A 56,119-nucleotide genomic window follows, 5' to 3' on the forward strand; every position below is an offset into this window, starting at 1 on the left:
CCCCAGGGCCGGCTGGTGCAGATCCTCGCGCCCACCGGCGAATTCGTCTCCCTGCAGCGCGCGCTCAACGGCGACCTGCTCAAGGTCACCGATCCCCAGGGCCGCAGCCTGCAGCTGCGCTATCTCGACCGCCAGGCCGCCGCCAGGAACGACCGCTACCAGGGCGTGGTCGCCATCGACACCCCGGTCGGGGAATTCCGCTACGAGTACGGAAACCAGGCGCCCAGGGGCAGCGACATCCACCCCGACCGCCTGCTGGCCACCCTGGTGCGCGTGCACCTGCCGGCCAGCTACGACCACGACAGGAAGCGCCATGCCTGGACCGAGCGCGGCACCACCACCAGCACCGTCACCCGCCACTACCACCACGAAGACCCGAGACACCCGACGCTGCTGACCGGCATCAGCGTCAGCGGAACCGGCAGCGACGGCCGCGCGATGCAGGAGCGCGTCTCCACCTATGCCTACGACGCGGCAGGCAAGGGCATTCTCAGCGTCCGGGGCGAGCCCCTGCGGCACGATGCGCAGGGCAAGCCCGTGCCCGGCACCGGCGTCGGGCAGGTCGGCTTCGACCGCAGCCAACCCGGCGTCACCCGGCTCACCAACAGCCTCGGCCAGGTCACCGTCTTCCGGCACGCGATCATCGGCGGCGAATACCGGATGCTGGAAGTGCGCGGGCCGGGATGCGACGGCTGCGGCGAGACCAATGTGCGCTACGGCTACGACCGGCTTGGGCGCGTGACCGAAACCACCCGGCTCAACGACGAGGGCCTGCCGCTGGAGACCACCCGGATCGAGAGAGACGCGCTCGGCCGGCACATCCGTGTCGCAAGACTTCGTCACAGCGACGGCAAACCCGGCAAACCCGACATCCTCGCAAGCTATGACTATCCCCGCGTCAGCGAGCGCCAGAACGAGCCGTCGTCGATATCGCGGCCGAGCGTCGTGCCCGGCAAGCAGCACACGACCCGGATCAGCTACAACGCCTCAGGACAGCCAGTCCGCATCGAAGAAACCGGCTGGTCCCCGGGCGCAGGCGGGACGCAGGCGCGTCCGATCGCGCGCGGCACGAGCATCGAGTACATCCGCATCAATGGCCGCAGCCTGCCCGTCGCCCTGCGACAGGACGGCGAAACCGGCGAACGCATCCGCATTGAATACGATGCGCGCGGCAGCTACCCTGTGAAGATCATGACTGCGGACGGCGACAGCACCGAAATCCTCGACCGTGCAGTGGATGGCCGGGCGCGCAGGCTGCGCGTGCGCGACGGCGAGCGAAGCACGCTCGTCGCCATCGACTATCTTGCCAGCGGGCAGATCAAAAGCATTACCCGGACCGCCGACTCTCCCGGCCAGAACGCCGCCGAGCGGCGACTCGGCGCGCAGTACGATGCCCTCGCAAGGCTTACCGAACTGCGCCTGCCTGCCCAGGTGCTGCGCATGCTTCCCGGCGGCGACTCCGCCACCGCGCAGCCGCCCGCTCAGCTTGCCGCGAGCCGGGAGCCGATGGCGGAGCGCCTCGTTTTTGGGACCGGCGAAGCGGGCAGCGCGGCCGAGCGCGAAGTGACAGAGATCGCCCTGCACGGCCCGGCCGGTGCCGAGCCTGTCGGCAAGCGCTGGCTCGACGACTTCGGGCGCCTCGTCGCGCTGGAGTATCGCGGCCAGGGCATTTCACGCGCAAGCTACGACGGCGGCAGCGAAAGACTGAAGGCCGTCACCGACGGCGCCGGCATCGAGACCCGCCTGTACTACGACCAGCACGGCAAGCCGCGCCTGCTTGAACGCCGTGACCGCACTGGGCAAGTTCTGGAGCGTATCGAATACAAGCACTCCGGACGCCTGCTCGCCGAGCAGGCAAGATACGGCGCCGACAACAAGGGCAGACCGGACAGCCTCATCCGCAGAACCTACAACGCCTTCGGTCAGGTCACCGACGAATACCAGCAGTCGGGCGAGTTCGCCTACACCGTGCACCATCGATACGACAGCGAAGGCAGGGTCGCGAAAACGTGGCTGAGCGAACACACTGCAGGCGCAGTCCAGGCACTTCCGCCGATCCGTTTCCGCTACAGCAGCGACGACGGAGGCAACCACCCCGAAGCCATCACAGCCGAATCCGGATGGATGGGCAGCAGGCAGGTCGCGTCGGAGATCAAATGGCTCGCGCCAGTGCACTCCAATGGGCAAGACCTTTCGCCCGACAGGATCGCATCGGTCGCCGCCGGCTGGCGATTCGGCAACGGTCTCGTCGCCAGGAGCGAGTACCAGCAGAACAAGGCGCCGGCACTTCCATGGACACTGCTCGCCCATCACGACGGCATACACGCCCACGCGATTACCAGCGATGCCACAGGCCGCATCCTCGCCGCAAGCCGCCAGGCCCGCGAGCTGCGCGGTACCCGGGCCGGCACGCCGTCCTCACCGTCCACCGCGTCAGGCACGCCTGCCATTCCAACCGCCACAAGCAAGACCGCACTCCCGCCGTCTCCCGCCGCGGTCGAAGCCGAATTCGACCCCGCCGGCCGCCGGCGCACATACCGCCACAACGCCCAGGACTACGAACTGACCTGGTCGGCAGCCGGTGAACTGGCAGCGCTGCGCGATCGCGACCAGCCAATCGCGACCTACCTGTACGACGCCGAGGGCAGACGCATTGCGAAGACAGTGACCGGCCAACCGGCCGCCAGCCGCCGCTTCATCTACAGCGGCAAACGGCTCATTGCCGAAGCCGACGGCGCAGGCAAGATCATCAGGCAATACATCCATCTCGGCTGGCGTCCGATCGCCTGGATGGAACCCGCCCGCGGCGTCGTCGAGCGTGCCCGCGAGTACATCACCGGCCCCAGGCTCGTCTATCTCCACACCGACCACCGCGGCGCCGTCACGGCCGCCACAGACGATGAAAAATCCATCCTGTGGTCGGCCCAACTCGACGACCGAGGCAATACCAGCCCAGCCGCAGGACAAGGTCAGACCTTCGAACAACCGCTACGCCTGGTCAATCAGTACGCCGACGCGGAGAGCGGCCTGCACTACAACCTCGCCCGCTACTACGACCCTGCAACCGGAGCATTCCTCAGCCCCGATCCGGCCGGCTTCGATGCCGGCTATCTCGACCTCTATTCGTATGCGAACGGGGACATGCTGAACCTCGTGGATCCGGATGGGTGGGCGACGATCACCTACTACCTGATAGACACGGCGCGGGACCGCAACCCAAAAACTCCGGGACAGTACCGCTGGGCGTTTTGGATCAGGGACATAGGCATCGAACCAAACTTGAACATCCTCTACGACAGAGATGGAAGTTTCGTGAGAACTCCCAATCCTCTGAATGAACGTACTTCCTTCGAGCGCACCTACATGACTTGGAATGAGGAAGCCGTGCCGCGCGGGCCAACCGTCGAGCAAAGGTTCGTGGACCACTATGTTAACGACATGATTTCTCCAGACAGTTTCAGCATGCATCTGGATGACAGGGCCGCGCTGCAAATACTTGAAGACCTGCAACGCCATGGCGACGTAGTCAGGAAGTACTATGGCTGCGCAGGACAGCCAGGAGCGGCGGACACTCAATTCAAACTCGTTCTCCCGCCCGCGAAACTGCGCAGCGTCACCCTCTATCCGGGAGGTGTCGCCGGCCAGAACGATTCACCGGAGGGTCGTATAGTCGACCAAGGTATCGACACGCTGACTTGCAAACAGGCGATGACTCCGGAAGAAGCGTTTGCAAGATTGAAGACGGCAATTCAGATCAAGGAATCGGGCGGCGCGGATTGTTCAAAAACCGGTTGTCCGGCCGCTACATGGAATCCGTCTGGAACTCCTGCCAGTTACGGGCCAACTCAATTCGTCGTGGGAACGTTTGTTGATCGACTGCTCGCATTCTCTAAGCCGAAGCGGCGATTGAAAGGTAGCAATCTAGTGCAGATCACTTTATATGAACTGCAGTCGAAGATGACTAAAACGGAGGAGAGGACACTTGGATTTGCCGATGACTCTGGTGGAGACACCGGTCTGAAGGACAGGTTAGAGAAAGCTCTATCGCGTGCTGTGCATGTCACGGGTGGCACCTTGAGAGGCAAGAAGATCGTGGGATGGCGAGATCGGTTAAGGCCTGAGACTCCCATTGAGCCTGCGGATCCGATTGCCGTTGATCAGTTCGCGGAAGAGACGGGTTTCTTGCATAGGCACGGAAGCACGACGAGCGAGGCTTACCAGATGTACACAAAAATTGTGAAGTGGCATCAGTTGATTGAAATCTTGCGGCCGATTAGAAGAACTGCACAAGGAAATCCAGACGAAGCACATGCACTAATTAAGAACGGCCAGCCAGGGATGTACGAACGGTATAAGCGATTACAGCGTGATTTGGGTTTTCAGGATAGGCAACTGAATGCGTACATAAAAAATCCAATTTGGAACGAAGGATGGCAGGGTTTCGCGTCTGCAGCAGTACTGACCGACAAAGTTTTGAAGGAGTATCTGATCGGCTCGCCGGACGCACTTTTTAAGGATAAGAATCGATTTGACATCGTTTCAGACCGAGAGATTAGATGGAAATACGCGCAATTTCGCGCAACCCATCAGGCGGATGAGGAACTTGAGATAGCGATGAGATTAGGGTATTTCCATAACACAGGGAACGAAGCAAAGAACATCTCTGAAGCTCGAAGTCTTAACTATGCAAAGCATCTGGGTGAGATTTGGAGTCGTGAATCAAAAAACAACCCGTGCGGCGTAAAGAACATAAATCGTTTTGATCTTGATCCAAAGAGAATGAGATGAATCCCTTAGAAAATCGTAAGAGCAGACAGAACCTCGGATTAATTGCGCTCATCGCGTTATTGATCGCTCTACCGGGTAGACCGGCAGGGGTAGATGCGCGTCGCGCGACGGCAGAACCTGAATGGGCGCTTCACCCCCCAGATTGCAAGCGCGACAAGGTGGCGTGGGCGCGCTTTGACCCATATGGAAGATGGATGGACAGTTTTGATAAGAATTGGCGAAATGACCTGAAACAGGTTGAACTCTATAAGAAGAATAAAGATGCTTGGCATGCGGCTTGGCTGAAGGAAGACGTGGTTGACACGACTTGGATAGATATCGACGGCGACGGTTGGTGCGATGTGATCACATCCGCCCACCGTGAATCCTATACCACGTTTAGCGGAAAACCGATTCTGCTGAAGGAGCCGCGAGGCATTTACCTGCGAACTAAGGACGGATTCAAATCGATGCTGCCAGGATCGAACACGGGTGAGTTCGAAGGATCGTCCATCACTGTGTACTGGGACTTAAAGGAGCGGTCGGCTGTTTTGATTAAACGCGTATTCCAGGGAAACCTTATAAGCGCCGGAGACGATCAAGAGAATCAATTTCACTTGCGTCACATGCTTCGGGGCGCTTTCACAAGTCTCGCAGCTGGCAAGCAGAACGTCTATCAGGACTATTACGTCGAAGTTGAGCCGCTCTTGTACAACGGCGTATTACCCGATGAAGTTGCGCGGCGGATCTGGGAAGAAGAGGCGCGGCGCGCAGGCGTTCAGGACCTATTCACGTGGTCTAAGTGACGGATGAGGATGTCATTTTCTTGATGCAAGACGAAGAGATAGAAATTTCAAGGAACGGAGGCCGTCGAGACGGCACGTTTTGTCCGGCTCGTCGCGAAGGAAGGCGGAAGTGGGCACCGACGGCGGCGCTTGTGTTTGTGTCGGCGAGCGCTGCTGCGCCGCTGGAACATGTCGAAGGTGTTGGTTCAGAGATGCACTCGCTCAGGTACGAGAGTTCTGGATGTGGGAAATCGTGGCGCAGGAATGATTTGGACAAGTGGTTGAAAACGGACTTTAGTTGGATCCCTGCAAAGAACGAAATGCCGTACTCGGTCGATGGGTCAAGAAATTACTTAGTCACCGAAAGGGAGTACGCGGTGGAAGTCGCTGCTTTGAAGGAAGAAATTGGAAAAAACGGGGTTGGTCACTTCAGCTCATTCGATCTGGAGCGGAGGGTACGTAGTGATCAAATGACTTGGCTCGACATAGATGGCGACCAGTTGTGTGATTTCATTGGCTGGAATTTCACTTATGACGGAGTTGGTGCTCGCGGTGAACAAGGGGGGACGAAGTACTACGTGTTCTTGCGAAGGGGTGAGGGCTTTAAGCTTGTCGACTATTCCGACAACAGCACTTCGCGCTGGGCGGGGTCACAGCAGCCTGATGCAATCATCGCTCTTTGGGTGCACGGCGACAACCGCCCGTTCCTAGTCGCCCGGTCTGAACTGAGCTTCATATCCGGGGAAAATATCGGCGTCATAGACAAGGTCGACAGCGACCAGGTTCAGTATCGATCCGCGCTTCGTTGGGACGCAAGGCAAGGCAGTTGGGAAAAATTTGATAGTCAGCGCGCCCGCGATTACGGGTCAGCAATCGCCAGGTTCATGTTGGAGAGTCATCCGCCTGGGGAAACCAGGTGCATCAGCACGCCCCTGCGCTGCGAATTGCCGCGTTGAGATGTTACGAATGTCAGCAGCATCTCCGCATTTGCGCGAGAAAAACATGCTCTAAATTGGAAGGGTCAAACTTGTCGTGGACCTTACTGAGTACTGTGAGAAGCTCGAAGTTCCTCGAGAAGAATTAGCTGAGGATCTTGCTCACTATGCCCCGTCACTAGACCTCAAGGTACCGATACACAATAACGTGCCCTGGTCGGCGATGGAAATTTCTCAGACGCGGCAGGCGCTGGCGGCTGTCGGCTTCGTGCATCGGAGCGGAGAAGAGAGCGCGATTACATGGATGGACTTCGACGGAGATGGAAACTGCGACTTGACTGCGACTGTTGGCGCAGGCGGGATGCGCTCGATTGAGAGAATGATGTTTTTTCGTGGTCTCGGCGAAGGAAGGTTCAGGCTTGTAGGCGCGTTTGCCACGGATATGGAAGCGGAGCTACTACGTATCCCTTACATTCCTGTGCGTATAGCGGGAGAGAGGCTGCCTACACTCATCGTTATAGGTGAAAGCCAGGGATTCTTCGCTGGCGTAACGCCGGTGGTGGGTTTGATTCATGCGATTCGGGATTCTCGAAAGGAGACCATCACCCGTCGAAGAGCCCTGTTAGCCGAGTTCTTGAAACGCTTTGCGGAGCGTACCCCAGAATCGCAAGTTAGGCGAAGCGTGGATTGCCTCGCGAAAATAAAATTCCCAAAGGCGCGTAGCAAGCCTTTCTGTAGAGGAGGACGGCCCGACGATTTTCCAGCTCTCGCTCCATTTCTGGCGCCCTTTCCATCATCTCAACCCAAATCCTGAAAGACCTACACCATGCGCCTCCTCATCGCCCTAATACTCCCCTGGCTGACCTTCTTCACCATCGGCCGCCCGTTCGCAGGCATTATCTGCTTCATCCTTCAAGTCACTCTGATAGGCTGGGTCCCCGCGACGATCTGGGCGGTCTATTCACTCAGCCAGTACAAGACGGACAAGAAAATCAAGAAAGCGCTTAAAGCGCATGCGAATCAGGGACAGGTTTCGTAGGAGGGGCGAATTCCTGGTTGAACCGGCGAGAAGGGCAGCGGGACGGCCAGTGCGCCGTCTGCAAAACCCGGCGGGGGACACGGGCGCATGCTTCGGCACGAGGGTGTGCTGCCCGGCCAGCCGCCATGACTATTGCGCGAGCGCGGCTGGTTGCCGGACTTTCCCCGCGACCGCCTTCAAGCGCTTCTCGCATCAGCGCAACAGATCAGAAGCAGTAACGGGGCGACACACCCCGTACTGCCGCCTATACCGCCCGCAGCTCCGCCGCCTTCAGCTTCGACTCGAGCACCTTGCCCTTGCGTGCCCGCTTGCCGATGTGCGGCGACAGCGCGTCCGCGCTCAGCTTCACATCCTGGGCCTTCCCGCCGCGTCCCGTGCCGGACACGATGACGCCTTTCTGGCTGATGGGTTGCGCCGCGAGGAGCTTCTCGTTCTTCTCGAGTTCCATCAGGATGACGCCGCGGCCGCCGCCGGACAGGGTCTTGATTTCGTCGAGGCCGAAGACGAGCAGGCGGCCTTTTTCGGACAGGCAGGCGAGCGCGCTCGCATCGCCGTTGACGATCCTCGGCGCGAGCGGCTCGTCGCCGTCGTCGAGTGTGATGAATGACTTGCCCGCCTTGTTACGGGACACCATGTCACCCGCCTTGGCGGTGAAGCCGTTGCCGGCGGTGGAGCTGAGCAGCAGCTGGGTGCCGGGGGCGCCAGCGAAGTAATGCAGCAGACGGGTGCCGCTGGCGAGTTCGATCAGGGTCGTGATCGGCGTGCCGTCGCCGCGCGCGCCGGGAAGCGCGCTCACGGGTACCGAATAGATGCGGCCGTTGGAGCCGAAGGCGAGCAGCGTATCCACGGTGCGGCATTCGAAAGTGCCGTACAGGCTGTCGCCCGCCTTGAATCCAAACTGCGACGGGTCATGGCCGTGGCCGCCGCGGGCACGCACCCAACCCTTCTGGGAAATGACGACGGTAACCGGTTCATCGACGACCTTTTGCTCGAACGAGGCGCGCTCTGCCTCTTCGATCAGCGTGCGGCGGGCGTCGCCGTATTGCTTGGCATCGCTTTCGATTTCCCTGATCACCAGCTTCTTCATCGAAGCCGGGTTGTCGAGCAGGTCCTGCAGCGTGGTCTTTTCATTGCGCAGCTCGGCCAGCTCCTGCTGGATCTTGATGGCTTCCAGGCGGGCGAGCTGGCGCAGGCGGATTTCGAGGATGTCCTCGGCCTGGCGGTCGCTCAGTCGGAAGGCGGCGATCAGCGCGGGCTTCGGCTCGTCGGACTCGCGGATGATGCGGATGACTTCATCAATGTTGAGCAGCACCGCTTCCCGGCCTTCAAGGATGTGGATGCGGTCGTCGACCTTCTGCAGCCGGAACTGGGTGCGGCGGGTGACGGTGGTGAAGCGGAATTCGATCCACTCGCGCAGGATGTCGACCAGGCCCTTCTGGCGCGGCCGGCCGTCGCGGCCGATCATCACCAGGTTGATCGAGCTGCCGGTCTCGAGCGAGGTGTGGTGCAGCAGCATGTTCATGAATTCGGCCTGGTCGAGGTTCTTCGACTTCGGCTCGAACACCAGGCGCACCGGCGCATCCTTGCCCGACTCATCGCGCACCGTGTCGAGCACGCCGAGTATGGATTGCTTGAGCGCGAGCTGTTCCGGCAGCAGGGACTTCTTGCCGAGCTTGACCTTGGGATTGGTCAGCTCTTCGATCTCTTCCAGCACCTTCTGGGCGGAGGTGCCGGGCGGGAGTTCGGTGACCACCGCCTGCCACTGGCCGCGCGCCAGGTCTTCGATCTTCCAGCGCGCGCGCACCTTGAGCGTGCCGCGGCCGTTTTCGTACATCTCGGCGATCTGCGCCTTGGGCGTGATGATCTGCCCGCCGCCGGGAAAGTCGGGGCCGGGGATCAGGTCCATCACTTCCGGATGCGTGAGCTTGGGGTTGCGGATCATCGCGACCGCGGCGGCGGCGACTTCGCGCAGGTTGTGCGAGGGGATTTCAGTAGCCAGGCCGACCGCGATGCCGGAGGCGCCGTTGAGCAACACGAAGGGCAGGCGCGCGGGCAGCAGCTTCGGCTCCTTGCTCGAGCCGTCGTAGTTCGGCATGAAGTCGACCGTGCCCATGTCGATCTCGTCGAGCAGCAGCCGGGAAATCGGGGTCAGGCGCGCTTCGGTATATCGCATCGCCGCCGCGCCGTCGCCGTCGCGCGAGCCGAAGTTGCCCTGTCCGTCGATCAGTGGATAGCGCAGGGAGAAGTCCTGCGCCATGCGCACCAGCGCGTCGTACACCGACTGGTCGCCGTGCGGATGCAGCTTGCCGAGCACATCGCCCACTACCGCCGCGGACTTGCGCGGTTTGGCAGCGGGATCGAGACCCAGCTCGTGCATCGCGTAGAGGATGCGGCGCTGCACCGGTTTCTGGCCGTCGCTGACGTCGGGCAGGGCGCGGCCCTTGACGACGGAAATCGCGTAATCGAGATAGGCGCGCTCGGCAAAGGTGGCGAGCGTCAGGGCTTCGCCGTCACCGGACGGCATCTGTTCAAACAGGCTGGCTTGTTCAGTCATGGGTTGCTTCCATCGTTTCCGGCATGTTGCGGCGGCCGGGGAGAGTCATTCGTATGCGGCGCGGGGCCGGGCCGTCGTGCTGGAGCGCGACGGCGAGCGCGTTCGCGGCCGGCTTGTACAGCTGGTAGAACTGCTTGACCACCTGCACGTAATTGCGCGTCTCGGGATAGGGCGGAATGCGGTTGTTGTGTTTCTGGACCGCGCCCTCGCCCGCGTTGTAGGAGGCGATCACCAGTTCTGGCTGGGTCGGGAACAGCCGGTGCAGGTCGCGCAGGTAGCGCGCGGCGAGCCGGATGTTGATCTTCGGGTCGGTCAGCTTCTGCTCCAGGCTGCGCCGGCGGTCGCCCTGCAGTCCGTATCGTTCCGCCGTCGCCGGCATGATCTGCATCAGGCCGATCGCGCCCTTCGGCGACACCGCGCGCGGGTTGAAGGCCGATTCGGCGGCCATCACGGCCTTGAGCAGGGCCGGATCGAGCGCGAACTCATCGGCTGTTTCGTGCAACAGGTTTTCGACTTTCTTCAGTCCGGGGTGGCTGGCGAGATAGCTGGCCAGCGGCGAAGCCGGCGCCGGCGCGGGTCCGGCGCCGAGGCGCGAAGAGTCGAAGGGGACGTCGCCGCGCACGAACAGCTGATATCGCTCGTCCACCCGCTCGGTCGAAAAATGCGCGATGCCCTCGGCGTCGATATAGCCGTAGATGTCCGCCACCGCGGGCGCGGCGGCGGTGGACAGCATGAACGCGGCGAGTACCGTCCCGATGCGCATCGATCAGATGTCGGCCTCGGCTTCATTGCCGTGCTCTTCGAGCCAGGCACGACGCGCGGCGGCCTCGCCCTTGCCCATCAGCATGTTGAAGCGGGATTCCGAAGCGGTCAGGTCGAAGTCGCCGAGCGATACCGGCAGCAGGCGCCGGGTATCGGGGTTCATGGTGGTTTCCCACAACTGCTCGGCATTCATTTCGCCGAGGCCCTTGAAGCGGGAAATGCTCCACGCGCCTTCCTTGAGGCCGTCCTTGCGCAGCTTGTCTTCGATCGCTTCGAGTTCGCCGTCGTCGAGCGCGTACAGCTTCTGCGCCTGCTTCTTGCCGCGTGCCGGGGCGTCGACGCGGTACAGCGGCGGGCGGGCCACGCAGATGTGGCCGCGCGCGATCAGCTGCGGGAAATGCTTGAAGAACAGCGTCAGCAGCAGGACCTGGATGTGGGAGCCGTCGACGTCCGCATCGGACAGGATGCAGATCTTGCCGTAGCGCAGACCGGACAGGTCCGGCGTGTCGTTCGGCCCGTGCGGATCGACGCCGATCGCGACGGCGATGTCGTGGATTTCATTGTTGGCGAACAGGCGGTCGCGCTCGGTTTCCCAGGAATTGAGCACCTTGCCGCGCAGCGGCAGGATGGCCTGGAATTCCTTGTCGCGCCCCATCTTGGCGGAGCCGCCGGCGGAATCGCCCTCGACCAGGAACAGCTCGTTGCGGGAGACGTCGTCGGACTCGCAGTCGGTGAGCTTGCCCGGCAGGACGGCGACGCCGGAGGATTTCTTCTTTTCGACTTTCTGCGCGGAGCGCAGGCGGGATTGCGCCTGCTTGATCACCAGGTCGGCCAGCTTCTTGCCGTAGTCGACATGCTGATGCAGCCACAGCTCCAGCGCCGGTTTGGTGAAGGTGGCGACGAGGCGCACCGCGTCGCGCGAGTTGAGCCGTTCCTTGATCTGTCCCTGGAACTGCGGATCCAGCACCTTCGCCGACAGCACGAAGGACACCCGCGCGAACACATCCTCGGGCAGCAGCTTGACGCCCTTGGGCAGCATGGAGTGCAGTTCGACGAAGCTCTTGACCGCGCCGAACAGGCCTTCGCGCAGGCCGGCTTCATGGGTGCCGCCGGCGGGAGTCGGGATCAGGTTCACATAGGATTCCCGCACCACGTTGCCTTCCTCGGTCCAGGCCACCACCCAGGATGCGCCTTCGCCCTCGGCGAAGCCCTCGGCGTCGCGGCCGGCGAACTGCTCGCCTTCGAACAGGGGAATCAGCGGCTCGGCGTGCGAGGACTGGGCCAGCGCCTCGACCAGGTAGCCGCGCAGACCCTGCTCATACTGCCAGGTCTGGCTGTCGCCGCTCTTTGCATTGGTCAGCGTGACCTTCACGCCCGGCAGCAGCACCGCCTTGGAACGCAGCAGCCGCTGCAGTTCGGCATTGGGGATCGCGGCGGAGTCGAAGTACTTCGCATTGGGCCAGACGGTGACGCGGGTGCCGTTGCGCTTGTCGTCCCTGGTCTGCGGGCGCGACTTGAGCTTTTGCACCAGCTCGCCGTCCTCGAACGCGAGCTGGTGCACGCCGCCTTCGCGCCACACGGTGATTTCCAGGCGCGAGGCGAGCGCATTGGTGACCGACACGCCGACCCCGTGCAGGCCGCCGGAGAACGAGTAGGCGCCGCCGGAGCCCTTGTCAAACTTGCCACCCGCATGCAGGCGGGTGAAGACGATTTCCACCGTCGGCACTTTTTCTTCCGGGTGCAGGCCGACCGGGATGCCGCGGCCGTCATCCTCGACGCTGACGCTGCCGTCGGCATTGAGGGTGACCAGGATGTTCTTGCAGAATCCGCCAAGCGCTTCGTCCGAAGCGTTGTCGATGACTTCCTGAATGATATGGAGCGGATTTTCGGTCCGGGTGTACATGCCTGGCCGCTGCTTGACCGGTTCCAGTCCCTTGAGGACGCGGATCGAGGCTTCGCTGTAATCGGAGGCGGAGGATTTTCTGGTGGCCATGCGGGGGATGCGAAAAAGCGGTGATTGCGGAAGGGAATGTATTTAAGCACAAAGTCCCGGCATTTTAATCAAAACGGCGCCGGCGACGTGCGCAATGCGCGCATGCCGGATGCCCGACCGGCTTAGACGGTGGTCGGGGCGAATGTTTCGCCGTCACGAGGAATGACGGCAGTCATGCGCGAAAACGATCCGCACGCAAGGAATGTTTATACAATGCAAGGATGTCGAAACAGGCCTTTCCCTTCGCCGTCCGCGCCATCGGCTTCAGTGCCGGGGAGTTGTCGCGCCTGGCGGCGCAGCTTGCGGCGGCGCGGCAGCGCGGCTTCCGCTATATCCTGCTGGAGGAAGACAACCTGCAGGATCCGGATCTGTATCTGGTCGATGGCGAAGACCTGCGGGCGCTGGCGGCGGTGTCGGATCTGCGCCCGGGCGACCTGCGGCCGGTGCTGCTGGTCGGTGCGCCGGCGGTGGAGATGCCTTGCCAGTGCATCCCGAGGCCGGTCGAGGCCGGCGCGCTCTTCGCGGGCCTGGACGCTCTCGTCGAGCGCCGCGCCGACGCGCTGTCACGCCTGCAGGCATCCGACGTGGTGCGGGTGCCGGAGCGCCGCCGTCGCCCCCGGCCCGACCTCGACCTCGGCGATCCGGCGCGCTATGAAAGAATGCGGCGCAAGATCCCCGAGAACGGCGTGGTGCTGGTGGTCGACCGTCATCCGGCCCTGCACGAGGCCGTCGCCGCGATGTTGCGGCGTCAGGGCGCCGAGGTGGTGCGCGTCGACAGCGAGACGGCGGCGGTCGGCCTGCGCGAGCAGCGCCAGGTCTCCCTGCTGCTCATCAACACCTCCACGCCGCACGTCGATCCCTACCGCCTTTGCTGGGCGCTGCAGGAACAGGGCAGCCAGGTGCGCCATGCCTGCGTGCTGCTGGTCGGTCCGCATTTCGTGTACGACCCGGAACAGGCGCGCTTTGCGGGCGTCGACGGCTTCCTGCGAAAGCCGCTCGGCGCGCCGGCGCTGATGTCGGTTCTCAAGCGTTACCTGCCGGCCCGGGGCGCGTCAGTCCAGGATTCCGTGCCTGACCCGAACTAGAGTACCGCCAGCAGCACTCATGGAGATGAGAAACCTCGCACGGGCATGCACACGCCAGCGGGCCGGGCGACCGAGCGGCGCGCGCGGCCGCTGAGGCAGGGCGTAGCAAGGTCCCCGGGGCAAGCGGATCGCCGCAGAAGAGCGAGAGACGCCCTGCGCCCGCCAAAGAAGGAGAAGGAATGCCGGTACCCCCGATCTACAGGCCGTTCGTGCAGAGCCGGCAGGAAATGATCGCCAGGACCAGCGATCCGAACCTGAAGAAGCATTTTCAGGCCGAGATAGACCTCGTCTCGACATGGGACAAGGGCGATATCGCCGATCCTCCGCCTTCACCGGGAAACGGTCCGCGGAGCGACGCCTGCGAATGTTCCACATCGCAGCAACCCGATACCTCGCATCCGGGAGCCGGCGGCAAACACCCGCACGGGCACCATCCGCATCCACCCAGGGGGCCGCATTCTGCTCCCAATGGCCATCCCAATGCGGGTGGCAACCATACCGGTCACGTCCACACGAACACCCCCAACACCAACCCCCTCATCACCGGTTCCGGCGGCCAGCAGCCGAACACCGGCAAAACCTCCTATCGCCCCAAGAACAGGAACATCCCGGTCAACAACAATTTCAACCTCGTACCGCACGGCTTCGCCAGGGACTGGCACGCCGTCAGGTTCAGCAATACGACGAACGAACCGATCACGGTGCAGGTCACCATGGCGCAGGGACAGGCCCTGCCTGCCGGGACCGACGGCAAGGGCATGGTCACCATACCTCCCGGAGGCTACGTCGACCTGAGCTTCCAGCCGGGCTCGAGCTTCAATTTCAAGAGCACCAAGGGCGACGGATCGGTGTGGAATCAGGGCGAGCTGTTTTTCGACGAGGCGAACCGCGTCATCTGGGGCAACATGAGCTATATCTACGGCGCCAACTCGAACATGCGGATTTTCTCCGCCGATGGGCAGCACTCGGGCTTTCTCGGGGATGTCGTGGCCAACGCGCCATCCAACGCGAAGGTCGGGGACTGGGGCATCACGGCACCCTACGACCGCTTCAAGAAATCCGACGATCCGAACGACCCGGATTCCGCCGCCGGCGGCCCGAACGGTCCCAAGAATGCCGGCGCCCAGTACCTGTATTCCATCCTCGGCAAGGGCGAGGGTTACGTCGGCCGCGGCCGGCCGGTGGAGGTCACCGACTACGACGATGCGAGCAGCCTGCGGTTTACCGGGAACATGGCGGTGGTGTTCTGATGCGCTGAGGTCCTGCCCGGGCAGGACTATTTGCTCAGCAGCCGCATCCCGCGTTCCAGGCCGTCGATCGTCACGGGGAACATGCGATTGTTCATGATCTGCCGGATCACGCTGATCGACTGCCGGTACTGCCACAACCCTTCCGGTTCGGGGTTGAGCCAGATGAACTTGGGGAAGGTCGTGGTGAAGCGCTGCAGCCAGACGGCGCCCGCTTCTTCGTTGTTGTACTCGACCGAGCCGCCGGGCTGCAGGATTTCATAGGGGCTCATGGTCGCATCGCCGACGAAGATGAGCTTGGTATCCGGCGGATACTTGCGCAGGATGTCCCAGGCCGGAAAGCGCTCGGCATGGCGGCGCCGGTTGTTCTTCCAAAGGTAGTCGTAGACGCAGTTGTGGAAGTAGAAGAACTCCATGTTCTTGAACTCGGTCTTGGCCGCCGAGAAGAGTTCTTCGGTGCGTGCGATGTGATCGTCCATCGTGCCGCCGACGTCGAGCAGCATCAGCACCTTGATGTTGTTCTTGCGCTCCGGCTGCATCTTGATGTCGAGGTAGCCGGCATTGTTGGCGGTGGCCCGGATGGTGTCGTCGAGGGCCAGTTCCTCCTCGAGCCCCTCGCGCGCGAACTTGCGCAGCCGGCGCAGCGCCACCTTGATGTTGCGGGTGCCGAGTTCGCGTTCATCGTCATAGTCGCGATAGGCGCGTGCCTCCCAGACCTTGACCGCGGAGCGCTGCCCGCCTTCGCCGCCGATGCGTATGCCTTCCGGATTCTGGCCGCCATTGCCGAAGGGCGAGGTGCCGCCGGTGCCTATCCACTTGTTGCCGCCTTCGTGCCGCTCCTTCTGTTCCTTGAGCAGCTCCTTGAGGCGGTCCATCAGCTTGTCGTAGCCGAACTTCTCGAGCGCCGCCTTCTGCTCGGGCGTGAGTTCGCGCTCCATGCGCTTTTGCAGCCACTCCAGCGGGATCTCGGGATTCTTCTCGAAGATCGCGTCGATGCCGCGGAAGTAGAGTCCGAATGCCTTGTCGAACTTGTCGTAGTGCGCTTCGTCCTTGACCAGCGTGGTGCGGGCCAGGTAGTAGAAGTCGTCCAGCGACGGGCTGATGACGTTCTTCTGCATGGCTTCCAGCAGGATCAGAAACTCCTTGATCGAGACCGGAATCTTCGCGTCCTTGAGGGTGAAGAAAAAGTCGATCAGCATGTCAGCCTGCCCTGGCGGGGAACCTGCCCAGCCTGTATTCGAGATGCGCCCGGATTTCCGGCCACTCGCCCGCGGTGATGCTGAACATGACCGTGTCGCGCACCGTGCCGTCGCGCCGCAGCGCGGAGTGGCGTATCACGCCGTCGCACTGCGCCCCCAGCCGGGCGATGGCTTCCCGCGACGCATGGTTGAAGTTGTCCGTCCTGAAGCCGACCACCTTGCAGCCGAGCGTGTCGAACGCATGGCGCAGCAGCATCAGCTTGCAGCTGGTGTTGACGTGGGTGCGCTGCCAGGACCGGGCGTACCAGGTGTAACCGATCTCGACCCGGTCGACCGCGGGCACGATGTCGTGGTAGCTGGTCGAGCCGATGATCGTCCCGCTGCCGAGATCGCGCACGACGAAGGGCAGGCGGCTGCCGGCGTCGCGCATGGACAGGGCGGTATCGATGTAGGCGGCTTCCTCCCCCGGCGCCGGCACCGAGGTCACCCGGATCTTCCACAACTCTCCGTCGGCGGCGGCGCGCGCGAGATCGGGCGCATGGGCGGCGGTCATCGGCTCCAGCCGCACGCCGTTCAATTCCAGGGTAACGGGTTCGGTATGAATCATCTCAGCGATTGTTGCGTGACATGAAGACCAGGCGTTCGAACAGGTGCACGTCCTGCTCGTTCTTCAGCAGCGCGCCGTGCAGCGGCGGAATCGCGGCCTTGGCATCCTTGCCGCGCAGCGCATCGGCCGGAATGTCTTCGGCCAGCAGCAGCTTGAGCCAGTCGATCAGCTCCGAGGTCGACGGCTTCTTCTTCAGGCCGGGCACGTCCCGCACTTCGTAAAAGGTCTGCAGCGCCTGCGCCAGCAGATCCTTCTTCAACTGCGGGAAGTGCACGTCCACGATCTGCTCCATCGTGTCCTTGTCCGGGAATTTGATGTAGTGGAAGAAGCAGCGCCGCAGGAAGGCGTCCGGCAGCTCCTTCTCGTTGTTGGAGGTGATGATGACAAGCGGCCGGTTCCTGGCCTTGATCATCTCGCGGGTCTCGTAGACGTAGAACTCCATCCGGTCCAGCTCGCGCAGCAGGTCGTTCGGGAATTCGATATCGGCCTTGTCGATCTCGTCGATCAGCAGCACCACCTGCTGCTCGGATGTGAAGGCCTGCCACAGCACGCCCTTGACGATGTAGTTGTGGATGTCCTTGACGCGCTCGTCGCCGAGCTGGGAATCGCGCAGCCGCGAGACCGCGTCGTACTCATAAAGGCCCTGCTGTGCCTTGGTGGTCGACTTGATATGCCACTGCAGCAGCGGCATGCCGAGCGCGGCCGCCACTTCTTCGGCCAGCATGGTCTTGCCGGTGCCCGGCTCGCCCTTGATGAGCAGCGGACGCTGCAGGGTCAGCGCAGCATTGACCGCCAGTTTCAGGTCATTGGTGGCTACGTAGTTCTGGGAACCTTCAAAACGCGTGTCCTGTCGCATGGCCTTGTAGGAGAAAGAGAAAAGAAAATCAAGTATAAGCGAATCAGGGATCGGGGATCAGGCGCCGGACTCGCCGGGCCGCATGGACTGACTGGCAAGTCTTCGGGTAGAATTAAGCGCTTTTGCTGCGTCAGAGCAATTCCTACAAGGTAGGCCGATGTATCAAGAACCCGGTCGCAGACGGAGACACCGACAATCACGGGTTTTTGGATTTCCTTACTTATCATCCCAGCTATCATGAAAAAACTAATCGCGTTTCTCGCGCTCGCTGGCCTCGCCAACCTCGCTTCGGCGCAGGTGACCGGCAACGCCAAGGCGGCGGAACACAAGGTGGCGATGTGCATCGGTTGCCATGGCATCCCCGGCTACAAGTCAGGCTATCCCGAGGTGTACCAGGTGCCCATGCTGGGCGGCCAATCGGCCAAGTACATCGAGAGCGCGCTCAACGCCTACAAGAAGGGCGACCGCAAGAACCCCAGCATGCGCGGCATCGCGGCGGGTCTGTCCGACCAGGACATCGCCGACGTCGCGGCCTACTACGCATCGCAGAAGAAATAAGGGGACCAGACCATGAAGAAAATGCTCGCATGCGCATTCGCGCTGCTGTCGCTGAACGCCTTCGCGGCGGGCGGCAATGTCGAGGCCGGCAAGGAGGCCGCCAAGAAGTACAACTGCGCCTCCTGCCATGGCAACGACTACAACACGCCGATCGATCCCAGCTATCCCAAGCTCGCCGGCCAGCACGAGGACTACCTCGCGCAATCGCTGATCGCCTATCAGCGCGGCGCCAACGGCACCAACGGCCGCGGCAACGCGATCATGGGCGCCCAGGCCAAGCCGCTCTCGCGCGACGACATCCGCAACATCGCCGCCTACCTGCACAGCCTGCCGGGTCACCTGGTGGTGCGCAAGTAAGGGCCCCGAGCCTGCGAACCGGAAGCCACGCAACCGCGTGGCTTTTTTATTGGGATCGGCCCGTCCGCATCACGTCTTCAGACGCCGCCAGACGGTCGAGTGTCGCTGGATGCGGTAGAAAATAATCGCTTTGCTAAAGTGCGTATTCCAATGTGGAGGTGTCTGATGCCGGAAGCATCGTCTTCACCTCGCGGAAAATCTCCTTCAATAGAGCGTCGGACGGCGGTTCGAGCGGCTCATCTCCGGTGTTCAGGCGGGCTTTGCCCCAGGCACTGCCGGCACGAAGCGATACGGGAGCGGTGCCGAAGACAGACTTCTCGAATGCCATCACCTCGTTGAGCTTCTCATTACGGCGCGGCGCGTTCGCCACCTGCGGGAAATAGGTAGTCCGGTTTACCATTGCGTCGATCAGATCCGTGCTCCACTTGAAAATCTCGGCAAGTGCTGCTGCCCGTTTTCTGCTTAATGATCTCGTTTCGTCGTCGAACTCGGCATTCCCGGCAATGGCCAGCGCGAGATGGACCTCATCCTGAAGCTTCGGTTCGAGCTGGCGAATGCGCTCAGCGAGCCGGTAATAGTCGACAGTCGTAGCGTGATCCGGTACCCCTCGGAACATGCCTGCAGGCTTGGCGTCTAGCTTTCGCATTTTGTAAGCAATATTGCGGGCGAAGGACTTATAGCCAGCGTAGCTGGTCAGTGCGTGCCCCACTTCGTTCGGCGATATTCCCGGACGATAATGACCGGTCTGCAGCCCGTGGAGCATTTTCGCGCTGACGGAGATGGCCCTGGGATGACCGGGGACGATCGCAAGAACGTCGATCTCCATTCCATACGGATTAATGCCCCTTTTCACCATGTTGCGTGGAATACGCATAGTACCCGAGGTGTTCTCGATTGCTACCGCGGCGGCCTTTGGCTGCGGCAGCCGGGGGGGCGGCACAGCGGTAATCGCATCGCTGTCCACGGCACGGGCGGCTTCGGCAGAATAGACGCTTGCGGCATCAGCCTGTACCGTCCTCTGTTCATGCAGGGACGCAGCCATGTAGCGGCAGGCGAGACGCGCCATGGCGAATTGCGCCCAGCTTTCGTGGAGGAGATCCTTCGGCAGGACGCCCAGTCCCAGCTGCTCGGCCGCCTTATAGTAGGCGGTCGCGGCAAGAGTGTCGAAATCGATGTGGATATTGATCTCTTGGCCAGGATCTTCGTCGACCGACTGGTGCTTTCGCAATCGAGCGTTCAGGGGGGCGGCAAGTTTTTCCATGGCCCTGAGGAAGTTGTCCTTCCAGTCCGCACGTTTGATTTCCAGTGGCGACTGCGAGTAAAGAAGCCCATAAATCAACCGAACGATGTCCGTCAGGGCGCCGATGTTCTGTCCTATGGGATGGTGAAGAAGCGCGCTCAGACGCCTGCGCAATGTCTCGTCCGGGATTTGCGCAATCAGGGCGTCAAGCTCGCCCTGATAGTGCAGCTTGATTCTGTCCCTGGCCAGCATCGAATGCGGCAGTTCCAGTTCAGCGCCACTCGGCAGCGTCAAGGGCATCAACAGCGGATATATCGAATGCCGGTCGGTCCACAGATGCACATCCGCGTTGCCCGGGATATCCCGCGTGCCGTGGCGGAGCCCGAGGTAGGCTTCGATCAGGCGCCGCCGGGACTGGATGTCGTTGAGCCAGGGACGGCGCGGCTCCCTTGACGGCGGCACGTACCACATCGTATGAATATGCACCGCCGCCGGCCTCGTGGGTCCTGCCGCCAGATCCTCGCTCGCCGTTGGCAGGCGCCCCCTGAGCATCGGGCCATGCGCTCTCCCATGCGCACGCTTCTCTTGCGGTCTTCGGCACCGGCGTCCTGAGGCGCAGCGGCGGGCGGCCGGGGAGGCGGCGCCCCTCGTCGCGCCGACGTGCCGCCCGCGGGCGCTGTCGGAACAGGAGTGGCTTGTCTGGAAGCGAAGAGACGCATGGCGAAGTGCAATGGAGAGTGGAAAGGCTGTGAATCGCTGGCTCTTCAGTGACGATGCGCAGCGAGGAGTTCCATTGCAGGCGGGCGCCATCGCGAGACATGCGGAGCCCCTTGGCGTCGGTCTAGCGCCGCTTCACGCACTCCACATAGCGCTCGCCGTCCGGCGGCAGGCCGCTGCGCTGCGATTGCCAGATCATTTCGCCGAGACACTCCATCATCTCGTGATGGGCGTCATGCTCGGAGCCGAGACGCTGCGCCAGCGAAAGGAAGGCGGCGCGGATGCCGGGCGGCTGGTCGATGGAGATCTGCTCGGCGATCGAGAGATGCATCGACAGGTGCAGGAAGGGATTCGCCGTGCCGCGTTCCACCGAGTAGTCGGCCGCCAGCGCCTCGTCGACGTTGGACAGCGACTCTGCGTATTCCGGATGCTGCACCAGCCAGTCGCGCGCGATGGCTTCCAGCGGCGTGAGGACACGGTTTTCCTGTACCTTGCGATAGGTCTCGCAGAAGAAGCGGCGCACGTCGTGCTGGGAAGGGGTAAACATCGGGAAGGGGGCTGAAGGATGAAGCGCCATTGTAGCGCCGTCAGACAGCCTTTTCAGGAAGCGGTGTCTTGTCCTTGTATTCGCACAGGTCGGCGATGATGCAATTCCAGCACTGCGGCTTCCGGGCGATGCAGGTATAGCGGCCGTGCAGGATCAGCCAGTGGTGGGCGTCGTGCCGGAATTCGGCCGGCACGAATTTCAGCAGCTTCTGCTCGACCTCGTCCACGTCCTTGCCTAAAGCGATGCCGGTGCGGTTGGAGACGCGAAAGATATGGGTGTCGACCGCGATGGTCGGCTGGCCGAAGGCGGAGTTGAGCACCACGTTGGCGGTCTTGCGGCCTACGCCGGGCAGCGCCTGCAGGGCCTCGCGCGTGCGCGGCACCTCGCCGCCGTGCTGTTCCAGCAACATGCGGCAGGTCTCGATCACGTTCCTGGCCTTGCTGCGGTACAGGCCGATGGTGCGGATGTATTCCTCCAGGCCTTCCACGCCGAGCGCGAGGATCGCCGCCGGCGAATTCGCCACCGGATACAGACGCCGCGTGGCCTTGTTGACGGACACATCCGTGGCCTGGGCCGAGAGGATCACCGCGATCAGCAGCTCGAACGGCGTGGTGTATTCCAGTTCCGTGGTCGGATGCGGGTTGGCCTCGCGGAAGCGGCGGAAAATGTCGAGTCGCTTGGCGGCGTTCATTGCGCGTCTTTTTCGAGCTTGCTGTTGATCTCCTCGATGCCGCGCTGCACCGAGCGGGATACGTCCTGCAGGCGGGCCGGCCCGTTGCTGGCGGCCTGCTGTAGTTTCTGCAGCCGGGCGCGTTCCATCGCGGCCTGGATCACGGCTTTCTTGCGTTCCTTTTCCGCCTTTTCTTCCGCGCTCATCGCGGCCTCGGCTTCCACCGCCTTGAGCTTGGCCACGGCCTTGGCAGCGAGACGGGCATCGTTTTCCGCCTTGTCACGGCGCAGCCGGGCCAGCCGGAAATCATGGCGCGCCCGCGCGGCATCGGCCTGTTCCTGCGACCAGGCGTCCCAACCGGTGAGGCCGGGCGTCACCTCGACCATCGCGATGCAATCGACCGGGCAGGGCGCCACGCAGAGATCGCAGCCGGTGCAGAGCTGCGGCAGGACGGTGTGCATCTGCTTGGCGGCGCCGACGATGGCATCGACCGGGCAGGCTTGGATGCACAGGGTACAGCCGATGCAGATGTTCTCGTCGATCACGGCGACCGCGCGCGGCTTCTCGACCCCGTTGACCGGATTGAGCGGAATCACCGGCCGGCCGAGCAGGCCGGCCAGGCGCGCGACACCCTCCGCGCCGCCGGGCGGACACTGATTGTGCGCCGCCGTGCCGGCGGCGATCGCTTCCGCGTAGGGACGGCAGGCGGGGTAGCCGCACTTGGTGCACTGGGTCTGGGGCAGCAGGTCTTCTATCTGGTCGGCCAGCGGGCGGGCGCTCATGACACGGGCTTGCGAGGAAAAAACAGGATTATCCGGGCAAATCGAAGTGGCTACAAATGAAAAAAGCCGTTCCCGGAAAGGGGAACGGCTTCGCGAAGCAAAGCTGGTCAGGCGTTGGCCTTGATGAATTCGCCGATCTTCGGGCAGATCACCTCGCGCCAGCGGCGGCCGGAGAAGATGCCGTAGTGGCCGCACTTCGGCGCGGTGAAGTGCTGTTTCTTGGCGGCCGGGATGCCGGAGCACAGATCATGCGCGGCCTGCGTCTGACCGGCGCCGGAAATGTCGTCGAGCTCGCCTTCGATGGTGAACAGCGCGACGCTCTTGATGTCCTGCGGACGCACCAGCTTGCCTTCGACTTCCCAGGTGCCGCGAGGCAGATGGAATTCCTGGAACACCGTCTTGATGGTCTCGAGGTAGTACTCGGCCGGCATGTCGAGCACCGCGTTGTACTCGTCATAGAACTTGCGGTGTTCTTCGGCGGACTCGTTGTCGCCTTCGCGCAGGTGCATGTAGAAATCCCAGTGGCTTTGCGCATGGCGGCCAGGATTCATCGCGATGAAGCCGGCGTGCTGCAGAAAGCCCGGATAGACCTGGCGACCGAAGCCGGGATAGTTCGCCGGGACGCTGTAGATCACCTTGGATTCGAACCAGGAATAGGGTTTCTCGGTCGCGAGATTGTTGACCGCGGTCGGCGACTTGCGCGGATCGATCGGGCCGCCCATCATCACCATCGACTTCGGCAGCTTCGGATCCTTGGCGGTCGCCATCAGGGAGATCGCGGCCAGTACCGGGACGGTCGGCTGGCAGACCGAAATCACGTGGACATCGGGTCCGAGACGGCGGATGAAATCCTGCACATAGTAGATGTAGTCGTGCAGATGGAAGGCGCCTTCGGACAGCGGCACCATGCGCGCATCCGTCCAGTCGGTGACATAGACATCGTGCTGCGACAGCAGGGCGCGCACCGTGTCGCGCAGCAGTGTCGAATGATGGCCCGACAGGGGGGCGACCACCAGCACCGTCGGTTGTTTGAGGTCGGCGAACTGCTTGTCGCTCAGATCCTTCTTGAAATGGATGAGCCGGCAGAAGGGACGCTGTTCCGCGACTTCTTCAAATACGCCGACGGACTTGCCTTCCACCGGTACCGTCCTGATACCGAATTCCGGCTTCTCGTAGTCCTTGCCGAGCCGGTACATCAGTTCGTAGCCGGCGGCGATGCGCTGGGAGAAGGGGGTGTGGGCGAGCGGTGAGACCGGATTGGAGAACAGCTTGGCCGAAGCTTCCGCCCATTTGATGAGCGGGTTCAGGAAAGTCCGGTTGAGCTCGTGGAGTTGATAAAGCATAAAGACCTCTTCAGTATTGCCGGTACTGCCTAATTGGACCGTCTGTGCAATCGGGATGGATATTGCAGTGCGTCATCACAGCCGATTCTACGCCAGCCCGACGCGCTGCAGATATGAAAAATCTCGATCAACATAACACAAACCGGCTGGATTTGTTGTTTCATGGAAATGCAATCCGGCACTAGTAAGAATCCTGTTTCCGATAACTCACGAATAAACGCTGTTCGTGTCTGTTTTTGCTGACGTTGCAGGAAATGTGCCAATGTGACCTCCGGATGACCTCGCAACAGCGCTTGTGCAAATGCCCGATAATTCATGCGCCGCAGCAGCGGATGCCGGCTCGGTTTTGTAATTTCTACCGCGGGCCGGTAGGCATAAAGACTCGTCGTGCAAAGTTTGGACGATCGGGTTGCGGCTACAGTCCGCATGCGCACCCGTTGCTGCATGTGGGGTCAGGACCAACAGATATCTATCCGCCGGCATCGCGCGCGCGATCGCCTTCCGTAGGAAACTGATGATGAAAAGTTCCATCGCGGCAGTCCTGCTGCCGCTCGTCCTGGCGTGGTCGCCTGCCATTGCGGCGGGCCGCGCGGACATTCAGCCGTTCGGGCCGGACAGCCTGCAGAAGATCGAGCAAACCTATCGCGGGCAGGAATTCGTGCTGGTGCTGTGGTCGCTGGACTGCGTCTATTGCAAGGCCAGTCTCAACTACTTGTCGGGAGAGTCCAGACGCCGCAAGCTCGACATCGTCACGCTCTCCACCGACAGCGCCGACGATCCCGGGGCGGTCGCCGCCATGCGGCAGCGTCTCGCGCAGGCAGGAGTGCGCGGGCAGGCGTGGGCATTCGGCGACGTCGCGCCGGAGCAACTGCGTCATGCGATCGATCCCCGCTGGCACGGGGAGCTGCCGAGAAGTTACTGGTATGACGCCAGTGGCAAGCGGACCGCGTACTCGGGCGTGATCAATGCCGACGTCCTGAGGCGACACCTGCCTCGCTGAGTTCGGGCAGCTGCGCCCTCGGGCGCCATGAAAAACCCCGCGACGAGCGCGGGGTTTTGTTGTTTCTGCGTCGGCTTGGGGGGGAGCCGGCGGCGGCACGTATTACTTGACCAGCTGGTCCAGCTTGTCCTTGACGTCCTTCCATTCGTCGGCGTCGGGCAGCGGATCCTTGGTCTTGGTGATCGACGGCCACTTGCGGGCGAGTTCCACGTTGAGCTTGATGAACTGCTGCTGGTCCGCCGGCACGTCTTCTTCCGCGTAGATCGCATTGACCGGGCATTCGGCAACGCAGACGGCGCAGTCGATGCACTCGTCGGGGTCGATGGCGAGGAAGTTCGGGCCTTCGCGGAAGCAATCTACCGGGCATACATCGACGCAGTCCGTATAACGGCAGCGGATGCAGGATTCGGTAACAACGTGGGTCATGACAGTCCTATCTGTGAATTTTTTCGGTAAAGATCTGTTTTGGGGCCGACGCGAACGCGCCGGACAGGCAAGCTGGACAGAAAACCCGCTACAAAGCCTTGTATTTTAAGACAATCAAGTACTTCTAACAAACCCGGGTTATACAAAATTCGAATAAGCAAATGCGCATGACAGGCCGGCGATATCGCGCCTGCTGCCATTCCGACAAGACTCCGAATGCCGGGCGCGGCGACCGTGAAATGTTTTTCAGGCTTGTTTTGAAATCAAATCATCCCAGGCGTTCCGGCCGCCGCCCATTGCTTCGGTTAGACTGCGCACTCTGCCAACAGGAGTCCCATGGATACTTCCGCCGCCCGCAAGGCCATCTTCGAACGAATCCGCACCGCGCAAAAACGACCGGACCAGCCGCAGCAGGCGGAGCTGGATGCGGTGCAGGACTACCTGTCGCGCCATACGCGCGGACCCGCGCCGGACCTCGGTCCGGATCTGCAGCTGCGCTTCCGCCAGCAGGCGCTGCGCATGTCCGATACCGTCGACGAGGCGGCCGACATGGCCTCGGTGCCGGCGGCGGTGGCACGCTACCTCGACAACACCGGGCTGGGGCGCAGCGCGATCGGCTGGAATACGCTCTCCGGCCTGGACTGGCGGGGCGCCGGCATCGAGGTCGATTTCCGCCCGCCGCGCGATCCCGATCTGATCGGCATCACCGGCGTCTTCTGCGCGGTTGCCGAGACCGGCACCCTGATGCTGCTGTCCGGGCCCGACACCTGGTCATCGGCGGCGCTGCTGCCGGAAACGCACATCGCGGTCGTCCCGGCCTCGCGCATCGTCGGCACCATGGAAGATGCCTTTGCCCTCGCGCGCAAGGAACGCGGCGAACTGCCGCGCGCCGTGAACTTCGTCTCCGGTCCGTCGCGCACCGGCGATATCGAACAGACCATCGTGCTTGGCGCCCATGGCCCGTATCGAGTGCATGTGATCGTGGTGCAGGGCGCCTGAGCGATACGCTCTACGTAGCACTACGTAAGTCCGGGCAGGCTGAGCGTAGTGTTTCCCGATATAAAATGGCGCCCCATCAAAACAATGGAGACGCCCCGTGCACGCCAGAAGCCTGCTTGCCTTGCTCACCCTGTTTCCCGCGCTTGCCCAGGCGGCCGAGCTCGACGGGAGCGTACTTTCCGCATGGTGGGGCATCCCCTTCGCCGGACTGCTGCTGTCGATCGCGCTGTGCCCGCTGCTCACGCCGGCATTCTGGCACCATCACTTCGGCAAGGTGACGCTGGCCTGGGCGCTGGCCTTCCTGCTTCCCTGCGCGGCGGTTTTCGGCCCCGGCCTCGCGGCCGCCGGCGCACTGCATGCGGTGCTTGCCGAATACATTCCCTTCATCATCCTGATCACCGCGCTGTTCGTGGTCGCCGGCGGCATCTGCGTGCGCGGCAACCTGCACGGCACGCCTGAACTCAATACCGGCCTGCTCGCGCTGGGAACGGTGCTGGCGAGCTTCATGGGGACTACCGGCGCCTCGATGCTGCTGATCCGGCCGCTGATCCGTGCGAACGACAATCGTAAACATGCCGCGCATATCGTGGTGTTCTTCATTTTCCTGGTTGCCAATGCGGGCGGGTCGCTGACGCCGCTCGGCGATCCACCGCTGTTCCTTGGCTTCCTCAAGGGCGTGGATTTCTTCTGGACGGTCAAGAACATCTTCCCGGAGACGCTGTTCCTGTGCGTGTCGCTGCTGCTGATCTTTTATCTGCTCGACCGCCATTACTTCCATAGCAGGGAGCCGGAACTGCTGCCGGTGGATCCCACCCCGGACTCGGCCATCGCCTTCGAGGGCAAGGTCAACTTCATTCTCCTCGGCGCCGTGGTTGCGCTGGTGCTGATGAGCGGTTTCTGGAAGTCCGGCGTCTCCTTCGACATCGCCGGCACGCCGGTGGAATTGCAGAACATCGTGCGCGACGTGCTGCTGGTGGCGATCATCTTTGTTTCGCTCGCCGTGACGCCGCGGTCCGCGCGCGAAGGCAACGAGTTCTCATGGGGGCCGATACAGGAAGTCGGCAAGCTCTTCGCCGGCATCTTCATCACCATCATTCCGGTCATTGCCATGCTGCGCGCGGGGGAAGCGGGCGCCTTCGGCGGCGTCGTGAGCGCGGTCACCGATCCAACGGGGCAGCCCATCAATGCCGCCTATTTCTGGGCAACCGGCGTGCTTTCTTCCTTCCTCGATAATGCGCCGACCTATCTGGTATTCTTCAATACGGCGGGCGGGGATCCGGCGGTGCTGATGACGACACTGGCCAGTACGCTCGCGGCTATTTCCTGCGGCGCCGTCTTCATGGGCGCCAACAGCTACATCGGTAACGCACCCAACCTGATGGTGAAGGCCATCGCGGAAGAGCGGGGCATCAAGATGCCTTCCTTCTTCGGCTACATGGGCTGGTCGTGCGCGATACTGGTGCCGCTTTTCGTGGTCATGACCTTCATCTTCTTCTGAGGTGCGGCAATGGGCAAACCGAAGATTCTTGTCACGCGCGCGGTATTCCCCGATGTGATCGAGCGCCTGTCGCGCGAATTCGACGTCGAGTCCAACCAGGACGACCGCATCTTCACTCGCGAGGAGCTGATCGCCCGGCTGCAGGACAAGCAGGGCGTGTTCTTGAACTCCAGCGAGCGCATGAGCGCGGAAGTCATCGCCGCCTGCCCGGGCCTCAGGGCAATCTGCAACATGGCGGTCGGCTACAACAACATCGACGTCGATGCCGCCACGCGCGCCGGGATCCCGGTGACCAATACGCCCGACGTGCTCAACGAGACCACGGCCGACTTCGCCTGGGCCCTGCTGATGGCCACCGCGCGGCGGGTGACCGAGTCTGAGCACTGGCTGCGGGCCGGGCAGTGGAAGAAATGGACGTACAACGGCTTCCTCGGCGCCGATCTGCACGGATCGACGCTGGGGATCATCGGCATGGGCCGCATCGGGCAGGCGGTGGCACGGCGCTCGCTCGGCTTCGACATGAAGGTGATCTATCACAACCGTTCCCGCTGCTCGCCCGATATCGAAGCGCGCGCCAACAACGCGCAGTACGTGAGCAAGGAAGAGTTGCTGCGCAACGCCGACCACGTGATGCTGGTGCTGCCGTATTCGCCGCAGACCCATCACACCATCGGCGCCGGCGAACTCGCATTGATGAAGCCGACCGCGACGCTCGTCAACGTCGCACGCGGCGGTATCGTCGATGACAAGGCGCTGATCGAAACGCTGCGCGCGCAGCGCATCGCGGCCGCTGGTCTCGACGTCTTCGAGAATGAACCCGCCTTCGATCCCGGCTTCCTGGAACTGAAGAACGTGGTGCTGACGCCCCATATCGCCAGCGCTTCCGAACCGACCCGCCGCGCGATGGCGGAATGCGCGGCGGCCAACCTGGTAGCCGCGCTGTCGGGCAAGCGTCCGCCCAACCTGCTCAATCCGCAAGCGTGGAAGGGCGCGGACTGATGCCCGACATCCGGATTGCGCATGCCCACGACCTGCCTCAGGAAGAAGCGAGGCGGGCGGCACGGGAAGTGGCGGAGCAGATCGCGCGCGATTATCAGGTCGAGGTGGAATGGAACGGCGACGTGATGCAGTTCCAGCGCCCCGGAGTGAACGGCCTGCTGGTGCTGGCGCCGAACGAGGCGCTGGTGGAAGTCAGTCTCGGCTTCCTGTTCAGGTCATTCGCACCGGTCATCGAACAGAAGCTGGCGGCGAAGATGCGCAAGGTGTTCGGCTGACGGATGAATCATGCGGGCCTGCGCAAGCCCGCACAGGCCGGAGCAGGCTCAGCCCTTCAGTTCCTCGATCAGGCTGATGTACTGCTGCATAGCGTCGTCCTTCGACGTGCCCTTGAGCGCATCCCACGCATCGTACTTGGCGCGGCCGACCATGTCGGTGAAGCCGGGGCGGTCGCCGTTCGCATCGCCGGCGCTGGCCTGCTTGAACAATGCATACATGCGCAGCAGCGTCATGTTGTCCGGACGCTCGGGCAGGTTCTTGGAATCGGCTACCGCCTGTTCGAACTGGGCCTGAAGGCTCATTTTTTTCTCCTCTTTGTCATGACTGCGCCGCCGCTGCGGCACGGACGCACAACATAGCACCGCCGGCGGAGTCAAAAAAGCAAAAGCTCTAGAGGAAAGGCTCGGGATTATTCGTCTTCGTCGTCATCGTCGCCGATGAGCGCGCCGCCGACGGTCGTCACCGCGCCGACGGCCATCGAGCCGGCGGTCACGCCGACACTCACGGCGGTCGACGCCACGGTGACCGCTGCGCCGGCCACGCTGACCACCGCGCAGCCGGAGAGGGAGAGAAGCAGGGCCGCGCAGATGGCGACCCGGAAGATGTTTTGCATGAAGCCGGATCCGGTGATTGAAGAAACGCGCGCCGTCGGCTCAGCGACGGTACGTTGTTCACCACCGGCGTTCGGCTTGCCTCTGGGAAAGAGTGCTCAGACGCCCAAAAGTTCCACTTCGAAAATCAGGGTGGCGTTGGGCGGGATGACGCCGCCGGCGCCGCGCGCGCCATAGCCGAGGGAAGCGGGAATGATCAGGCGACGCACGCCGCCCACCTTCATGCCTTGCACGCCTTCGTCCCAGCCCTTGATCACATGGCCGGCGCCCAGCGGAAAATCGAAGGGATCGTTGCGATCCTTGCTGGAATCGAACTTGCTGCCGGCACTGCCGTCAGGGTTCTGCAGCCAGCCGGTGTAGTGCACCGTCACATGCTGGCCTGCCTTGGCTTCTTCGCCGGAGCCGGGGGTCAGGTCTTCATACTGCAGGCCGGAGGCGGTCATGGTGGTGGGCATGGGAATTCCTTTGCGAATGAATGAATGAACGCGCGATTGTAGCAGTCCTTACAACATCCGGATTTCCTGGGCACGGATCACGATCTGTTGCTGGCGGAAGCGCTGCTCGAGCACTTCCCGGTAATGGCGCCACCAACCGGTGTCGAGTCCGTCGCTCATCACTTCGTAGATGACCAGCTCGTCGCGCACGGTGTGTCGTTCGTCCTCCTGCCACACACCGTCGGCGGGCGCGCGGGAATAGGCGGTGAGGCCGCCGAAGCGGGCCACGAGTTCGTCGCGCGTCCCCGCATGCAGCGAGGCGGACAAGCGGACGCCGTCGTTGTCGTACAGCGGCAGGAAGAGCTGGATCAGGTACATGGCAGGTGTGAGATCGCGGGCGCGCGCGGCGGTTCATGGCGCGAATTGATTGATTTTTGGGCGGATGCTATGTTCGCCCTCGGCAAGGAAAGGATGAACGGGATGGGGCGGACTGCAGGCGGGAGGAAGAAACGATGATGCGCGTGGTGGCGGTTTCCTTTGGCCGGGCGGTGCTGAGCCAGTTGCATCTGCGCATGCTGCTGCTGACCGTGCTGCCTTTCCTGGTGTCCATCGTGCTCTGGGGTGTCGGGCTCTGGCTCGGGCTGCAGCCGATGATCGACTGGCTGCATGGCTGGTTCGCCGAGACCGGCAGCTTTTCGACCACCGGCGAGATTCTCGGCTGGTTCGGGCTGGGCGCCCTCAACACGGTGCTGGTGCCGCTGATGGCGATGTGGGTGCTGCTGCCGCTGATGATACTGACCGCGCTTGTGTTCGTCGGCGTGATGGCGATGCCGGCGATCGTGCGCCACGTGGGCGGACGATGGTATCCGGCGCTGGAGAAGCGGCGTGGCGGGACCATGCTGGGCAGTCTCTGGCTGGCCTTCTATTCCTTCATCCTGTTCGCCTTCCTCTGGATCGTCACGCTGCCGCTGTCGCTATTTCCGCCGCTGACCTTCGTGATCCAGCCCCTGCTGTGGGGCTGGCTGACGTACAGGGTGATGGCGTATGACGCGCTGGCCGAGCATGCGAGCCGAGACGAAATGCGCTCGCTCCTGCGGCGCCATCGCTGGCCCCTGCTGCTGATCGGCACCGTCACCGGCGCCATGGGCGCGGCGCCCACGCTGCTCTGGCTAGGCGGCGCGCTGTCGGTGATCTTCTTCCCGGTGCTGGCCGCCGGCGCGATCTGGCTGTATGTGCTGGTGTTCGTATTCACCGGCCTCTGGTTCGAGCATTACTGCCTGCAGGTGCTGGCGGCGGAGCGCGGCCGGCTGCCGGCGCCCGGCGAACTCAAGGATCTGAACTGATCCATAATGCAGCTTTTGCAAGCGGATAAATCCATGGCCTTCGGACTCATCATCATCGGCGACGAAATCCTGTCGGGGAAACGCAGCGACAAGCATTTTCCCAAGGTGGTCGAGCTGCTCAACGCGCGCGGCCTGCAACTGTCGTGGGCGGAGTATGTGGGCGACGACCGCGCCCGCATCACCGATGTCCTGCGCCGCAGCATCGCGAGCGACGATATCGTGTTTTCCTGCGGCGGCATCGGTGCCACGCCTGACGACCATACCCGCCAGTGCGCGGCGGCCGCGTTCGGCGTGCCGCTGGCGCTGCATCCGGAAGCGAAGCGGCTGATCGAGGAAAGGATCGCCGATGTCGCGCGGGCCGAAGGCCGCGAGCCTGAATACGACACGCCCGACAACATGCACCGGCTGAAGATGGGCGAATTCCCGCAGGGCTGTGACATCATCCCCAACCCCTACAACAAGATCCCCGGTTTTCGCGTCGTGCACGGCGCCGGTGCCCATCATTTCGTACCGGGATTTCCCGTGATGGCGTGGCCGATGATCGAATGGGTGCTGGACACCCATTATGCGCACCTGTTCCGGCAGGTGCCGCGGGCGGAGAAGGCCGTCCTCGTGTACGGGCAGCCCGAGTCGCGGCTGACCCCGATGATGGAAGAGATCGAGGCGGAATTCCCGCTGGTGAAAGTGTTCAGCCTGCCGACGGTGGCCGACGCCGGGACGCGCGCGCATATCGAGCTTGGCGTGAAGGGCGATCCGGAGCAGGTCGACAAGGCATTCGGCAAGCTGCTTGAAGGGCTCGATGGTTTCGGCGCGGAGTATGTGCGTCAGTAGACGGGCTGGCGACGGTGGTTGTGCGAACTCCGCCGGGCCGGCACGGAGGCCGCACCACTCACGCCGCGTCAGTAGGGCCGGCGTCCCTGCCGGCCCAAACGGCGAATGTCCGGAGGTGTCAGTCCGGACAGTGTTTGCGCACGCCGGGCCAGCCGTCGCAGACCATTCCCACGCCACTCCGCCATTGCTTAACGCTGTGTCACCTTCACTTCATCCAGCAGCCCCTGCTTGCGGATGAAATCCACCACCTTTTCCACGCCGTCGCCGCTGCGCAGATTGGTGAAGATGAAGGGCCGTTCGCCGCGCATTCTTTTGGCGTCGCTCGCCATGATGTCGAGGTTGGCGCCGACATGGGGCGCGAGGTCGGTCTTGTTGATGATCAGGAGGTCGGAACGGGTGATGCCGGGGCCGCCCTTGCGCGGGATCTTCTCGCCGCCCGCGACGTCGATCACGTAGATGGTGAGGTCCGACAGTTCGGGACTGAAGGTGGCGGCGAGATTGTCTCCCCCCGATTCGACGAGGATGAGGTCGAGGTCGGGGAAATCGGCGCTCATGCGCGCGATTGCTTCCAGGTTGATCGAGGCGTCTTCCCGGATCGCGGTGTGCGGGCAGCCGCCGGTCTCCACGCCCATCAGGCGCTCTGCCGGCAGCGCATCCGCGCGCAGCAGGATCTCCATGTCTTCCTTGGTGTAGATGTCGTTCGTGATGACCGCCATGTCGTAGTGGTCGCGCATGGCCTTGCACAGCATTTCACACAGGGCGGTCTTGCCGGAGCCGACCGGGCCGCCGATGCCGACGCGCAGGGGATTGGATGTGGTTGTCATGTTTCTCGTTTCTCAGGAGCGGTAGAGCCGGCTGTACTGCACTTCATGCTGCATCGACAGCAGCGACAGGCCGGGGGACCAGTTGGACAGGCCGTCGTCGCCGAGCTGCATGGCCTCGGCGGCGGCGGATTCGATTTCGGGTTGCAGTGACAGGAGCATCCGCTGGCCGGCGACCTGGCCGAGCGGAACGGATTTCACGCAGGCGAGCACCTGGTTCTCCGCCCAGGAAAACAGGGCGCCGAGCAGGGCGGCCTCATGCGGCACATCGAGCGCGACGGCGGCATGGGCGAAGGCGGTCGGCAGCGCGATCTCCGCCTGCGCCTGCAGGATGTCGCGCAACTGATCGTCGCCGAGTTCGAGGTCGAGCGCGAGCTTGCCGAGCGAATAGCCCATCTGTACCGTCTCGGCGCGGAACTCGGCGGTGTCGCGCGCCGCGAGAAAGCGCTCGTTCCAGTCCGCGACCGCCTGCGCGTCGCGCGTCGCGAAGCCTTGCAGCAGGCGCCACAACACCGGTGCCTCGAAGCGGGCGACGACATGATGCAGGGCGTCGACGATCCATGCGCGCGCGCCCGCCTGGTCGCGCACCAGGCCGCGGTCGAGCGCTGCTTCGAGTCCCTGGGAATAGCTGTAGGCGCCGATCGGCAGCGAGGGACTGGCGAGTTGCAGCAGATGCAGCAATGCGCGCGCGTGCATCTCAGGCCTTGTCGGACGGGCGGTGGATTTTCTGCCGCAGCGGAATCGGCGCCAGCGGATGATGATGATCGTCGCCGTGGTGATGATGGCCGCCGCCGTAGGCGCCGGACTCCGGCTCGAATGCCGCGTTCTCCTCGCTGACGGTCGCTCCCAGGCCTTCCAGCATTTCCCTGAGCACGGTGTCCTTGCGTATCCGCAGGAAGCCGTCGCCGACCTGTGCCTGGGTATGTCGGTTGCCGAGATGGAAGGCGCAGCGCAGCAGGGTGCGCGTGTCGGGGCAGGATACCCGGTAGGTCGACTCCTGCGCCGCGCGGATCTTCACCACGCGGCCGTCGTCGCCCTTCAGGAGATCGCCGTCGCGCAGCACGGTGCCGCGCACGGTGAAGACCGCCACGTCTTCGCCGGAGGCGAGGGCCGCCCGCAGGCGGCTTTTCTCGCGCAGTTCGTAGGGCAGGATGAGTTCGCCGTCTATCCGGTCGGCGTGTTCGAGTTTGGTATGCAGTGTCAGCATCGGTCTATGCATCAGAACAGGAAATAGCGTTGCGCCATCGGCAGCACGGTGGCGGGCTCGCAGACCAGCAATTCGCCGTCGGCGCGCACTTCATAGGTCTCGGCGTCGACTTCCATCTTCGGCGTGGCGCCGTTGTGGATCATGTCGCGCTTGCGGATGCCGCGCGTGTCGCGCACCGCGATCAGCGGCTTGTTCAGCCTGAGCATGTCGCCGATGCCGGCATCGTATGCCGCCTGCGAGACGAAGGTGAAGGACGTCTTCAGCCCGCCGCCGTAGGCGCCGAACATCATCCGGTAATGCACCGGCTGCGGCGTCGGAATCGATGCGTTCGGATCGCCCATCTGGGCGGCGGCGATCATGCCGCTCTTGAGGATCATCGACGGCTTGACACCGAAGAAGGCCGGCTTCCACAGCACGATGTCGGCGATCTTGCCGGCTTCGAGCGAACCGACCACGTGCGAGATGCCGTGCGTGATGGCCGGGTTGATGGTGTACTTCGCGATATAGCGCCTGGCCCGGAAATTGTCGTTGCGGGAGGAATCCTCGGGCAGCGGGCCGCGCTGCACCTTCATCTTGTGCGCGGTCTGCCAGGTGCGCATGATGACTTCGCCGACCCGGCCCATCGCCTGCGAGTCGGAGGACATCATGGAAACCGCGCCGATGTCGTGCAGGATGTCTTCCGCGGCGATGGTCTCGCGCCGGATGCGGGACTCGGCGAAGGCGACGTCTTCCGCGATCGCCGGATCGAGATGGTGACATACCATCAGCATGTCGAGATGCTCGTCGAGCGTGTTGACCGTATAGGGGCGCGTCGGGTTGGTGGAGGAGGGCAGCACATTGCCTTCGCCGACCGCGGCGATGATGTCGGGCGCATGGCCGCCGCCCGCGCCCTCCGTATGGAAGGTGTGGATGGTGCGGTCCCTGAACGCGGCCAGCGTGTTTTCGAGGAAACCGCCTTCGTTGAGCGTGTCGGTATGGATCGCCACCTGGATGTCCATGCGATCGGCGACGGACAGGCAGTTGTCGATGGCCGCCGGCGTGCTGCCCCAGTCCTCGTGCAGCTTGAGGCCGATGGCGCCGGCGCGGATCTGCTCTTCCAGCGGCAGCGGCAGGCTGACATTGCCCTTGCCGAGGAAGCCGAGATTCATCGGAAAGGCATCCGCCGCCGACAGCATCGAATGAATGTGCCAGGGTCCCGGCGTGCAGGTGGTGGCGGCGGTGCCGACCGCGGGGCCGGTGCCGCCGCCGAGCATGGTGGTCACGCCGGACATCAGCGCTTCCTCGATCTGCTGCGGGCAGATGAAATGGATGTGGGAGTCGATGGCGCCGGCCGTCACGATCATGCCTTCGCCGGCGATGATTTCGGTTGCGCCGCCGATGGCGAGGGTGACGTTCGGCTGGATGTCCGGATTGCCGGCCTTGCCGATGCCGAAGATGCGCCCGGCCTTGATGCCGATGTCGGCCTTGACGATGCCCCAGTGGTCGAGGATCAAGGCGTTGGTGATGACCGTGTCCATCACGTCCGCATGCGCCCGCTGCGACTGGCCCATGCCGTCGCGGATCACTTTGCCGCCGCCGAACTTGACTTCCTCGCCGTAGACGGTGAAGTCTTTCTCGACCTCGATGAACAATTCCGTGTCGGCCAGCCGCACCCGGTCGCCGACAGTGGGGCCGAACATCTCCGCATAAGCCTGCCGTGAGATTCCCGTCATTTGAGCGCTCCCATCACCTTGCCGTTGAAGCCGTACACCTTGCGGTCGCCGGCCAGTTCCACCAGTTCCACCGTGCGTTCCTGCCCGGGTTCGAAGCGCACCGCCGTGCCGGCCGCGATATTGAGCCGCATGCCGTAGGCGGTGTCGCGGTCGAAGCGCAGCGCGTCGTTGACTTCGTAGAAGTGGAAGTGGGAGCCGACCTGGATAGGCCGGTCGCCGCTGTTGGCGACGGTGACCGTGGCGGTCCGGCGACCGGCGTTGAGAGCGATCTCGCCGTCCTGTATCAGCATTTCTCCTGGAATCATGGCCGCTCCTATGGAATCGGATGGTGAACGGTGACGAGCTTGGTGCCGTCGGGGAAGGTGGCTTCGACCTGGATTTCCGGAATCATCTCCGGCACGCCTTCCATGACGTCGGCGCGTGACAGTATCTGCGTACCCTCGGACATCAGCTCAGCGACGCTTCTGCCGTCGCGCGCGCCTTCCATGATGGCCGCGCTCAGCAACGCGACCGCCTCCGGATAGTTGAGCTTCAGGCCGCGGGCCCTGCGGCGCTCGGCCAGCAGCGCCGCGGTGAAGATGAGCAGCTTGTCTTTTTCTCTTGGAGTCAGCTCCATCGGGTTTCTCCGTCTCGGGTTTCGGGTTTCATGTATTCCAGATGCGGGGGACGACCGCCTCGCGCCCGGTCAGCGCGGGGCGCGTTACTTGCCAGGCGCGCGTCATCCAGCGGCGCGCGCTTTCGCTCGAGTCGCACAGCAGGCGCGCCACCACGACGGCCCTGAGCTGCGAGACTCCGGCGTTCATGCCGGCGCCGCATTCGCGCAGCGCGGCGATGCCGTCCGCCGGCAGCGGCCTGCCGGCCGCGATGAACGTCGCGCACACCGTATTGCCGTGCAGGCCGAGCGCGCTGCGCATCGCGCCGCCGCCGGCATCGATCGCGCCTTGCTCGAACCAGATCAGGCGTCCGTTGCGGCGGATGGCGGTGCGCTGCGCAATCCGGCCGGCATTGAAGCTTTCGCCGGACGCGGTGCGGCCGAAGCAAAGGATTTCTCCGCCGATGTACACCGCGTCTCCGGAGAGGTCGATGCGGGTGTCGAGATCGACCGCGGCGGCGTCGAAGAAAATCGTCTCCTGCGGCATCCACTCCAGGCTCGACCCCGTACCGGCGTGCAGCTGCACGCGCTGGCTCGACACACGGCCGTTCGCCTTGTACCACTTGGCTGCGCCCGGCGTCGTGAGGAATGCGCTCGCGCCGGCGCCGACACGCGCCTCGATCCGCAGTTCGTCGCCGCCGACCACGCCGCCGGGAGGATGAACGAGGATCGCGTGACACAGCACCGTGCCTTCCGGATACAGCGGTTTCTGCACGCGCAAGGGACCGGCATGCCGGCGCTCGACGAGACGCGTGACGCCGCCATCGTTCTCGAAGCCGAGCGACAGGCTCGCCTGCCACGGTTCGTGGACCCGCATGGGGCTTACGGTCTCTGATGGAACGCTTCTCATCCGGCCTCTACACCGCCAGGTGGCGCTTGACGTCCTCGCCGCCCATCTGGGCCTGGGTGCCCGACGCCACCACCTCGCCGCGCGACAGCACGACGAACCTGTCCGCCAGCTCATGCGCGAAATCGAAGTATTGCTCGCACAGCAGGATGGCGATGTCGCCGCGCTCGCGCAGCAGGCGGATGACCTTGCCGATGTCCTTGATGATCGACGGCTGTATGCCCTCGGTCGGTTCGTCCAGGATGATGAGCCTGGGGTCGGCCAGCAGTGCGCGCGCAATCGCGAGCTGCTGCTGCTGTCCGCCGGACAGGTCGCCGCCGCGACGGTGCAGCATCTCGCGCAATACCGGGAACAGCTCGAATACCTCGCAGCGTATTCTCGATGCCTCGCGGCCGGGCTTGACCGCCATGCCCATCAGCAGGTTTTCCTCGACCGTGAGGCGGGCGAAGATTTCCCGCCCCTGGGGCACGTAGGCGATGCCGAGCGCGGCGCGCTGGTGCGGCTTGAGCCTGGTGATGTCCTGGCCCTCCAGCTCCACTTTGCCCTTGGCCACGGGCAGCACGCCCATCAGGCATTTCAGCAGGGTCGTCTTGCCGACCCCGTTGCGGCCGAGCAGGGCGAGACATTCGCCTTTCTGCAGCGACAGCGAGACGCCGCGCAGCGTGTGCGCTGCGCCATAGTATTGATTCAGTTGTTCGACATTCAGCATGTTCAGCGTCCCAGGTAGACTTCGATGACGCGCTCGTCGTTCTGCACCTGCTGCATGGTGCCCTCGGCCAGCACGGATCCCTCGTGCAGCACCGTGACCTTGCCCTGCTGCGCGATCTCGGTGACGAAGGCCATGTCGTGTTCGACCACCATGATGGAGTGCTTGCCGCGCAGTTCGTTGAGCAGCTCGGCGGTGCGCGCGGTTTCGGCGTCGGACATGCCCGCCACCGGCTCGTCCAGCAGCAGCAGCTGGGGCTCCTGCATCAGCAGCATGCCGATCTCCAGCCATTGCTTCTGGCCGTGGGACAACAGGCCGGCGAGGCGGTTCTCTTGTCCGGTGAGACGGATCAGCTTCAGGATTTCCTCGATCTTGCCCTGTTGCTCGGAGCTGAGCCGGAAGAACAGCGTCGGCCGCACCCGCTTGTCCATCTTCATCGCCAGTTCCAGGTTCTCGAACACCGTGTGCTGCTCGAACACCGTGGGGCGCTGGAACTTGCGGCCGATGCCGGCGTGCGCGATCTCCGGCTCGCTCAGCCGGGTCAGGTCGATGGTCTGGCCGAACCAGGCGGTGCCGGAAGTCGGACGGGTCTTGCCGGTGATGACGTCCATCATCGTGGTCTTGCCGGCGCCGTTCGGCCCGATGATGCAGCGCAGCTCGCCGACGGAAATATCCATCGTCAGCCGGTTGATCGCCTTGAAGCCGTCGAAGGATACGGTGATGTCCTCGAGGTAGAGGATCGCGCCATGGGTCGTGTCCACGCCTTCCGGCTTGATGCGGCCGTAGGAAGTGCCGTACTCCGCATGCGCCGGGTTCTCCTGCAGGTGGCCGTGCCTGAGCGTGTCGTTCATGCTGCCTCCTTGTTGCGGAATTTCTGCGCCAGGCCGAGCACGCCCTGCGGCATGAACAGCGTCACCAGGATGAACAGCGCGCCGAGCGCATACAGCCAGAGGTCGGGAAAGGCGGCGGTGAACCAGCTCTTGAGGCCGTTGACCGAGAACGCGCCGATGATGGGACCGAGCAGCGAGCCGCGCCCCCCGACCGCCGCCCAGATCACCATCTCGATCGAATTCCCCGGCGACATTTCGGAGGGATTGATGATGCCCACCTGCGGCACGTAGAGCGCGCCCGCGATGCCGCACAGGACGGCCGACAGCGTCCACACGAACAGCTTGAACCAAAGCGGGTTGTAACCGATGAACATCAGCCGAGACTCGGAATCGCGCACCGCCTGCAGTACGCGGCCGAGCTTGGAGGTCACGATCCAGCGGCACAGCAGCAGCGCGCCGACCAGCGCCGCAAGCGTGATCAGGTAGAGCGCCGCCTTGGTTTCCGGGGCGGTGATCGCAAAGCCGGCGATCCGCTTGAAGTCGGTGAAACCATTGTTGCCGCCGAACCCGGTGTCGTTGCGGAAGAACAGCAGCATGAAGGCGAAGGTCATGGCCTGGGTGATGATGGAGAAGTACACCCCCTTGATGCGCGAACGGAACGCGAAGTAGCCGAACACGAAGGCCAGCACGCCCGGCACGAGCACCACCAGCGCCAGCGCATACCAGTAGTGGTCGGTGAAAGACCAGTACCACGGATAGGCCTTCCAGTCGAGGAAGACCATGAAGTCCGGCAGATGGCTCTGATACACGCCGTCCTTGCCGATGGCGCGCATCAGGTACATGCCATGGGCGTAGCCCCCGAGCGCGAAGAATACGCCGTGGCCGAGCGACAGGATGCCGGTGTAACCCCACACGAGATCCAGCGCCAGCGCCGCGATCGCATAGCACATGAACTTGCCGATCAGCGCCACCGTATAGCTCGACACATGCAGCGCATGACCCGGCTCGAAGGCCAGATTGAGGACCGGCAGCAAGGCCAGCACCGCGCCGCAGACGACGATCGCTGTCCAGGCCGGACGCGAGAAGAGTGAGCCTTTCATTCCGCGCTCCTCCCTTTCATGGCAAACAGGCCCTGCGGCCGCTTCTGTATGAAGATGATGATGAACACCAGGATGGCGATCTTGGCCAGCACGGCGCCGGCCATCGGCTCGAGAAACTTGTTGACCTCGCCGAGGCCGATGGCCGCGATGACGGTGCCGGCGAGCTGTCCGACGCCGCCCAGTACCACCACCATGAAGGAATCCACGATGTAGCCCTGGCCGAGATCCGGCCCGACGTTGCCGAGCTGGGACAGCGCCACGCCGCCGAGCCCCGCGATGCCGGAGCCGAGGCCGAAGGTCAGCATGTCGATCCTGCCGGTGGAGACGCCGACGCAGTCGGCCATGCGGCGGTTCTGGGTCACGGCGCGCAGAAACAGGCCAAGCCGGGTCTTGTTCAGGATCAGCCAGACCGCGCCGACCACGGCCAGCGCGAAGAAAATGATCACGATGCGATTCCAGGACAGCACCAGCGAACCCATCACCGTCACCCCGCCCGACATCCAGGAGGGATTCGCGACTTCCACGTTCTGCGCGCCGAACAGGCTGCGCACCGCCTGCATCAGGATCAGGCTGATGCCCCAGGTGCAGAGCAGGGTTTCCAGCGGGCGGCCATAGAGCCAGCGGATCACCGTGCGTTCCAGCGCGATGCCGACGGCACCGGCGACCAGGAAGGCGGCAGGCAGGGCGGCCAGCAGATAGTAGTCCACGGCGCCCGGCAGGTACTGGCGGAACAGCAGCTGGCAGACATAGGTGGCATAGGCGCCGATCATCAGCAGCTCGCCATGCGCCATGTTGATGATGCCCATCAGGCCGAAGGTGATCGCCAGACCGAGCGCCGCCAGCAGCAGCACGCTGCCGAGCGAGATGCCGTAGAACAGGTTGCCGATGAATTCCGTGCGTGCCTGGCGTGCGTTGATCGCGCTGAGAGTGCTGACCGCGGCGATGCGAACGGATTCATCCGCTTCGCTGTAGCTGCCGTCCGGATTCTTCTCGAGCATCTGCATCAGCGTCGTCTTTACCGCGGCATTCGGGCTGTCGGCCAGCGCCTCGACGGCCGCCTTGCGCACGGCGGGATCGGGCGACTGCAGGCTGGCGGTGGCGGCGGCAAGTCCGAGGGCGCGGCGGATCTCCGGATCCTGTTCCTTCTCCAGCGCCCTGGTGATCATCGGCAGCTGGCCCGGGTCGGCATTCCTTTGCATGGCCAGCGCGGCGCCGAGCCGCTGGCCGCGGTCTTCGGACAGCAGCGCGAAGCCTGACAGCGCGCCATCGAGCGCGCCGCGAAGCCGGTTGTTGACCATGATGCCGTCGACGCCCTCGGGCACCGGACCGGTCTTGCCGGTCGCCGGATCGGTCGCCTTGTCGTCCTCGACGATCAGCACGTCGCCGTCGGGCGTGGCATACAGGTTGTCATTCTTGAGTGCGTTCAGCAGCGTGAATGCTTCCTCGTTCGCGAGCGTCGCGATCTTGTTCACCGCTTCGATGCGGGCGTCCGGATCGTCGCCGGCGAGCGGCCTGAGCAGCTCGGGGTCGATCGCCGCCTCGGCCGTGAGCGCCGTTGCGCACAGCCATCCGGTGACAAGCAGTTTTCTCAGCATTTTCATGGGTGGATCCTGGGCGATGCAATGATGGCGGGCGCAAAAAAGCCGGAGTGTGGAACAGGGAGCCACGCTCCGGCCCGCGTGCGTCCGCTGCCGCTCCCGAGTGGGGAGCGGACAGGGCGATTACATCTTCTGCTTGGCTTCGTTGCCCTCGATGAACGGGCTCCACGGCTGCGCGCGGATCGGGCCCTTGGTCTTCCAGACCACGTTGAACTGGCCGTCGGGGCGGATCTCGCCGATCATCACCGGCTTGTGCAGGTGATGGTTGGACTTGTCCATCGTCAGCTCATAGCCGGACGGTGCCTTGAAGGTCTGGCCGCCCATCGCCGCGATCACCTTGTCGGTGTCGGTCGACTTGGCCTTTTCGACCGCCTGCTTCCACATGTGGATGCCGACGTAGGTGGCTTCCATCGGATCGTTGGTCACGACCGTGTCGGCGTTCGGTAGCTTCTTCTCTTTCGCGTAGGCCTTCCACTTCTTGATGAACTCATTGTTGACCGGGTTCTTCACCGACTGGAAGTAGTTCCAGGCCGCGAGATGGCCGACCAGCGGCTTGGTGTCGACGCCGCGCAGCTCTTCCTCGCCGACCGAGAAAGCCACCACCGGCACGTCGGTCGCCTTCAGGCCCGCATTGCCGAGCTCCTTGTAGAAGGGCACGTTGGAATCGCCGTTGATGGTGGAGATCACCGCGGTCTTGCCGCCGGCCGAGAACTTCTTGATGTTGGCGACGATGGTCTGGTAGTCGGAGTGGCCGAAAGGCGTGTAGACCTCATCGATATCGGAATCCTTCACGCCCTTGGACTTGAGGAAGGCGCGCAGGATCTTGTTGGTGGTGCGCGGATAGACATAGTCGGTGCCGAGCAGGACGAAGCGCTTGGCACCGCCGCCTTCCTTGGACATCAGGTATTCCACCGCCGGGATCGCCTGCTGGTTGGGCGCGGCGCCGGTGTAGAACACATTCTTCTCGAGCTCTTCGCCTTCGTACTGCACCGGATAGAAGAGCAGGCTGTTGAGCTCCTTGAACACCGGCAGCACCGACTTGCGCGACACCGAGGTCCAGCAGCCGAACACGACCGCCACCTTGTCCTGCGTGACCAGCTGGCGCGCCTTCTCCGCGAACAGCGGCCAGTTGGAAGCCGGGTCCACCACCACCGGCTCGAGCTTCTTGCCCATCACGCCGCCCTTGGCGTTGATCTCCTCGATCGTCATCAGGGCGACGTCCTTGAGCGAAGTTTCGGAGATCGCCATCGTGCCGGACAGCGAATGAAGAATACCGACCTTGATGGTGTCGGCGGCCAGGGCTTGAGGCATCCAGGCAGAGGCGGTAAGCATCAAAGCGCCGGCAGCGGTCGCTTTCAAGAGGGTGCGACGAGACATTTTTGCTCCTGAGGTGATTATTGGGGTCGACAGACACGCGATAGCTCGCAGGCAAGCTTTAGCAGTTTGCGTGCCACCGGCGCCCCAAACCGGACACCCTCTTTTCATGCGCCGCGCGGTCGATTGCGGTGCGCAGTGTCTCGAAATGGTGCTTGCGCTACGACTTTCGCAGCGCGGTGAATGCATTTGGTGCAGAGGAAGGCGCCGGCGCGCGTCCGCTCAGTGCGCGGCTTGCGCGGCCTCAAGCGCGGCAACGGCTAGCGGCACAGGTCGCGCGAGGCGGGTCCGGCGACGCTCAGGCCGCGGGGGGGAAGGTCACCACATGATCGGCGCCGAGACGGATGCCGATCTTTTCGCCGAGCGCGTGATCGTGGTGCGAGGGAACGAGCGCGAGCAGCTTCTGTCCGCTCGGGAGCTTCAATGTATACAGAAACTCGGCGCCCCGGAATGCCTTGCGCACCACCTCGGCCTGCAGCGGGCTGGCGTCGTCGTGGATGACATCGTCGGCGCGCAGCAGCACGTCGACCTGGCCGCCCTCGCGCTCGCCGGTGGCGCAGAAGTCGATCCCCTGCCATAGCGGCAGGCTGCCGAGTTCGATGCAGACTTTCTGCGCCGGCAGATCCACGTTGCCGGGCACGAATACGCCCTGGCCGATGAAGTCCGCGACGAAGCGGTTGGCCGGCCGGTGATAGAGGTTGTAGGCGTCGTCCCACTGCACGATGACGCCCTCCTGCATCACGCCGATCCTGTCGGCGATGGCGAAAGCCTCGTGCTGGTCGTGGGTGACCAGCACCGCGGTGGTGCCGAGTTCGTTCAGGATGTCGCGCACTTCCTGCGCCAGGCGCTCGCGCAGGTCGACGTCGAGATTGGAGAAGGGTTCGTCCAGCAGCAGCAGGTCGGGCTGAGGCGCCAGCGCGCGTGCGAGGGCGACCCGCTGCTGCTGGCCGCCGGACAGTTCGTGCGGATACTGGCGTGCGTGGGCGCCGAGGCCGACCAGGTCCAGCAGGCGTTCGACCCGCGACTTGCGCACCGACTGCGGCAGCTTGAGCAGGCCGAAGGCGACGTTTTCCCACACCGAGAGATGCGGAAACAAGGCATAGTCCTGGAACACCACGCCGACCTGGCGCGTCTCCGGCGGCGCGGTGTGACCGGCGCGGCTGAGTTCGCGCCCGCCGAGCGCGATGCGCCCGTCGATCACGCCTTCGAAGCCGGCAATCGCGCGCAGCACCGTGGTCTTGCCGCAGCCCGAGGGACCGAGCAGGCAGCCGATCTCCCCTCGGCCCAGGCTGAAGGAAAGGCCGTGCACGATTTCATGCGTCCGGCTTCCCTGCGCGTAGCCGACGCGGATGGATTCGACGATCAGGTGAGTGCTGGAGGGAGGTGCGACGAGCATGGAGTCGATAATTGCGGGGGTGAAACAGTATATTGATTATAATTCTCATTCAGAGTAACAGCATCAATTTCCCGCAGAATTCATGCGCAATCCCGTCTTTCGCCTGCCCGGCGCGTTCCGCGGCAGTGTCCATCCGCTGCTGATTGCGTCCCTGGTCGTGGCATTCCTGGTGGGCGCGCCCATCTTCGGCGTGCTGTCCAACCTCGTCACCGGCGTGCCGGCGGAAACCGGCGACACCTTCAGCCATCTCTGGTCCACGGTGATGCCCGAGTACATCGGCAACAGCCTGATGATCGCCCTGATCGTGGCGCTCCTGGCAGGGGCGGGCGGCGTCGGCTGCGCCTGGCTGGTGGCCGCGTTCGACTTTCCGGGCAAGCGGTTTTTCGAATGGGCGCTGGTGCTGCCGCTGGCAATGCCGGCCTACGTCGTGGCCTATGCCTATACCGATTTCCTGCAGTTTTCCGGGCCGGTGCAGACCGGATTGCGCGGGTTGTTCGGCTGGCAGGCCGGCGATTACTGGTTTCCGCAGGTACGGTCGGTGGGCGGCGCCGGAATCCTGTTCGCCATGGTGCTTTATCCGTATGTGTACCTGCTCGCGCGCAACGCCTTCCTGGAGCGCAGTCCTCGCATGTGGGACGCGGCCCGCACGCTCGGGGTCGGCCCCTGGCGCGCCTTCTTCACCATCAGCCTGCCGCTGGCCCGTCCGGCGGCGGCCGCCGGCATCGCGCTTGCGCTGATGGAGACCCTGGCCGACTACGGCGCGGTCGCCTACTTCGGCGTGCCGACGCTCACGACCGGCATCTATAAGTCCTGGTACACCTTCTCCGATCGCACCGGGGCGGCGCAGATCGCGGCGGTGCTGCTGCTGGCGGTCACCCTGCTCATGGTGCTGGAGCAGAAAAGCCGGGGCCGCGCGCGCTACTACGCGGTGGGCGGCCGCGCGCGCGGAGAGGTCACCGCCCGCCTCAACGGACTTCAGGCGCTGGGCACCATGCTGTTCTGCGCATTTCCCATCCTGCTCGGTTTCGTGATCCCCGTGGCCATCCTCTTCCGCCTGATGCGGCGCGAGGAAACCATCGGCTTCAGCCAGCGCTACCTGGAGTGGCTGTCCAACAGCGTGCTGCTGGCCGGGGTCACCGCGCTCGCGGCGGTGCTGATCTGCCTGCTGCTCGCCTATGCGGCCCGGCTGGGCCGCAGTCCTTTGCAGGCGCTGAGCAACCGCGTGGTGAGCATGGGATATGCGGTGCCGGGGGCGGTCATCGCGGTGGGCATCCTGATTCCGCTGGCGCGGATCGATGCCTGGGGTGCCGAGCGCGGGATGAACTTTGTTCTAACCGGCAGCGTGGTGGCGCTGGTATATGCGTATCTCGTGCGCTTTCTGTCCGTCTCCTACCAGAGCGTGCAGGCCGGCCTGGTGAAGATCACGCCGAGCATGGACGCGAGCGCCCGCATCCTCGGGCAGGGGCCCCTCGGCATGCTGTGGCGGGTGCATGCGCCGCTGCTGTGGCGCAGCCTGCTGACGGCCGGCCTGCTCGTGTTCGTCGATGTGGTGAAGGAGCTGCCGGCCACGCTGACCGTGCGGCCTTTCAATTTCGACACCCTGGCGGTGATCACCCATCAGCTCGCATCGGACGAGCGACTCGGCGAAGCCGCGCTGCCTGCTTTCACCATCGTGATGATCGCATTCCTGCCGGTGATTGCCCTGGCCCGCGCCATTGCCCGCGGCAGCCGCTGAAAAAAGAATCCGCTGAAAAAGAAAAGCCCCGCGGTGCGGGGCTTTCATGGGGCGGCCGGCGATTACTTCTTCGCGGCCTTGGCAGCCTTGGCCGCCGGCGGGGTGAACTGGCTCACTGCGTTGTTCAGGTTGGTTTCCATTACTTCAACCGCCTGCTTGGTGCTCTTGCTGAACTGCTCGTAGCCGGCGCTGGCGTTGCCGATCGCCGACTTCAGCATGGCGACGGCGTTTTCGGAGCCTGCCGGTGCGTTCTTGCTCAGCTCTTCCACCAGTTCCAGCACCTTGCGGCTGGCTTCGGCGATCTGCGCTTCGGCAGCCTTGCTGATCTCGGCCTGCACACCGCTTGCGATCGTGGTCAGGTGACGCGAGTAGGCGATCGCCTTTTCCATGTTCGGCTGCGCCTGGGCGGCGGCCAGGGTCAGGAATTCCTGCGGGTCCCTGGCGGCGAGCAGCTGCTTGGCGGCGCTGGTGCTGTCGTCGAGCGAGGACTTGAACGCGTTCAGGTTCAGATCGAACAGCTTCTCGAAGCCGTCGAAGGCCTTGGTCGACAGCGAGGAGAGCAGCGCGAGGTTGGCTTCGATGCTGGCTTTGGATGCGTTGGAAAACTGCTCGTTGGTGGTAAACATGGTTAGCTCCTGAGTGATGTGCGAAGGTCTTGGAATCGGCGACGCAACGGGGTAACCAGGCTCTTGTGCATCGCAACAAAGCGTATTTTAAGTAAAAAAAATATGCTGTCAACACATTTTTGTTGCAGAGCACAAAAAGCGAGGAGTTGCTAAGTGCTTGGTCTGACAGGACTTTTTTCTTCGGATCGCCGTTTTCGTCCCCATGATAGACTCGCCGCTTACCTTTACGTAAACGTCAATCCTTGAAGGCTTTCTACAGCGACCACTACGTGCTCCCACTGCCGGCGGGGCACCGCTTCCCGATGCAGAAGTACCGGCTGCTGCGCGACGCCGTGCGGGAGACGGTGCCGGGCGTCGAGCTGCAGGAGGCGCCGGCGGCGACCGACGGTGTGCTGGCTCTGGCCCATCACCCCGACTACATCGACCGGGTGAGCCGCGGCACCCTGAGCGACAGCGAGCAGAAGGCCATCGGTTTTCCCTGGACGCCGCAGATGGTGGAGCGATCCAGGCGCTCGGCCGGCGCGACCATCGCGGCCTGCCGCGCCGCGCTGTCCGAGGCAGTGGCGCTCAATCTCGCCGGGGGCACGCATCACGCCCACGCCGAACACGGCGAAGGCTTCTGCGTGTTCAACGATGCGGCGGTCGCCGCGCGGCTGATGCAGGCGGAGCGTCGCGCCCGCCATGTCGCCATCGTCGACCTCGATGTCCACCAGGGCAACGGCACGGCAAGCATTCTCGCCAACGACGAATCAGTGTTCACGCTATCGCTGCACGGCGAGCGCAATTATCCGTTCCGCAAGGCGTGCAGCGATCTCGACGTGGCACTGGCCGACGGCACCGGCGACGAGGCTTACCTCGCCGCGCTGCACGCGGCGCTGCAGAACATGCTCGATCGCTTCCAGCCGCAGCTGTTCATCTACCTGGCGGGAGCGGACGCGCATGAAGGGGACCGGCTGGGCCGGCTCAAGCTGAGCATGGCCGGACTGGCCGCGCGCGACCGGATGGTGTTCGACAGCGCGCGCGGTCGCGGCATACCGGTGGCGGTCGCGATGGCCGGCGGCTACGGCAAGAACATCCAAGACACGGTGGCAGCGCATCTGCAGACTGTGAGGATCGCATCCGACTACGCCTCCGTCTCTGCCGCCACATGAATTCCGTAAGCGCTTCCCTCATCTCCCCCGGCCGCTGGGTGGCCCTGATGCCTCCCGTATTCGTCCTGATCTGGAGCACCGGTTTCGTCGTGGCGCGCTACGGCCTGCCCTATGCGGAGCCGCTCACCTTTCTGCTGTTGCGCTTCATCGGCGTGCTCGCGGTGCTGCTGCCGCTGGTGCTGATCGCGCGCGCGCCCTGGCCGCGCGGGAAGATGTTCCATGTCGCGGTGGCCGGCGTGCTGCTGCAGGCCGGCTATCTCGGCGGCGTCTGGTGCGCGATCAAGATCGGCATGCCTGCCGGTCTCTCTGCGCTCATCGTCGGCCTGCAGCCGATCCTGACCGCCTTTGCCGCGCCGCTGGTCGGCGAATCGGTCCGGCCGCGGCAGTGGGTCGGGCTGCTTTTCGGGCTGGCGGGCGTGGGCCTGGTGGTGGCCGACAAGATCTCGCTTGCCGGCTTATCATGGCAAAGCATTGCGCTGTGCGTGTTCGCGCTGATCTCGATCACGAGCGGCACGCTGTACCAGAAGCGTTTCTGCCCCAGCTTCGATCTGCGGACCGGTACGGTGATCCAGTTCGCCGCGTCGATCGTGGCGGTGCTGCCATTCGCGCTGCTGCTGGAGGACTTCAGACTGCCGCCGGCCTCGGTGCAGTGGACGCCGCAATTCATGGCGGCGCTGCTGTGGTCGGTGCTGGCGCTGTCGATCGGCGCGATCTTTCTGCTGTTCGCGCTGATACGCAAGAGCGCGGCAACGCAGGTGACGAGTTTGTTGTATCTGACCCCGCCGACCACCGCGGTCATGGCGTGGCTGATGTTCAGGGAGGCGTTCAGCATCACCGGCATGCTCGGCATGGCGGTGGCGGTCGCCGGTGTGGCTCTTGTCGTACGAAAGTAAAGCATGCGAGCGGAAGCGAGAAAACGAAGCGAATACCGACACTTCCATCCGATCACGACGCGCTGGATGGACAACGACGCCTACGGGCACGTCAACAACGTGGTGTACTACAGCTGGTTCGACACCGCAGTGAATCAGTTCCTGATCTTGAATGGCGTGCTCGACATCGAGCGCAGTCCCGTGATCGGCCTGGTGATCGAGACACAGTGCAATTATTTTGCGTCGGTCGCGTTCCCCGAACGCGTCGTCGCGGGCGTGCGGGTCACGAAGCTCGGCACTTCCAGTGTGCGCTACGAGGTCGGCATCTTCCGCGAAGACGAGGAAACCGCCGCGGCGCAGGGCCATTTCGTGCACGTCTACGTGGACCGCGCCACGCGCCGGCCGACACCGCTTCCCGAACCCATGCGAAAACTATTAGAAACCATCGAGGTGACGCAACCATGATCGAATCCACGGAGCAGAAGATTGTCGACCACGCCATCAGCTCGCGGCGCTCGATCCGGGCTTTCCGCCCCGATCCGGTCGCCCGCGAAGATATCGAAGCCATACTCGACGTGGCTTCGCGCGCGCCGTCGGGCAGCAACACCCAGCCATGGAAGGTTTATGTGCTCACCGGCGCCAGCCGGGAAAAGCTGAGCGCCGAAATCCTGCTCGCCCACAACGATCCCGAACTGATCACCCAGCATGAAGAGGAGTACGCGTATTACCCGCGCCAGTGGAAGTCGCCTTATATCGAGCGCCGGCGCAAGATCGGCTGGGATCTGTACGGACTGCTCGGACTGACGAGGGACAACAAGGCCGGCATGCATGCGCAGCACGGCCGGAACTATGCGTTCTTCGATGCGCCGGTCGGCATGATCTTCACCATCGACCGCATCATGGAGCAGGGCTCCTGGCTGGATTACGGCATGTTCTTGCAGAACATCATGATCGCCGCGCGCGGCCGAGGTCTCGATACCTGTCCGCAGGCGGCTTTCACGCCCTTTCACCGCATCATCCGCGAGGTGCTGAAACTCCCCGATAACGAGATGGTGGTATGCGGCATGTCGCTCGGCTTCGCCGACGAATCGAAGATCGAGAACTCGCTGCAGACCGAGCGCGACCCGGTGTCGCAGTTCGCGGAATTCCGCGACTGACATTCATGTCAACGTGACAATTACTTGCACTTTTTCTTATGGTTGCCGGCAACTCCGGTTGCCAAATTTCAGTAATAGATAAGAACCTTGTTTAAAATCACACGCTAACTGCTTGTTAAGCCACACTATTTTGCTACACTGCAAGATATAATTACGGCCTGCAAGTTTTCGGGGAGAGTGTGATGGTCAAGTACGCGCTTGGCGTTTTTGTAACTTTGTTTGCGTTGGCCGCTTCCTCCCCGGTGGCCCTTGCTCAGGCGCCGGCAAAGACCAAGAAAGCCGCGGTGAAAACCGCGGCCCGCCCGGCGGCCAAGGCCCGCGCAAAGGCGGAGCAACCGAAAAAAGCGAGCCGCAAGCTCGCGGCAGCCAAGCCGAAGGCCGTCAAGGGCAAGGAAGCGCCCGTCAGCCTGGCCAAGCGGCAGACCAAGGCGGGCAGGCTGGCCAAGGCGCCGACCCCGGCGCCGGTGCAACGCGTCAGTTTCGCGCCGTCCCCCGCGCCGGCCGCGGCCGCGCCGCTGATGACGGCCGGCGACATGGCCGGCCTGCATCACACCCGCGATCCGCTTTCTCTCGCCTCCAACGCCGCATTCGTGATCGACCAGCACACCTCCCAGGTGCTGTTCGAAAAGAACGCCACCGTCGCGCTCCCGGTCGCTTCCCTGACCAAGCTGATGACCGCGCTGGTGGTCGTCGAGGCCAACCAGAACATGGAAGAAATGCTGGAGGTGACGTCCGACGACATCGATCGGGAGAAGCACAGCGGTTCGCGCCTGCGCGTCGGCGCGCACCTGTCCCGGGCCGACATGCTGCACATCGCACTGATGAGCTCGGAAAACCGGGCCGCCTCGGCGCTCGGGCGCCACTATCCGGGCGGTCTGCCGGCCTTCGTCGCGGCGATGAACGCGCGCGCCAGGTCGCTCGGCATGACGCAGACGCATTACGTCGATCCGACCGGCCTGTCGAGCAACAATGTCTCCAGCGCGCGCGATCTCGCCAAGCTGGTTGCCGCCGCATACCGTCATCCGGCCATCCGGCATTACTCGACTTATCCGCGCTATGCGGTGGATGTCGGCCGCAGCCAGCTGCATTACATGAATTCCAACCGCCTCGTCATGAATCCGGACTGGGATATCGGCCTGCAGAAAACCGGCTACATCTCCGAAGCCGGCCGCTGCCTGGTCATGCAGGCGCGCATCGACGGCCGCCCGGTGATCATGGTGTTCCTCGATTCCAAGGGCAAGGACTCCCGTCTCGCCGATGCCGGCCGCGTGCGGCGTTTCATTGAAAGCGGGAAGACTGCGCCGATCCCGACCCAGGCCGCCGCAACCCAGAGCTGACGCGGCCCTCAGCCGGATTAACGCTTCTATGTTACATTGCTGGTCTGCTTCCGGACGTTATCTTTCCGGGCAGTAGCGGCAGTGCGCAGCGGCGCGAAAAGCGTGTCGCCTCGCGGTGCCTTCCGAAACATGCCATTCCGGCACGCCTGTCGATCGACCCCGTTCGATTACCTGACCTGACGAATTCGTGTTTACGCCCAAAGTCCTACTCGTCAACGACGACGCCGCCAGCCTGATGGCCCTTGCCAGCCTGCTCGGCGAGGGCGGCGACTATGAGGTCATCACCGCCCGTTCCGGCGAAGAAGCCCTGCGGCATGTGCTCAAGCACGACTTCGCGGTCATCCTGCTCGACGTCAGCATGCCGAACATGGACGGTTTCGAGACGGCCGAGGCGATCCACTCCCATCCGCGCTCGGCATCCATACCGATCATCTTCGTCACCGCGCACTACGCCGACGAGATGCATCGTCTGAAGGGTTATCAGCGCGGTGCCGTGGATTACCTTTTCACCCCGATCATTCCCCAGATCCTGCGCACCAAGGTTGCCGTCTTCGTCGAACTCGCGAAGAAGAACCTGCAGCTGCAGCACCAGAAGCAGGCGCTGGAACTGCTCAACCGCGAGCTGCAGGAGCAGCGCAAGCAGGATCTGGAGCACATCAATGAGCGGCGCCTGGCGGAAGAGGCGCTGCGCCAGTCGCAGGAAGAGTTGCGCCAGCTCGCCAGCTACCAGGAGCGCATCAAGGAAGACGAGCGCAAGCGCATCGCGCGCGAGATTCACGATGAATTGGGCCAGAACCTGCTGGCGCTGAGAATCGATATCGCGATGCTGCACGCCCGCACCGGCGCCACCCACCCCAAGCTGAACAAGAAGGTGCACGGCGTGCTCGATCATATCGACAGCACGATGAAGGCGATGCGGGCGATCATCAACAACCTGCGGCCGACCGTGCTCGATCTCGGACTCAATGCCGCCATCGAGTGGCAGGTGAAGGAATTCCAGCGCCGTACCGGCATCGCCTGCGAACTGCTGATGCCGGAGCAGGAACTGGAGATGGACGATGGACGCGCCACGGCCCTGTTCCGCATCCTGCAGGAGTCGCTCAACAACGTATTCCGCCATGCGCGCGCCACGCGCGCCCGCATCGAGGTCTACCAGAAGGATGAACGCCTGGTGATGCAGGTCGCCGACAACGGCGTGGGCATCTTCCCCGGCTGCCGCAGAAAAGCCAATTCCTTCGGCCTGGTCGGCATCAAGGAGCGGGTCAGCACGCTCGGCGGCGAACTCCTGATCGAGACCGCGCAGGATGCCGGTACCACGCTCACCGTGTCGATTCCCGCCGAGGGCGCAAGCGGCCTGCAGACGCTCTCCGCCGCGCCGCTGGTCGAACGCCGCGCATCCGACATCGCCAAGTCGCTCGAAGGCGCGAAACGGTCCAGCGGCACGCGCCGACGCAAGAGCGAAATCCACCCCGACAAGCTCAAGCAGCTGACCTGATCCCGCATGCGGATCGGGCCACGTGGACGCGCTTGATAATTCTCAAGGGTCGCGACACTTGAGCCACTTCAAACCCCGGCGCTTCTTGCCGGGCTGCCGAATAAGGCAGACAATACCAAAAGCTTTCTCGAAAGAAAGAAAACACAGGCCGGAGCAGCAGTGCTCCGGCTTTGCCATGCCCGGTTCACGGGCAGCAATGGAACACGGATGATTTGCACGATCGGAGACTTTGATGCACGCCAGGACTGAGATGCGGGACGAACTGGACGAAAAGCTGTTGCTGCAGGTGCTGACGGCACTGAAAAAAGGGGATTTCTCGACCCGCATGCCGACCGACTGGACCGGCATGGCAGGCAAGATCGCCGACGCCGTCAACGACATCATGGAGGCCAACGAGCAGATCACGCGCGAGATCACGGAAGTGAGCCGCGAGGTCGGCCGTGAGGGCCGGCTGACGCAGCGTGCCGCGCTGCCTGCCACGGCCGGCGGCTGGACCACCATCGTGAAGTCGGTCAACACGCTGATCGACGACCTGGTGCGTCCGACCACCGAGATGGCGCGCGTGATCGGCGCCGTGGCCAAGGGCGACCTGTCGCAGACCATGGCGCTGGACGTCGACGGACGGCCGCTCAAGGGGCAATTCCTGCGCGCCGCGACGACTGCAAACACCATGGTGGAACAGCTTTCCTCGTTCGCCTCCGAAGTGACGCGGGTGGCGCGCGAGGTGGGCACCGAGGGCAAGCTCGGCGGCCAGGCGCACGTGCCGGGCGTGGCGGGTACCTGGAAAGACCTGACCGACTCGGTCAACTCGATGGCGGGCAACCTCACTTCCCAGGTGCGAAACATCGCCGATGTGACGACCGCGGTGGCCAACGGCGACCTGTCGAAGAAAATCACGGTGGACGTGCGCGGCGAGATCCTGCAGCTGAAAGACACGATCAACACCATGGTGGACCAGCTGCGCTCGTTCGCGTCGGAAGTGACGCGGGTGGCGCGCGAGGTGGGCACCGAGGGCAAGCTCGGCGGCCAGGCCTATGTGCCGGGCGTCGGGGGCACCTGGAAGGACCTGACCGACAACGTGAACTTCATGGCGTCCAACCTTACGGGCCAGGTGCGAAACATCGCGGAAGTGACCACCGCGGTGGCCAACGGCGACCTGTCGAAGAAGATTACCGCGGACGCCAAGGGCGAGATCCTGCAGCTGAAAGACACGATCAACGTGATGGTGGACCAGCTGTCGTCGTTCGCGTCGGAAGTGACGCGCGTGGCGCGCGAGGTGGGTACCGAGGGCAAGCTCGGCGGCCAGGCGCAGGTGAAGGGCGTGGCGGGCACCTGGAAGGACCTGACCGACTCGGTGAACTCGATGGCGGGCAACCTGACCTCGCAGGTGCGAAACATCGCGGAAGTGACGACCGCGGTGGCGAACGGCGACTTGTCGAAGACGATCACCGCGGACGCCAAGGGCGAGATCCTGGAGCTGAAGAACACCATCAACACCATGGTGGACCAGCTCAACTCCTTTGCATCGGAAGTGACGCGGGTGGCGCGTGAAGTGGGTACCGAGGGCAAGCTCGGCGGCCAGGCGCAGGTGAAGGGCGTCGGCGGCACATGGGCCGATCTGACCGACAACGTGAACTTCATGGCGTCCAACCTCACCGGCCAGGTGCGAAACATCGCGGAAGTGACCACCGCCGTGGCGCGCGGCGACCTGTCGAAGAAGATCACCGTCGACGTCAAGGGCGAGATTCTCGAACTGAAGGACACCATCAACGTGATGGTGGACCAGCTGTCGTCGTTCGCGTCGGAAGTGACGCGGGTGGCGCGCGAGGTGGGTACCGAGGGCAAGCTCGGCGGCCAGGCGAACGTGCCGGGCGTGGCGGGTACCTGGAAGGACCTGACCGACTCGGTCAACTCGATGGCTGGCAACCTGACCTCGCAGGTGCGAAACATCGCGGATGTGACCACCGCGGTGGCCAACGGCGACTTGTCGAAGAAGATTACCGCGGACGCCAAGGGCGAGATTCTCGAGCTGAAGAACACCATCAACGTGATGGTGGCCCAGCTGAACTCCTTCGCGTCGGAAGTGACGCGGGTGGCGCGCGAGGTGGGTACCGAGGGCAAGCTCGGCGGCCAGGCGAACGTGCCGGGCGTCGCGGGTACCTGGAAGGATCTGACCGATTCGGTGAACTCGATGGCGGGCAACCTGACCTCGCAGGTGCGAAACATCGCGGAAGTGACGACCGCGGTGGCGAACGGCGACTTGTCGAAGAAGATCACGGTGGACGTGCGCGGCGAGATCTTCGAGCTGAAGAACACCATCAACGTGATGGTGGACCAGCTGAATTCCTTCGCCTCGGAGGTGACGCGGGTGGCGCGGGAGGTGGGCACCGAGGGCAAGCTCGGCGGCCAGGCGCATGTGAAGGGCGTCGGCGGTACCTGGAAAGACCTGACCGACAACGTCAACTTCATGGCGTCCAACCTCACCGGCCAGGTGCGCAACATCGCGGAAGTGACCACCGCCGTGGCGCGCGGCGACCTGTCGAAGAAGATCACCGTGGACGTCAAGGGCGAGATTCTCGAGCTGAAGAACACCATCAACGTGATGGTGGACCAGCTGTCGTCGTTCGCGTCCGAGGTGACGCGGGTGGCGCGCGAGGTGGGTACCGAAGGCAAGCTCGGCGGCCAGGCGAACGTGTCGGGTGTCGCGGGTACCTGGAAGGACCTGACCGACTCGGTCAACTCGATGGCGGGCAACCTCACCTCGCAGGTGCGAAACATCGCGGAAGTGACCACCGCGGTGGCGAACGGCGACTTGTCCAAGAAGATCACGGTGGACGTGCGCGGCGAGATCCTGCAGCTGAAAGACACGATCAACACCATGGTGGACCAGCTGCGCTCCTTCGCGTCGGAGGTGACGCGGGTGGCGCGGGAAGTGGGTACCGAAGGCCGTCTCGGCGGCCAGGCCAACGTGCCCGGTGCGTCGGGCACCTGGAAGGATCTGACCGATAACGTGAACTTCATGGCGTCCAACCTGACGGCTCAG

Annotated in this window: 54 protein-coding genes (2 of these 54 cut by a window edge); 24 read left to right on the forward strand and 30 right to left on the reverse strand. The window is 63.6% G+C overall.

Annotation, left to right across the window (positions count from 1 at the left end):
• The 5 genes from NCCP691_RS02915 to NCCP691_RS02935 form a co-directional block, all read left to right on the forward strand.
• Positions 1-4,788 carry the 3' portion of a DUF6531 domain-containing protein gene (locus NCCP691_RS02915; RefSeq protein ID WP_220806742.1) on the forward strand. The gene continues 603 nt to the left of window position 1, outside the view, so the window shows 4,788 of its 5,391 coding nt (coding positions 604-5,391); its start codon lies off the left edge, out of view; its stop codon occupies positions 4,786-4,788.
• Positions 4,785-5,573: a hypothetical protein gene (locus NCCP691_RS02920; RefSeq protein WP_220806743.1), complete on the forward strand. Its 789-nt coding sequence runs from the start codon at positions 4,785-4,787 to the stop codon at positions 5,571-5,573. The genes NCCP691_RS02915 and NCCP691_RS02920 overlap by 4 nt, the downstream gene beginning before the upstream one ends.
• A 23-nt stretch (positions 5,574-5,596) precedes the next feature.
• Positions 5,597-6,508, forward strand: coding sequence for a hypothetical protein (locus tag NCCP691_RS02925; protein WP_220806744.1), 912 nt, complete (start codon positions 5,597-5,599; stop codon positions 6,506-6,508).
• A 76-nt stretch (positions 6,509-6,584) separates the two neighbouring features.
• Positions 6,585-7,301, forward strand: coding sequence for a hypothetical protein (locus NCCP691_RS02930; protein WP_220806745.1), 717 nt, complete (start codon positions 6,585-6,587; stop codon positions 7,299-7,301).
• A gap of 12 nt (positions 7,302-7,313) precedes the next feature.
• Positions 7,314-7,526 (forward strand): YqaE/Pmp3 family membrane protein, encoded by a 213-nt coding sequence (locus NCCP691_RS02935; RefSeq protein WP_220806746.1) that lies wholly within the window; start codon positions 7,314-7,316, stop codon positions 7,524-7,526.
• A 244-nt stretch (positions 7,527-7,770) separates the two neighbouring features.
• Here the strand turns inward: NCCP691_RS02935 and parC are convergent, their stop codons facing one another.
• Genes parC through NCCP691_RS02950 form a run of 3 tightly spaced genes read right to left on the reverse strand, consistent with a single transcriptional unit; the run spans position 7,771 to position 12,835 of the window.
• Positions 7,771-10,080 (reverse strand): DNA topoisomerase IV subunit A, encoded by a 2,310-nt coding sequence (parC, locus tag NCCP691_RS02940; RefSeq protein ID WP_220806747.1) that lies wholly within the window; start codon positions 10,078-10,080, stop codon positions 7,771-7,773.
• Positions 10,073-10,843, reverse strand: a complete 771-nt coding sequence (locus tag NCCP691_RS02945) for a lytic transglycosylase domain-containing protein (RefSeq protein WP_220806748.1) — start codon at positions 10,841-10,843, stop codon at positions 10,073-10,075. Before NCCP691_RS02945 ends, parC begins: the two co-directional genes overlap by 8 nt.
• Positions 10,844-10,846: 3 nt before the next feature.
• Entirely contained in the window at positions 10,847-12,835 is a 1,989-nt protein-coding gene (locus NCCP691_RS02950) for a DNA topoisomerase IV subunit B (protein WP_220806749.1), read from the reverse strand.
• A 221-nt stretch (positions 12,836-13,056) separates the two neighbouring features.
• Here NCCP691_RS02950 and NCCP691_RS02955 point away from each other — a divergent pair, with 221 nt between their 5' ends.
• Both NCCP691_RS02955 and NCCP691_RS02960 read left to right on the forward strand, forming a co-directional pair.
• Complete coding sequence (locus tag NCCP691_RS02955; RefSeq protein WP_220806750.1) at positions 13,057-13,920, forward strand: response regulator; 864 nt, start codon at positions 13,057-13,059, stop codon at positions 13,918-13,920.
• 179 nt (positions 13,921-14,099) lie between these two features.
• Entirely contained in the window at positions 14,100-15,170 is a 1,071-nt protein-coding gene (locus tag NCCP691_RS02960; RefSeq protein ID WP_220806751.1) for a hypothetical protein, read from the forward strand.
• Positions 15,171-15,196: 26 nt separating this feature from the next.
• Here NCCP691_RS02960 and NCCP691_RS02965 read toward each other — a convergent pair whose 3' ends face one another.
• From NCCP691_RS02965 to NCCP691_RS02975, 3 genes are read right to left on the reverse strand one after another with little or no spacing between them, the layout of a single operon-like run.
• On the reverse strand, positions 15,197-16,366 hold the full coding sequence (locus NCCP691_RS02965; protein WP_220806752.1) for a vWA domain-containing protein: 1,170 nt from the start codon (positions 16,364-16,366) through the stop codon (positions 15,197-15,199).
• A gap of 1 nt (position 16,367) precedes the next feature.
• The gene (locus NCCP691_RS02970) at positions 16,368-16,973 is read right to left on the reverse strand and encodes a GNAT family N-acetyltransferase (RefSeq protein ID WP_220806753.1); all 606 of its coding nucleotides are present in this window, start codon (positions 16,971-16,973) and stop codon (positions 16,368-16,370) included.
• Between the two features lies 1 nt (position 16,974).
• The gene (locus tag NCCP691_RS02975; RefSeq protein ID WP_220806754.1) at positions 16,975-17,829 is read right to left on the reverse strand and encodes an AAA family ATPase; all 855 of its coding nucleotides are present in this window, start codon (positions 17,827-17,829) and stop codon (positions 16,975-16,977) included.
• Positions 17,830-18,066: 237 nt separating this feature from the next.
• On the opposite strand from NCCP691_RS02975, the gene NCCP691_RS02980 reads away from it, so the two are divergent.
• The gene (locus tag NCCP691_RS02980; protein ID WP_220806755.1) at positions 18,067-18,387 is read left to right on the forward strand and encodes a c-type cytochrome; all 321 of its coding nucleotides are present in this window, start codon (positions 18,067-18,069) and stop codon (positions 18,385-18,387) included.
• Between the two features lie 12 nt (positions 18,388-18,399).
• Positions 18,400-18,744, forward strand: a complete 345-nt coding sequence (locus NCCP691_RS02985) for a c-type cytochrome (RefSeq protein ID WP_220806756.1) — start codon at positions 18,400-18,402, stop codon at positions 18,742-18,744.
• 133 nt (positions 18,745-18,877) lie between these two features.
• On the opposite strand, the gene NCCP691_RS02990 is transcribed toward NCCP691_RS02985, so the two are convergent.
• From NCCP691_RS02990 to NCCP691_RS03010, 5 genes are all read right to left on the reverse strand, one after another.
• Positions 18,878-20,455, reverse strand: a complete 1,578-nt coding sequence (locus NCCP691_RS02990) for a hypothetical protein (RefSeq protein WP_220806757.1) — start codon at positions 20,453-20,455, stop codon at positions 18,878-18,880.
• A 370-nt stretch (positions 20,456-20,825) separates the two neighbouring features.
• Complete coding sequence (locus NCCP691_RS02995; RefSeq protein WP_220806758.1) at positions 20,826-21,248, reverse strand: DUF1841 family protein; 423 nt, start codon at positions 21,246-21,248, stop codon at positions 20,826-20,828.
• A 40-nt stretch (positions 21,249-21,288) separates the two neighbouring features.
• Entirely contained in the window at positions 21,289-21,939 is a 651-nt protein-coding gene (gene nth, locus NCCP691_RS03000) for an endonuclease III (protein ID WP_220806759.1), read from the reverse strand.
• The gene (gene rsxB, locus NCCP691_RS03005; protein WP_220806760.1) at positions 21,936-22,700 is read right to left on the reverse strand and encodes an electron transport complex subunit RsxB; all 765 of its coding nucleotides are present in this window, start codon (positions 22,698-22,700) and stop codon (positions 21,936-21,938) included. The genes nth and rsxB overlap by 4 nt, the downstream gene beginning before the upstream one ends.
• Positions 22,701-22,807: 107 nt before the next feature.
• Complete coding sequence (locus tag NCCP691_RS03010) at positions 22,808-24,043, reverse strand: polyhydroxyalkanoate depolymerase (RefSeq protein WP_220806761.1); 1,236 nt, start codon at positions 24,041-24,043, stop codon at positions 22,808-22,810.
• A gap of 514 nt (positions 24,044-24,557) precedes the next feature.
• Between NCCP691_RS03010 and NCCP691_RS03015 the strand changes: the two genes are divergently transcribed.
• A complete protein-coding gene (locus tag NCCP691_RS03015) occupies positions 24,558-25,043 on the forward strand; it encodes a thioredoxin domain-containing protein (protein WP_220806762.1) in 486 nt (161 codons plus the stop codon).
• Between the two features lie 102 nt (positions 25,044-25,145).
• Here the strand turns inward: NCCP691_RS03015 and fdxA are convergent, their stop codons facing one another.
• Positions 25,146-25,469: a ferredoxin FdxA gene (gene fdxA, locus NCCP691_RS03020; RefSeq protein WP_220806763.1), complete on the reverse strand. Its 324-nt coding sequence runs from the start codon at positions 25,467-25,469 to the stop codon at positions 25,146-25,148.
• A gap of 336 nt (positions 25,470-25,805) precedes the next feature.
• On the opposite strand from fdxA, the gene NCCP691_RS03025 reads away from it, so the two are divergent.
• The 4 genes from NCCP691_RS03025 to NCCP691_RS03040 all read left to right on the forward strand — a co-directional run bounded on the left by NCCP691_RS03025 (position 25,806) and on the right by NCCP691_RS03040 (position 29,240).
• Positions 25,806-26,468: a LutC/YkgG family protein gene (locus tag NCCP691_RS03025; RefSeq protein WP_220806764.1), complete on the forward strand. Its 663-nt coding sequence runs from the start codon at positions 25,806-25,808 to the stop codon at positions 26,466-26,468.
• A gap of 97 nt (positions 26,469-26,565) precedes the next feature.
• On the forward strand, positions 26,566-27,966 hold the full coding sequence (locus NCCP691_RS03030) for a sodium:proton antiporter (RefSeq protein WP_238482286.1): 1,401 nt from the start codon (positions 26,566-26,568) through the stop codon (positions 27,964-27,966).
• A gap of 9 nt (positions 27,967-27,975) precedes the next feature.
• The gene (locus NCCP691_RS03035) at positions 27,976-28,965 is read left to right on the forward strand and encodes a 2-hydroxyacid dehydrogenase (RefSeq protein ID WP_220806765.1); all 990 of its coding nucleotides are present in this window, start codon (positions 27,976-27,978) and stop codon (positions 28,963-28,965) included.
• Positions 28,965-29,240 carry a polyhydroxyalkanoic acid system family protein gene (locus tag NCCP691_RS03040; RefSeq protein ID WP_220806766.1) on the forward strand — a complete coding sequence of 92 codons (276 nt, stop codon included), beginning with the start codon at positions 28,965-28,967 and terminating at the stop codon, positions 29,238-29,240. Before NCCP691_RS03035 ends, NCCP691_RS03040 begins: the two co-directional genes overlap by 1 nt.
• 48 nt (positions 29,241-29,288) lie before the next feature.
• Here the strand turns inward: NCCP691_RS03040 and NCCP691_RS03045 are convergent, their stop codons facing one another.
• The 4 genes from NCCP691_RS03045 to NCCP691_RS03060 form a co-directional block, all read right to left on the reverse strand.
• Positions 29,289-29,543 (reverse strand): acyl-CoA-binding protein, encoded by a 255-nt coding sequence (locus NCCP691_RS03045; protein ID WP_220806767.1) that lies wholly within the window; start codon positions 29,541-29,543, stop codon positions 29,289-29,291.
• 107 nt (positions 29,544-29,650) lie between these two features.
• Positions 29,651-29,854, reverse strand: a complete 204-nt coding sequence (locus tag NCCP691_RS03050) for a hypothetical protein (protein ID WP_220806768.1) — start codon at positions 29,852-29,854, stop codon at positions 29,651-29,653.
• A 96-nt stretch (positions 29,855-29,950) separates the two neighbouring features.
• Positions 29,951-30,307, reverse strand: coding sequence for an FKBP-type peptidyl-prolyl cis-trans isomerase (locus NCCP691_RS03055; RefSeq protein ID WP_220806769.1), 357 nt, complete (start codon positions 30,305-30,307; stop codon positions 29,951-29,953).
• Positions 30,308-30,355: 48 nt separating this feature from the next.
• On the reverse strand, positions 30,356-30,664 hold the full coding sequence (locus tag NCCP691_RS03060) for a hypothetical protein (RefSeq protein ID WP_220806770.1): 309 nt from the start codon (positions 30,662-30,664) through the stop codon (positions 30,356-30,358).
• A gap of 137 nt (positions 30,665-30,801) precedes the next feature.
• Here NCCP691_RS03060 and NCCP691_RS03065 point away from each other — a divergent pair, with 137 nt between their 5' ends.
• On the forward strand, positions 30,802-31,629 hold the full coding sequence (locus NCCP691_RS03065) for an EI24 domain-containing protein (protein ID WP_220806876.1): 828 nt from the start codon (positions 30,802-30,804) through the stop codon (positions 31,627-31,629).
• A 33-nt stretch (positions 31,630-31,662) separates the two neighbouring features.
• The gene (locus NCCP691_RS03070; protein WP_220806771.1) at positions 31,663-32,460 is read left to right on the forward strand and encodes a competence/damage-inducible protein A; all 798 of its coding nucleotides are present in this window, start codon (positions 31,663-31,665) and stop codon (positions 32,458-32,460) included.
• 188 nt (positions 32,461-32,648) lie between these two features.
• On the opposite strand, the gene ureG is transcribed toward NCCP691_RS03070, so the two are convergent.
• The 13 genes from ureG to NCCP691_RS03135 all read right to left on the reverse strand — a co-directional run bounded on the left by ureG (position 32,649) and on the right by NCCP691_RS03135 (position 44,703).
• Positions 32,649-33,284, reverse strand: a complete 636-nt coding sequence (gene ureG / locus NCCP691_RS03075; protein WP_220806772.1) for an urease accessory protein UreG — start codon at positions 33,282-33,284, stop codon at positions 32,649-32,651.
• A gap of 12 nt (positions 33,285-33,296) precedes the next feature.
• Positions 33,297-33,977, reverse strand: a complete 681-nt coding sequence (locus NCCP691_RS03080) for an urease accessory protein UreF (RefSeq protein ID WP_220806773.1) — start codon at positions 33,975-33,977, stop codon at positions 33,297-33,299.
• Position 33,978: 1 nt separating this feature from the next.
• Entirely contained in the window at positions 33,979-34,488 is a 510-nt protein-coding gene (gene ureE, locus NCCP691_RS03085; protein ID WP_220806774.1) for an urease accessory protein UreE, read from the reverse strand.
• Positions 34,489-34,499: 11 nt separating this feature from the next.
• Positions 34,500-36,200, reverse strand: coding sequence for an urease subunit alpha (gene ureC, locus NCCP691_RS03090; protein WP_220806775.1), 1,701 nt, complete (start codon positions 36,198-36,200; stop codon positions 34,500-34,502).
• Complete coding sequence (locus tag NCCP691_RS03095) at positions 36,197-36,505, reverse strand: urease subunit beta (protein ID WP_220806776.1); 309 nt, start codon at positions 36,503-36,505, stop codon at positions 36,197-36,199. Before NCCP691_RS03095 ends, ureC begins: the two co-directional genes overlap by 4 nt.
• Before the next feature lie 8 nt (positions 36,506-36,513).
• A complete protein-coding gene (locus tag NCCP691_RS03100) occupies positions 36,514-36,816 on the reverse strand; it encodes an urease subunit gamma (protein WP_220806777.1) in 303 nt (100 codons plus the stop codon).
• Positions 36,817-36,844: 28 nt separating this feature from the next.
• A complete protein-coding gene (locus tag NCCP691_RS03105; protein WP_238482287.1) occupies positions 36,845-37,669 on the reverse strand; it encodes an urease accessory protein UreD in 825 nt (274 codons plus the stop codon).
• Between the two features lie 40 nt (positions 37,670-37,709).
• A complete protein-coding gene (gene urtE / locus NCCP691_RS03110) occupies positions 37,710-38,408 on the reverse strand; it encodes an urea ABC transporter ATP-binding subunit UrtE (protein WP_220806779.1) in 699 nt (232 codons plus the stop codon).
• Between the two features lie 2 nt (positions 38,409-38,410).
• A complete protein-coding gene (gene urtD / locus NCCP691_RS03115) occupies positions 38,411-39,256 on the reverse strand; it encodes an urea ABC transporter ATP-binding protein UrtD (protein WP_220806780.1) in 846 nt (281 codons plus the stop codon).
• Entirely contained in the window at positions 39,253-40,335 is a 1,083-nt protein-coding gene (urtC, locus tag NCCP691_RS03120; RefSeq protein ID WP_220806781.1) for an urea ABC transporter permease subunit UrtC, read from the reverse strand. The genes urtD and urtC overlap by 4 nt, the downstream gene beginning before the upstream one ends.
• Positions 40,332-41,936, reverse strand: coding sequence for an urea ABC transporter permease subunit UrtB (urtB, locus tag NCCP691_RS03125; RefSeq protein WP_220806782.1), 1,605 nt, complete (start codon positions 41,934-41,936; stop codon positions 40,332-40,334). The genes urtC and urtB overlap by 4 nt, the downstream gene beginning before the upstream one ends.
• Positions 41,937-42,056: 120 nt before the next feature.
• The gene (gene urtA, locus NCCP691_RS03130) at positions 42,057-43,310 is read right to left on the reverse strand and encodes an urea ABC transporter substrate-binding protein (RefSeq protein ID WP_220806783.1); all 1,254 of its coding nucleotides are present in this window, start codon (positions 43,308-43,310) and stop codon (positions 42,057-42,059) included.
• A gap of 295 nt (positions 43,311-43,605) precedes the next feature.
• The gene (locus NCCP691_RS03135; RefSeq protein ID WP_220806784.1) at positions 43,606-44,703 is read right to left on the reverse strand and encodes an ABC transporter ATP-binding protein; all 1,098 of its coding nucleotides are present in this window, start codon (positions 44,701-44,703) and stop codon (positions 43,606-43,608) included.
• A gap of 82 nt (positions 44,704-44,785) precedes the next feature.
• Between NCCP691_RS03135 and NCCP691_RS03140 the strand changes: the two genes are divergently transcribed.
• The gene (locus NCCP691_RS03140; protein WP_220806785.1) at positions 44,786-46,438 is read left to right on the forward strand and encodes an ABC transporter permease; all 1,653 of its coding nucleotides are present in this window, start codon (positions 44,786-44,788) and stop codon (positions 46,436-46,438) included.
• Between the two features lie 62 nt (positions 46,439-46,500).
• On the opposite strand, the gene NCCP691_RS03145 is transcribed toward NCCP691_RS03140, so the two are convergent.
• Entirely contained in the window at positions 46,501-47,064 is a 564-nt protein-coding gene (locus NCCP691_RS03145) for a phasin family protein (protein ID WP_220806786.1), read from the reverse strand.
• Between the two features lie 242 nt (positions 47,065-47,306).
• Between NCCP691_RS03145 and NCCP691_RS03150 the strand changes: the two genes are divergently transcribed.
• The 7 genes from NCCP691_RS03150 to NCCP691_RS03180 form a co-directional block, all read left to right on the forward strand.
• Positions 47,307-48,215, forward strand: a complete 909-nt coding sequence (locus NCCP691_RS03150; RefSeq protein ID WP_220806787.1) for a histone deacetylase family protein — start codon at positions 47,307-47,309, stop codon at positions 48,213-48,215.
• Positions 48,212-49,108, forward strand: a complete 897-nt coding sequence (locus NCCP691_RS03155; RefSeq protein ID WP_220806788.1) for a DMT family transporter — start codon at positions 48,212-48,214, stop codon at positions 49,106-49,108. Before NCCP691_RS03150 ends, NCCP691_RS03155 begins: the two co-directional genes overlap by 4 nt.
• 3 nt (positions 49,109-49,111) lie before the next feature.
• Complete coding sequence (locus NCCP691_RS03160; protein ID WP_220806789.1) at positions 49,112-49,552, forward strand: acyl-CoA thioesterase; 441 nt, start codon at positions 49,112-49,114, stop codon at positions 49,550-49,552.
• Positions 49,549-50,244, forward strand: coding sequence for a nitroreductase (locus tag NCCP691_RS03165; RefSeq protein WP_220806790.1), 696 nt, complete (start codon positions 49,549-49,551; stop codon positions 50,242-50,244). The genes NCCP691_RS03160 and NCCP691_RS03165 overlap by 4 nt, the downstream gene beginning before the upstream one ends.
• Before the next feature lie 182 nt (positions 50,245-50,426).
• The gene (pbpG, locus tag NCCP691_RS03170) at positions 50,427-51,581 is read left to right on the forward strand and encodes a D-alanyl-D-alanine endopeptidase (protein WP_220806791.1); all 1,155 of its coding nucleotides are present in this window, start codon (positions 50,427-50,429) and stop codon (positions 51,579-51,581) included.
• A gap of 187 nt (positions 51,582-51,768) precedes the next feature.
• The gene (locus NCCP691_RS03175; protein ID WP_220806792.1) at positions 51,769-53,076 is read left to right on the forward strand and encodes an ATP-binding response regulator; all 1,308 of its coding nucleotides are present in this window, start codon (positions 51,769-51,771) and stop codon (positions 53,074-53,076) included.
• Positions 53,077-53,308: 232 nt separating this feature from the next.
• Positions 53,309-56,119, forward strand: partial view of a HAMP domain-containing protein gene (locus tag NCCP691_RS03180; RefSeq protein WP_220806793.1) — the 5' end (the start) only. Its footprint extends 3,468 nt past the window's final position; the window shows 2,811 of its 6,279 coding nt (coding positions 1-2,811); it begins with the start codon at positions 53,309-53,311; its stop codon lies beyond the right edge, outside the window.

The sequence above is a fragment of the Noviherbaspirillum aridicola genome (assembly GCF_019656455.1).
Taxonomy (GTDB): Bacteria; Pseudomonadota; Gammaproteobacteria; order Burkholderiales; family Burkholderiaceae_D; genus Noviherbaspirillum; species Noviherbaspirillum aridicola.

Bases quoted from the DNA above. Each gene is read 5' to 3' on its own strand.
- NCCP691_RS02920 (WP_220806743.1), top strand. From the start codon at position 4,785: ATGAATCCCTTAGAAAATCGTAAGAGCAGACAGAACCTCGGATTAATT.
- NCCP691_RS02925 (WP_220806744.1), top strand. From the start codon at position 5,597: ATGCAAGACGAAGAGATAGAAATTTCAAGGAACGGAGGCCGTCGAGAC.
- NCCP691_RS02935 (WP_220806746.1), top strand. From the start codon at position 7,314: ATGCGCCTCCTCATCGCCCTAATACTCCCCTGGCTGACCTTCTTCACC.
- parC (WP_220806747.1), bottom strand. From the start codon at position 10,080: ATGACTGAACAAGCCAGCCTGTTTGAACAGATGCCGTCCGGTGACGGC.
- NCCP691_RS02945 (WP_220806748.1), bottom strand. From the start codon at position 10,843: ATGCGCATCGGGACGGTACTCGCCGCGTTCATGCTGTCCACCGCCGCC.
- NCCP691_RS02950 (WP_220806749.1), bottom strand. From the start codon at position 12,835: ATGGCCACCAGAAAATCCTCCGCCTCCGATTACAGCGAAGCCTCGATC.
- NCCP691_RS02955 (WP_220806750.1), top strand. From the start codon at position 13,057: ATGTCGAAACAGGCCTTTCCCTTCGCCGTCCGCGCCATCGGCTTCAGT.
- NCCP691_RS02960 (WP_220806751.1), top strand. From the start codon at position 14,100: ATGCCGGTACCCCCGATCTACAGGCCGTTCGTGCAGAGCCGGCAGGAA.
- NCCP691_RS02965 (WP_220806752.1), bottom strand. From the start codon at position 16,366: ATGCTGATCGACTTTTTCTTCACCCTCAAGGACGCGAAGATTCCGGTC.
- NCCP691_RS02970 (WP_220806753.1), bottom strand. From the start codon at position 16,973: ATGATTCATACCGAACCCGTTACCCTGGAATTGAACGGCGTGCGGCTG.
- NCCP691_RS02975 (WP_220806754.1), bottom strand. From the start codon at position 17,829: ATGCGACAGGACACGCGTTTTGAAGGTTCCCAGAACTACGTAGCCACC.
- NCCP691_RS02980 (WP_220806755.1), top strand. From the start codon at position 18,067: ATGAAAAAACTAATCGCGTTTCTCGCGCTCGCTGGCCTCGCCAACCTC.
- NCCP691_RS02985 (WP_220806756.1), top strand. From the start codon at position 18,400: ATGAAGAAAATGCTCGCATGCGCATTCGCGCTGCTGTCGCTGAACGCC.
- NCCP691_RS02990 (WP_220806757.1), bottom strand. From the start codon at position 20,455: ATGTGGTACGTGCCGCCGTCAAGGGAGCCGCGCCGTCCCTGGCTCAAC.
- NCCP691_RS02995 (WP_220806758.1), bottom strand. From the start codon at position 21,248: ATGTTTACCCCTTCCCAGCACGACGTGCGCCGCTTCTTCTGCGAGACC.
- nth (WP_220806759.1), bottom strand. From the start codon at position 21,939: ATGAACGCCGCCAAGCGACTCGACATTTTCCGCCGCTTCCGCGAGGCC.
- rsxB (WP_220806760.1), bottom strand. From the start codon at position 22,700: ATGAGCGCCCGCCCGCTGGCCGACCAGATAGAAGACCTGCTGCCCCAG.
- NCCP691_RS03010 (WP_220806761.1), bottom strand. From the start codon at position 24,043: ATGCTTTATCAACTCCACGAGCTCAACCGGACTTTCCTGAACCCGCTC.
- NCCP691_RS03015 (WP_220806762.1), top strand. From the start codon at position 24,558: ATGATGAAAAGTTCCATCGCGGCAGTCCTGCTGCCGCTCGTCCTGGCG.
- fdxA (WP_220806763.1), bottom strand. From the start codon at position 25,469: ATGACCCACGTTGTTACCGAATCCTGCATCCGCTGCCGTTATACGGAC.
- NCCP691_RS03025 (WP_220806764.1), top strand. From the start codon at position 25,806: ATGGATACTTCCGCCGCCCGCAAGGCCATCTTCGAACGAATCCGCACC.
- NCCP691_RS03035 (WP_220806765.1), top strand. From the start codon at position 27,976: ATGGGCAAACCGAAGATTCTTGTCACGCGCGCGGTATTCCCCGATGTG.
- NCCP691_RS03040 (WP_220806766.1), top strand. From the start codon at position 28,965: ATGCCCGACATCCGGATTGCGCATGCCCACGACCTGCCTCAGGAAGAA.
- NCCP691_RS03045 (WP_220806767.1), bottom strand. From the start codon at position 29,543: ATGAGCCTTCAGGCCCAGTTCGAACAGGCGGTAGCCGATTCCAAGAAC.
- NCCP691_RS03050 (WP_220806768.1), bottom strand. From the start codon at position 29,854: ATGCAAAACATCTTCCGGGTCGCCATCTGCGCGGCCCTGCTTCTCTCC.
- NCCP691_RS03055 (WP_220806769.1), bottom strand. From the start codon at position 30,307: ATGCCCACCACCATGACCGCCTCCGGCCTGCAGTATGAAGACCTGACC.
- NCCP691_RS03060 (WP_220806770.1), bottom strand. From the start codon at position 30,664: ATGTACCTGATCCAGCTCTTCCTGCCGCTGTACGACAACGACGGCGTC.
- NCCP691_RS03065 (WP_220806876.1), top strand. From the start codon at position 30,802: ATGCGCGTGGTGGCGGTTTCCTTTGGCCGGGCGGTGCTGAGCCAGTTG.
- NCCP691_RS03070 (WP_220806771.1), top strand. From the start codon at position 31,663: ATGGCCTTCGGACTCATCATCATCGGCGACGAAATCCTGTCGGGGAAA.
- ureG (WP_220806772.1), bottom strand. From the start codon at position 33,284: ATGACAACCACATCCAATCCCCTGCGCGTCGGCATCGGCGGCCCGGTC.
- NCCP691_RS03080 (WP_220806773.1), bottom strand. From the start codon at position 33,977: ATGCACGCGCGCGCATTGCTGCATCTGCTGCAACTCGCCAGTCCCTCG.
- ureE (WP_220806774.1), bottom strand. From the start codon at position 34,488: ATGCTGACACTGCATACCAAACTCGAACACGCCGACCGGATAGACGGC.
- ureC (WP_220806775.1), bottom strand. From the start codon at position 36,200: ATGACGGGAATCTCACGGCAGGCTTATGCGGAGATGTTCGGCCCCACT.
- NCCP691_RS03095 (WP_220806776.1), bottom strand. From the start codon at position 36,505: ATGATTCCAGGAGAAATGCTGATACAGGACGGCGAGATCGCTCTCAAC.
- NCCP691_RS03100 (WP_220806777.1), bottom strand. From the start codon at position 36,816: ATGGAGCTGACTCCAAGAGAAAAAGACAAGCTGCTCATCTTCACCGCG.
- NCCP691_RS03105 (WP_238482287.1), bottom strand. From the start codon at position 37,669: ATGCGGGTCCACGAACCGTGGCAGGCGAGCCTGTCGCTCGGCTTCGAG.
- urtE (WP_220806779.1), bottom strand. From the start codon at position 38,408: ATGCTGAATGTCGAACAACTGAATCAATACTATGGCGCAGCGCACACG.
- urtD (WP_220806780.1), bottom strand. From the start codon at position 39,256: ATGAACGACACGCTCAGGCACGGCCACCTGCAGGAGAACCCGGCGCAT.
- urtC (WP_220806781.1), bottom strand. From the start codon at position 40,335: ATGAAAGGCTCACTCTTCTCGCGTCCGGCCTGGACAGCGATCGTCGTC.
- urtB (WP_220806782.1), bottom strand. From the start codon at position 41,936: ATGAAAATGCTGAGAAAACTGCTTGTCACCGGATGGCTGTGCGCAACG.
- urtA (WP_220806783.1), bottom strand. From the start codon at position 43,310: ATGTCTCGTCGCACCCTCTTGAAAGCGACCGCTGCCGGCGCTTTGATG.
- NCCP691_RS03135 (WP_220806784.1), bottom strand. From the start codon at position 44,703: ATGCTCGTCGCACCTCCCTCCAGCACTCACCTGATCGTCGAATCCATC.
- NCCP691_RS03140 (WP_220806785.1), top strand. From the start codon at position 44,786: ATGCGCAATCCCGTCTTTCGCCTGCCCGGCGCGTTCCGCGGCAGTGTC.
- NCCP691_RS03145 (WP_220806786.1), bottom strand. From the start codon at position 47,064: ATGTTTACCACCAACGAGCAGTTTTCCAACGCATCCAAAGCCAGCATC.
- NCCP691_RS03155 (WP_220806788.1), top strand. From the start codon at position 48,212: ATGAATTCCGTAAGCGCTTCCCTCATCTCCCCCGGCCGCTGGGTGGCC.
- NCCP691_RS03160 (WP_220806789.1), top strand. From the start codon at position 49,112: ATGCGAGCGGAAGCGAGAAAACGAAGCGAATACCGACACTTCCATCCG.
- NCCP691_RS03165 (WP_220806790.1), top strand. From the start codon at position 49,549: ATGATCGAATCCACGGAGCAGAAGATTGTCGACCACGCCATCAGCTCG.
- pbpG (WP_220806791.1), top strand. From the start codon at position 50,427: ATGGTCAAGTACGCGCTTGGCGTTTTTGTAACTTTGTTTGCGTTGGCC.